Origin of the sequence: Streptomyces sp. NPDC051172 (genome assembly GCF_040682555.1) — a bacterium.
Taxonomy (GTDB): domain Bacteria; phylum Actinomycetota; class Actinomycetes; order Streptomycetales; family Streptomycetaceae; genus Streptomyces.
Genome location: NZ_JBFBBE010000039.1, coordinates 1 through 55805, shown reverse-complemented (window position 1 = coordinate 55805; position 55805 = coordinate 1). Strand labels below are relative to the sequence as shown.

Below are 55805 nucleotides of genomic sequence, written 5' to 3'. Positions count from 1 at the left end.
CGTGGCGACGATCGCCGACGACCTGAACACGCTGATCGCCGACCAGCACGGCGACCTGAAGAAGCTCGACGGCAACCTGGCCACTCTCCAGACGCAGGCCCAGGCGCTCGCCGACCGGGCGCCGCACCTGTCCGAGGACCTCTCCGACGCCGTCGCCAAGATCAACAAGTTGAACGAGGGCGCCGGGAAGGTCGCCGCCGGCGCACAGCAGCTGCACCAGGGCCTCGGCACGGCGAAAAGCGGCGCAGGAGACCTGGACCAGGGTGTCGGGCAGCTGAAGAGCGGCGCCGAGGACCTCAACGGCGGCATGTTCAAGCTGGTCGACGGCTCCGGGAAGCTCGCGGGCGGACTGCACGACGGCGCCGGGAAGATCCCCGACTACGACAAGAAGGATCGCAACCAGCGCACCGAGGTGATGTCCGACCCCGTCAAGCTCGTCTCCAAGGACCTGCACAAGGCGCCCAACTACGGCACCGGGTTCGCCCCGTACTTCATCCCGCTGTCCCTGTGGGTGGGCGCGATGGTGGCGTACATGCTGATCCCGCCGATGAACCGGCGCGCGCTCGCCACGGGCGCCCCCGCGTGGCGGATCGCGCTGGCCGGCTGGCTCCCGGTGGTGGCGATCGGCGTCCTGCAGACGGTGTCCCTGATGGCGGTCCTGCACTGGGCGATCGGCCTGCAGATGGCCCGGGCGGCCGGAACCATCGGCTTCCTGTTCCTGGTGACGGCGTGCTTCGGGGCGATCGTGCAGTGGCTGAACGCACGCTTCGGAGCGGCGGGCCGGATCCTCGTCCTCGCCCTGCTGATGCTGCAGTTGACCTCGGCGGGCGGCACATATCCGGTGCAGACCAGCCCCGGCTTCTTCAACGCGATCCACCCCTTCCTGCCGATGAGCTACATCGTGGAGGCCCTCAGGAGGCTCATCACGGGCGGCGGCCTGGGGCCGGTGTGGCACGCGTGCGTGGTGCTCGTCGCGTTCACCGCGGGCGCCCTCGCACTGACCGCCGTGTCGGCCCGCCGCCGGCAGGTGTGGACCCTGGACCGGCTGCACCCGGAGCTGAGCCTGTGAGCGCGGAGGTGACACCTCGGGGCACGGCTCCTGTGACAATCAGGCCCATGGAAAGCAGCAGCGCCACGTCGGGCGGCAGCACCCGCCGCGAGGCCACCCGGCAGAAGCTCTACGAGGCCGCCGTCACGCTCATCGCCGAACAGGGTTTCTCCGCCACCACGGTGGACGAGATCGCCGAGCGGGCCGGGGTCGCGAAGGGCACGGTCTACTACAACTTCGCAAGCAAGTCGGTCCTCTTCGAGGAGCTGCTGCGGCACGGGGTCGGCCTGCTCACCGCCTCTCTCCGGGAGGCGGCCGAGCGCACGGCCAGGGACGGCGGCACCAAAGTGGACGCCCTGGACGCGATGATCCGCGCCGGGCTCGTCTTCATCGAACGCTATCCGGCCTTCACGCAGCTGTACGTGGCCGAGCTGTGGCGCACCAACCGGACCTGGCAGTCGACCCTGATGGTGGTCAGGCAGCAGGCGGTCGCGGTCGTCGAGGACGTCCTGCGCGCGGGCGTGGCGGGCGGTGAGTTCAGCGACGAGATCGATGTGCCGCTGACCGCGTCGGCGCTGGTCGGCATGGTCCTGGTGGCCGCCCTCGACTGGCAGTCCTTCCAGCCGGAGCGCTCCCTGGACGACGTCCATGCGGCGCTGTCCCGGCTGCTGCAGGGGCGCGTCAGCGGTCGCGGCGGTAGCTGATCGCACACGAAAGCGCCGGTCCGGTGTGGCCGCGTCCCCCGCGGGCCACATCGAACCGGCGCTTTCTCGTGCTCCCCCGTTGTGCTCCCCCCGGTTTTCCCCGGTTGGGCCCCCGTTTCGGTCGTTCCCCCGGGTTCCCCCGTGCCTCGCTCCCGCCGACCTCGGCCGACGGAAGGAGCGGATCCGGGGCGGCCCCGTTCCGGCGCCCCGTGTCGCCGGTGCCGGAGCCGTGCCCCTTTCCGTGTCTCCACTCTCTCGTTCGCGCAGGTCGGACCCCATCCGCGCGCGTACTCATCTCACTCACTAGGTACGGATACTCAGACCTGCGCACTCATGCGCAGAACGCTCCGTTGCCGACTGGTCAGGTGCGCCTCCGCTCCCGTACTCCCCTCGGGCCGGGGGCTGGGGCTTTGCCCGGGCGGGCCACCAGTGCCGTGACCTCCAGTGGGAGCTGCAGGTCGGGCGGCAGGTGCCCGGCCGGGTGTCAGACCCAGGCTTTAAAGTCGCAGGCATGGGACGGATCGTGGTGATCGGCGCCGGGATGGGCGCGATGGCGGCCGCCGCCCGGCTGGCCGTCGCGGGTCAGCGGGTGGTGGTGTACGAGCGTACGCAGACGTACGGCGGCGGGGTGCGGCGCTTCGAGCGGGACGGGTTCGGCTTCGACACCGGTCCCGGGCTGCTGACCCTGCCCGCGGTCTGGCGCGATCTGTTCATCAAGACCGGCCGGGAGCCGCTGGAGGAGTGCGTCGAACTGGTCCAGGTCGACCCGTCCTGTCGGCACGTCTTCGCGGACGGCACCTCGGTCACGCTGCCGAACGCCTCGCGCGCGGGGGTCGTAGCCGCCCTGGACGAGGCGCTCGGGGCGGGCGCGGGTGGCCGCTGGGGCGACTTCCTGGTGCGGGCCCGGGAGGCCTGGGACCGCACCCGCCGGCCGCTGCTGGAGGAGCCCCTGTGGCCCAACTGGCCGGTGCTGGCCGAGCGTGAGCCGTACCCGGCGGTCCCGCACAAGCGGCTGCTGCGCACCCGCCGCGCCACCACCCTCGCCGAGGTCGGCGCCTGGGAGCTGCGCGATCCGCGTCTCGCGGCGCTGCTGGAGAGCTACGCCCTCGCTTACGGCCTCGACCCGCGCGTCACCCCGGCGAGCGCGACCGTGCTGCCGTACATGGAGCATGCCTTCGGGAGCTGGTACGTCCGCGGCGGCGTGCGGGAGTTGGCGCGCGCGGTGTATGAGCGGTGCGTGGCCCGCAGGGTCGAGTTCCACTTCGGCGCCGAGGTGACGGGGGTGCTGGAGAAGGACGGCCGGGCGGCCGGGGTGGAGCTGGCGGACGGGACGGTGGCGGAGGCGGACCATGTGGTCGCCGGAGTGCATCCCGTACGGCTGCAGGAGCTGACGGAACGCCGGCTCGACGACGAGGGTGATGTGCGACCCGGCACGGCACCCCGCCCCGGACGGTTCACCGTGCTGCTGGCGCTGCGCGGCGCGCGGGAGTCCGGCGCGGTTCATCACACGGTCGTGCACGCGCCCGACCGCGCGGCCGAGTTGGAGTCTCTGCACTCCGGAACGGCCGAGCCCGTGCGGCCCACGGTGACCGTGCTGCGGCCGGACGACCCGGCGCTGCGACGGGACGAGGAGCACGAGTCGGCTGTCCTGTCCGCGGTGGTCCCGGCGGAGACCGACCTGCGCCGGTCGGAGCGGGGCGAACGTCTCGCGGACCTGCTGGTCGCGGCGGCCGAGGCCGCGATACCCGGCCTGCGCGAGCGGCTGCTGTGGCGCGAGGTCCGGTCGCCGGGACGCGGAGTGGACGAGACGGACGCCGGCTTCGGGGGCGTGTCCGCTCCGTCACTGGCGGCCGGGGAAGGGCGCTTCCTGCATCCGGCCAACACCACCCGCTTCCCGGGCCTGTACCGGGTCGGAGGCTGGTCGCACCCCGGCGGGGGCCTGCCGCACGCCGGTATGTCGGGGGCGCTGGTGGCGGGTCTGATCGTGGAGGGACCGGAGTTCCGGGGCTCTCAGTGAGCGCCCCGGCCTGCAGGGTCCTCAGAGGCGGTACCGGGCCGCCAGAAACGGTACTGCGCGTTCAGAAGCGGTACTGCTCGTCGTATCCGTTCCCCTGAGCATGGCCTTGCCCCTGCCCCTGCCCGTTGTCCTGGTAGGGGTGGTGCTGCTCCTGCGGGAGCTCGCCGCCGTAGGCCTCGTCGGTGCGCTGCTGCGGGACCCACACCCCGCCGGACGGGGTCTGGCCGTCGTAGTAGGTTCCGGTGGCGTACTGGTCCTGGCCGTAGCCCTGCTGGGCGTACTGACCGTAGGCGTCGTAGCCGCCGCCGTAGGTCTGGGTGCCGATGTACGGGTCGGAGTATGCGGCGTACTGCTGCTGGCCGATGGTGTCGTAGCCGTACTGCTGCTGGTTGTAGCCGGAGTAGTCGTACCCGTAGGACTGGTCGGCGCCCTGGGCGGCCGTCGCGTACTGGTCCTGGGACTGCCCCGCGTTCGCGTAGGACGCGTCGGCGGCGGCGTACGCGGAGCCGCTGTATATGCCGTAGGAACCGGTGTCCTCGGGCAGGGGCTGCGGCTCGTAGACCGCGGTGGTGTCGGCGGCGGGCTGGGAGGAGCGGGCGGGCGTGAAGACGTCGTCGCGGTCGTAGTCGTCCTCATTGCCGTAGGACACGTTGTCGCGGTGGTAGTCGCCCTGGTCGTCGTGGCCGTCGTCGCCCGGCTCGAGGTCGGAGACCTCCAGGGTCGGGTCCTGGTGGTCGGGTTCGCCGCGGTCGCGCTTGCCGACGCCCGCGATGCCCGTCCGGCTGACCGCCCAGCCCGACGCGAAGCCGCGGCGGAAGGACAGCGTGACGTAGGTCTGACCGACCGCGAACGCGGCAGCGCCGAGACCGATGACGATCACCGAGGGGATCAGCACCCCGAGCACGACGCCGAGGAACCCCGCGAAGGCGAGCAGCCGCCAGCGCAGCCGCGCCTTGTACTGCAGCAGCACCTCGCCCAGCAGCCACAGCGCGACGATGCCGAACGCGATGTAGAGGACCGTCCAGCCCATGTACGCCCCTCTCCGAGTCGCCGCTACGCAGTGTGTCGTATACCCGTGCGGCCGGTCTAGGCCTGCGGGGGGTGGTGCAGGCCCAGGTTTTCGTAGATTTCCAGCGTCGCCGTGGAGTTGTTGAGCGTGATGAAGTGCAATCCGGGCACTCCCTCGGCCAGCAGCCGCGCGCAGAACTCCGTGGCGAATTCGATGCCAATGGAGCGTACAGCGGTCGGATCGTCTTTTGCTGTGAGGATCCGCTCTTTCAGGGCGGCCGGGATGGCGGCGTTGCTGAGTTGCGGCAGCCGCTCCAACATCTTCACGCTGGTCACCGGCATGACCTCGGGGATGACGGGGGTCTCGCAGCCGGCCGCGGCGACCCGGTCACGCAGCCGCAGATAGGACTCCGGCCGGAAGAACATCTGTGTGATGGCGTAGTCGGCGCCGGCCCGGCACTTGTCGACGAAGTGGGCCACGTCCGTGTCCCAGTCCTCGGAGCGCGGGTGCATCTCCGGGAAGGCCGCGACGCCGACGCAGAAGTCGCCCGACTCCTTGATGAGCTGGACGAGCTCGGCGGCATAGGTCAGTCCCGTCGGGTGCGGCACCCAGTCACCCATGGGGTCGCCGGGCGGGTCGCCGCGCACGGCGAGCATGTTGCGGATCCCGGCGTCGGCGTACTGGCCGATGATGTTGCGCAGCTCGGCGATGGAGTGGTTGACCGCGGTGAGGTGGGCGACCGGGGTGAGCGTGGTGTCGGCGGCGATCTGCTCGGTCGCCTTCACCGTGCCCGCACGGGTGGAGCCGCCCGCCCCGTACGTCACGGAGACGAAGCTGGGAGCCACGGCCTCGACCCTGCGCAGCGCGTTCCAGAGGTTGCGTTCGCCCTTCTCCGTCTTCGGAGCCCAGAACTCGAACGAGAACGTCGTCTTGCCGGTCGCGAGCATGTCACGCACCGTGCGCGCGTGGTCAGTCCTGGTGGATGCGGTTCCGAGGGCCATACCCGCAGGTTAGTCAGGGGGCGGCGACTCCCCCAACCGGATGCGGGATATTTGCCTGATTTGTCTATTTGTTGTCCACCTATCGGACAACCCGGCGGACATTCTTCGGACAAGCCGTCAGGCATTCCGTCCGACAAGCTGCCGCACGTTCTGTCGGACAACCTGCCTGATTTCCATCGGACAATCCTTCTGACGCCCATCGGACAATCCGCTGGATGTCGAACTCCGACCGGGCCTGCGTCACACGCTTCGCAGCCGCTTGGCGAACTCCTGCGCCGCCACGCCCGGATCGTCGGCCTCCGTGATCGCGCGGACGACCACGACACGGTGTGCGCCGGCCTCGAGTACCTCGTCGAGGTTGCCCAGGTCGATGCCGCCGATGGCGAACCAGGGGCGCTCGGTGCCGAGGGAGGCGGTGTGGCGGACCAGGTCGAGACCGGGGGCGTGGCGGCCGGGCTTGGTGGGGGTCGGCCAGCAGGGGCCGGTGCAGAAGTAGTCGACGCCCTCCTGGACGGCGGCCGCCGCGGCTTCGGACTCGGCATGGGTGGAGCGGCCGATGAGGACGTCCTCGCCGAGGATCGCGCGGGCCGCGGGGACCGGGAGGTCGCCCTGGCCGAGGTGGAGCACGTCGGCACCGGCGGCGTGCGCCACGTCCGCGCGGTCGTTGACGGCGAGGAGCTTGCCGTGACGGGCGCAGGCGTCGGCGAAGACCTTCAGGTGCTCCAGCTCCTCGGCGGCCTCCATGCCCTTGTCGCGCAACTGCACGATGTCGACCCCGCCCGCCAGGACGGCGTCCAGGAACTCCGGCAGGTCACCCTGGCGCCTGCGGGCGTCCGTGCACAGGTAGACGCGGGCGTCGGCGAGCTCGGCGCGTGCGGCAGCGGCGGTGTCGGGCATACGAGGGTCCCCCGTGGGTGTCGTTCCTGGTCGGCGGCGTACGGGCTGCGGCCGGCCGTGGCCGTCGGTTTCTGCGGGCCGCAGTGAACCACGGCCGCGGCCCTGCCTGCGCGGACCTCGGCCCGTACGCCGGACGGTGTTCGGTTCAGCCTGTTCGGATCAGACGGCGAGCGCCTGGGCCCGGCGCTTCACCTCCGTACCGCGATTCTCGCTCAGTGCCTGCGCGGGGGTGCCGGGCAGGCTGTCGTCGGGGGTGAAGAGCCACTCGATCATCTCTTCGTCGGTGAAGCCGTCGTCCCTCAGGAGCGTCAGGGTGCCGGTCAGGCCCTTGACGACCTTCTGCTCGGCCTCGTCGATGAATGCGGCGGGCACGTGCAGCGCTCGGTTCTCACCTCGGCGTACGGCGATGAGCTGGCCCTCCTTGACCAGCTGCCGCACACGCGTCACCTCGACATCGAGCATCTCTGCGATGTCGGGGAGGGTGAGCCAGGCGGGGACGAGAGCATCGATCTTTGCGTCAATCTCGGTCACGGACTCAAGCCTGCCATCCCGCACTGACAGTCGGAAGCCAGAACCGTCCGACCTGGGGGTTTCGCCGTCCCGTCGGGGCCGCCGTCCGGGTACTACGCCGTGGCCGTCTTCATGGGCCGCGCCGGGTCCACCAGCAGCTCCGGGTCCATCGCGGCGCCCGCCTCGATCAGCCGTCTGCCCTGCGCCAGGTCCCTCGGCCTGCCGACCGCCAGCAGGGCGACCAGGCGGCTCTCGCGCAGCCAGCAGACGGACCAGGCGGGGCCCGAGGGGTCGCCGCGCCACAGGGTCGTGTCGGCGGCGGTGTGATGGCCGGCGTACTGGACGAAGCGGCCGAACTGCTCGGACCAGAAGTACGGGACCGGGTCGTAGACCGCGGGGGGCTCTCCGGTGGCCTCGCCGATGATGTTCGCGGCCACCGTGCGCGGGCCCTGCAGGGCGTTGTCCCAGTGGTGGACCAGCAGACGCTCGTCGTACCGTCCCGAAGAGAAGGAGGCGCAGTCGCCGACCGCGAAGATGTCCGGTGCCGAGGTGCGCAGGTGGGCGTCGGCGACGACTTCGCGGTGCGCGCCGAGCTCGATGCCCGCGCCGGTCAGCCAGGCCGTGGCGGGGCGCGCGCCGATGCCGACCACCACGGCGCCCGCGGGCAGCCGGGAGCCGTCGTCGAGGACGACCGCGCCGGGCTCGATGTACGCCACGCGCGCGTGCGTGCGCAGTTCGGCGCCCGCGTCGGCGTACCAGGCGGCCATCGGTGCGGCCACCTCGGCGGGCAGCGCCCCGGCGAGCGGCCGGTCGGCGGCCTCGACGACGGTGACCGCGCAGCCCGCCTCGCGCGCGGCGGTGGCGAACTCCGCGCCGATCCAGCCCGCGCCGACGACCACGATGTCGTGTTGCCTGGCGAGCACGGGCCGCAGCCGCTCGGCGTCGTCCAGGGTGCGCAGCAGATGCACCCCGGGCACGCCCTCGGTGCCCGGCAGCGTGACCGGTTCCGCGCCGGTCGCAAGGACCAGGACGTCGTACCGCACCGGCCCGGCCTCGGTGTCCAGCTCGTGCTCGCCGGGGCGCACGCCGAGCACCTCGCACCCCAGCCGCAGTTCGATGCCGAGCGCCTCGAAGTCGACGTCGAAGGCGGAGCCCTCGGACTTGCCGAGCAGGACGGCCTTGGACAGCGGCGGCCGGTCGTAGGGCTGATGGGGTTCGGCGCCGATCACCGTCACGGTGCCGGTGAAGCCCTGTTCGCGCAGGGCGACCGCGGTCTGGACACCGGCCATGCCCGCGCCGACGACGGCCACGCGCCGCCCCGGTGACGTGCTCTCTTCCCGCGTCTGCTCGCTCACCTGATCACCATAGACAACTGACTATTTGTCAGTCAGGAGTCGTGCTCAGTGACCTGCTCCACAACACTGGTCCCGCTGCCCGACTGCGACTCCCAGTCCCAGGTCTCCTCCAGTCGCATACGCCCGTCCGGCAGCTCCACGACAGCCGAGACGCAGTGCCCCGAGGACGTCGTCCCGTCGTGCTTGAGCTGTACGTACCGGAAGTCCAGACGGTCACCTGACCGAGTACCCACGAGATGCCCGCGCACGACGTCGCCGCCCGCGTACTCGGCCCAGATCTCGCCGCCCTGCTCGTGGTACGTGAACCGGGTCCGGGTACCCACCTGACCTGGGGCCTGGTCGGCGACGGGGGCGAGGACGAGGCCGTCCAGCGAGCGGGGCATGACGGAAGGCTCCCTTACAGAGGCACGGCGGGTCGGGCTAGGGTGGCCAACGTACAAGCACTCGCGGGAGCCCGGACGCACCGGGCTGAGAGGGAGGCTGGCGGCCTCCGACCGTACGAACCTGATCCGGGTCATGCCGGCGAAGGGAGGGGCTGGACGCCCATGTCGTCACGTACGTCAGACGTCCTCGTCATCGGGGGCGGGATCATCGGCCTGGTCACGGCCTGGCGGGCCGCGCAGCGCGGCTTCGCCACGGCCGTCGTGGACCCCGAACCGGGCGGCGGGGCCGCTCAGGTGGCCGCCGGGATGCTGGCCGCGGTCACGGAACTGCACTACGGCGAGCAGACCCTGCTCGGCCTCAACCTGGAGTCCGCCCGCCGCTACCCGGGCTTCGCGGCCGAGCTCACCGACCTCACCGGCCAGGACCTCGGCTACCGCCGGTGCGGCACGCTCGCCGTCGCCCTGGACGCCGACGACCGCGCCCATCTGCGCGAACTGCACGCCCTGCAGCGGGAGTCGGGCCTTGAGTCGGAGTGGCTGTCGGGGCGCGAATGCCGGCGCCTGGAGCCGATGCTCGCACCGGGCGTGCGCGGCGGCCTGCGGGTGGACGGCGACCACCAGATCGACCCGCGGCGGCTGGCACGCGCGCTGGTGGCCGCGTGCGAGCGGGCCGGAGTCGTGTTCCACCGGGCGTGGGCCGAGCGGTTCCACGTCGTACGGGACCGGGCCTGCGGCGTCACCACGACCGACGGCGCCGAGTTGGGCGCGGGCCAGGTGGTGCTGGCCGCCGGCAGCCTCAGCGGACGGCTGCCGGGCGTCCCGGACGACGTGCTGCCGCCCGTACGCCCCGTGAAGGGGCAGGTGCTGCGGCTGACCGTGCCGAAGCGGTACGCGCCGTTCCTGAGCCGCACGGTACGCGCCGTCGTCCGCGGCAGCCATGTCTACCTGGTGCCGCGCGAGAACGGCGAGCTGGTCGTCGGAGCGACCAGCGAGGAGCTGGGCTGGGACACGACGGTCACCGCGGGCGGCGTGTACGAGCTGCTGCGCGACGCGCACGAGCTGGTCCCCGGGATCACCGAGCTGCCGCTGACGGAGACGCGGGCCGGACTGCGCCCCGGCTCCCCGGACAACGCGCCTCTGCTCGGCCCGACCGAACTGCCCGGTCTGCTGCTGGCCACCGGCCACTACCGCAACGGCGTGCTGCTCACCCCGGTCACCGGCGACGCCATGGCGCACGCCCTGACCACGGGTGAACTCCCGGACGAGGCACGCCCGTTCACTCCCAAGCGTTTCGCGCTCCTGGAGCAGCCCGCATGAACATCTCCGTCAACGGAGAGCCCAGGGAATTCGCCTCCGGCACGGCTCTCGACACCGTCGTACGCGCGCTGACCCCGGCTCCCTCCGGAGTGGCCGCCGCCCTGAACGAAACCGTCGTCCCGCGCGCGCAGTGGCCGTCGACGTCCCTCTGCGAGGGGGACCGCGTCGAGGTCCTCACCGCCGTCCAAGGAGGCTGACCATGGCCGACGACCCCTTTGTCATCGGCGGTACGTCCTTCACGTCCCGTCTGATCATGGGCACCGGCGGTGCCCCCAGCCTCGACGTCCTCGAGCGGGCGCTGGTGGCGTCCGGCACGGAGCTGACGACGGTCGCGATGCGGCGCGTGGACCCCTCGGTGCACGGCTCGGTGCTGTCCGTCCTGGAGAAGCTCGGCATCCGGGTGCTGCCGAACACGGCGGGCTGCTTCACCGCCGGGGAGGCCGTGCTGACCGCCCGCCTCGCGCGTGAGGCGCTCGGCACCGAACTGATCAAGCTTGAGGTGATCGCCGACGAGCGCACCCTGCTGCCGGACCCGATCGAGCTGCTGGACGCGGCGGAGACCCTGGTCGACGACGGATTCACGGTGCTGCCGTACACCAACGACGACCCGGTTCTCGCGCGCAGGCTGGAGGACGTCGGCTGCGCGGCGATCATGCCGCTCGGCTCGCCCATCGGTTCCGGGCTCGGCATCCGCAACCCGCACAACTTCCAGCTGATCACCGAGCACGCGCGCGTGCCTGTGATTCTGGACGCGGGCGCCGGTACGGCCTCGGACGCGGCGCTCGCGATGGAGCTGGGGTGTGCGGGTGTGATGCTTGCCTCAGCGGTGACGCGGGCGCAGGAGCCGCAGCTGATGGCCGAGGCCATGAAGCACGCCGTGGAGGCGGGCAGGCTCGCGTACCGGGCGGGCCGCATCCCGCGCCGCCATTTCGCGGAGGCGTCCTCGCCGCACGAGGGGCGCGCGCACCTGGATCCCGAACGCCCCGCGTTCTGAACTCGCGTTCGACAAGATCCGGAAGTCGGTGCGACGTCCGTCACAGCTCGGCTGCAGTCCCGCCCCGATCTCACCCGAACCGGGAGCCCTGTCAGTCACGGCTCGTACACTCACCTGCGTGGATACGACCCTTCAGGACCCTCTGGTCGGGCAGGTGCTCGACGGGCGCTATCGCGTGGACGCGCGGATCGCGGTCGGCGGGATGGCCACGGTCTACCGGGCCCTGGACACCCGCCTCGACCGCGTGCTCGCGCTCAAGGTGATGCACCCGACGCTCGCAGCCGACGGCACCTTCGTCGACCGGTTCATCCGCGAGGCGAAGTCGGTCGCAAGGCTCGCGCACCCGAACGTGGTGCAGGTCTTCGACCAGGGCACCGACGGGTCGTACGTCTACCTCGCCATGGAGTACGTCGCCGGGTGCACCCTGCGTGACGTGCTGCGCGAGCGCGGGGCGCTGCAGCCGCGCGCCGCCCTGGACATCCTGGAGCCGGTGCTCGCCGCGCTCGGCGCCGCGCACCGCGCCGGGTTCGTGCACCGAGACATGAAGCCGGAGAACGTGCTGATAGGGGACGACGGCCGGGTCAAGGTCGCCGACTTCGGGCTGGTGCGGTCCGTGGACACGGTCACCAACACCACCGGCACCGTCCTCGGCACCGTCTCCTACCTGGCTCCCGAGCAGATAGAGCAGGGCACGGCCGACCCCCGGGTGGACGTGTACGCGTGCGGTGTTGTCCTGTACGAGATGCTGACCGGCGGCCGGCCGCACGACGGGGACTCCCCGGCCACCGTCCTGTACAAGCACATCCACGAGGACGTCCCGCCGCCGTCGGCCGCCGTGCCGGGGCTGGCGTACCGGCTGGACGAGCTGGTCGCGTCGGCGACCGCCCGCACCCCCGACCTGCGCCCGCAGGACGCGGTGGCGCTGCTCGCGCAGGCCCGCGAGGTGCGCGCCGCGCTCAGCACGGACCAGCTGGACGCGCGGCCGCCGCAGGCCTTCGCCGCGGATCACCGGAGCATCTCCGAGGACCGTACGAGCGTGATCCCGCGCGCGCTGACTGTGCCGCGCCTGCTGCCGGTCAACGAGGACGCGGACCGGCTGCACCGCACCAGCCGCCTGGAGACGCCTCCGCCGCTGCCGCCGCAGCGCCGTGGCACCGCGCGCTCACGGCGCGGCCCGCTCGCGGTCGTCGTCGCCGTACTGCTGATCCTCGGGGTCGGCACGGGCGTGTGGTACATCAACTCCGGCCAGTTCACCAAGGTCCCGCCGCTGCTGGCGAAGACCCAGACGCAGGCCACCCGGCAACTGCAGAAGGCGGGCCTCGACCTCGGCGCGGTCAGGCACGCGTACAGCGACACGGTGCAGCGGGGCACGGTCATCAGCTCGGACCCCGCGCCCGGCACCCGCATCCGTGACAACAGGTCGGTGGCCCTCACCATCTCCGACGGCCCGGAGACCGTGCAGGTACCCGACGTGTCGGCGCGGACGCTGGCCGAGGCGACGGCGCAGCTGAAGAAGAGCGGGCTGGAGCCGGGCATGGTCACCCGGCAGTTCAGCCAAGACGTCCCCAAGGGCTCGGTGATCTCCACGACCCCCGAGGCGGGCACCAAGCGGCACGCGGGTGCGGCGATCGCCCTGGTCGTCAGCAGGGGCAGCCCGGTGGACGTCCCGGACGTCACAGGCGAGGACCTGGCTTCCGCCAAGTCCGGCCTGGAGGGCGCCGGCCTGACGGTGAAGGTCGCCTCCGCACAGATCAACTCCGAGTACGACAAGGGCCAGGTCGCGGCGCAGACGCCCGCGGGCGACAGCCAGGCCGCCGACGGTGACACGGTGACGCTGACGCTGTCCAAGGGCCCGGAGATGGTCGAGGTCCCGGACGTCACCGGCGACAGTGTGGACGACGCGCACAAGGCCCTGGAGGGCGCCGGCTTCAAGGTCGAGGAGGACCGCGGTCTGCTCGGCCTGTTCGGCGACACCGTCAAGAACCAGTCCGTCAAGGGCGGGGACACGGCACCCAAGGGGTCGACGATCACCATCAAGATCCGGTGACGGAGCAGGTCGCAGCGCATGACACCCTGAACGGGTGAAGAGTCAGCAGTCCCGCAACCCCGTCGGCGGCCATGTCCCCGTCGCCGGTGGTCTCCACTCCGTCGGTCTGTCCTACGCCCACGACCTGAAGGCCGAGACGGTGCAGGTATTCGTCGCCAACCCGCGCGGCTGGGCCACGCCCGCCGGCAATCCGCGGCAGGACGAGGAGTTCCGCGAGGTGTGCGCGGCCGAGTCGATCCCGGCGTACGTCCACGCCCCGTACCTGATCAACTTCGGCTCGCACACCGAGGCGACCGTGGAGAAGTCGGTGGAGTCGCTGCGGCACTCGCTGCGGCGCGGGCGGGAGATCGGGGCGCTCGGCGTGGTCGTGCACACGGGCAGCGCGACGGGCGGCCGGGACCGGTCCGTGGCCCTGAAGCAGGTAAGGGAGCATCTGCTGCCGCTGCTGGACGAGCTCACCCAGGACGACGACCCGTTCCTGCTGCTGGAGTCGACGGCCGGGCAGGGCTCCTCGCTCTGCTCGCGGACCTGGGACTTCGGGCCGTACTTCGAGGCGCTGGACGCCCATCCGAAGCTGGGCGTCTGCCTGGACACCTGCCACATCTTCGCGGCCGGGCACGATCTGACCGGCCCGAGCGGCATGCATCAGACCCTCGATCTGCTGGTGGACACGGTCGGTGAGGGCCGGCTGAAGCTGATCCACGCCAACGACTCCAAGGACGTGGTCGGCGCGCACAAGGACCGGCACGAGAACATCGGCGCAGGTCATATCGGCGAGGACCCCTTCCGGGCGCTGATGACCCACCCCGCCACCGAGGGCGTACCGCTGATCATCGAGACGCCCGGCGGCAAGGAGGGGCATGCGGCCGATGTGGAGCGGCTGAAAAAACTGCGCGATTCCTGACCCGTTCCGAAATACCCCTGGGGGGTATACGGTTCCTGCTCGGTGCAGGAACCGTTACCTGACATTGGGGGCAGTCATGCAGCACGAGGAACACGCGCACGCGCACCATCACCCGGCGGCCGCCACCTGGAGCACGGCCGCGCAGGCCACCCTCCACTGCCTCACCGGCTGCGCCGTCGGCGAGGTGCTGGGCATGGTGATCGGCACGGCCTTCGGCTGGGGCAACGTGGCGACGACGGTGCTGGCGATCGTCCTCGCGTTCTTCTTCGGCTACTCACTCACGCTGCGCGGGGTGCTGCGGGCCGGCGTCGACTTCCGTACGGCCTTCCGGGTGGCACTGGCCGCGGACACCCTGTCCATCGCGGTGATGGAGCTGATCGACAACGGTGTGATCGTGCTGTGGCCGGACGCGATGAACGCGCAACTGGCGGACCTGCTGTTCTGGGGTTCGCTCGCGATCTCGCTCGCGCTCGCCTTCTTCGCGACGACGCCCGTCAACAAGTGGATGATCGGCCGCGGCAAGGGCCATGCGGTGGTGCACGGGTACCACCACTGACCTGCGAAGACCGGAATCAGAGCTCGGGGCCCTCCCCGGGCTCCTCCTGGTAGGAGTAGCGCTGTTCCTTCCACGGGTCGCCGACGTTGTGGTAGCCGCGCTCCTCCCAGAAGCCACGGCGGTCGGCGGTCATGTACTCCACGCCTCGCACCCACTTGGGGCCCTTCCAGGCATACAGATGGGGCACGACGAGGCGCAGCGGAAAGCCGTGTTCCGCAGTCAGCAGTTCGCCGTCCTTGTGGGTGGCGAAGATGGTCCGCTCGGAGGCGAAATCCGCCAGGCGGAGGTTCGAACTGAATCCGTATTCGGCCCACACCATCACATGGGTGACCGCGGGTGCGGGCGGCGCGATCTCAAGAATCGTACGAGCCGGAATGCCGCCCCACTCGGCGCCGAGCATGCTGAACTTCGTGACGCAGTGCAGGTCGGCCACGACGGTGGTGTACGGCAGAGCCGTGAACTCCTCATGAGTCCAGCAGTGCTTCTCGCCCTCCGCGGTGGCACCGAAGACCCTGAACTCCCAGCGCTCCGGGCGGAACTTGGGAACGGGCCCGTAGTGCGTGACCGGCCAGCCGCGCTGCAGACGCTGCCCCGGGGGAAGCTCGGACTGTGCTGCTCCTCCTGAATCGCGTTCTCCCGATTCACGCTCCACCGGCTGACCCATGACTCCATCCTGACAGACCTCGGACGGTGCACTTGACCGCACCCGCCAAACCGAGGCGATTAGCACCGAGCATGCACTTACCTACTAAGCGCAGACTTACTGGACGATCTTCATTGCCGGTGCAATCATGCGGCGCAACCTGCCAGTTCCCCCCACTTGGAAGGAGCCTCTGCGATGCAGGGCGACCCCGAGGTCATCGAATTCCTCAATGAGCAGCTCACCGGCGAGCTGACCGCGATCAACCAGTACTTTCTGCACGCGAAGATGCAGGAGAACTTCGGCTGGACGAAGCTCGCCAAGTACACGCGGCACGAGTCGTTCGACGAGATGAAGCACGCGGAGGTGCTCACCGACCGGATCCTCTTCCTGGAGGGACTGCCGAACTACCAGCGGCTCTTCCACGTGCGCGTGGGACAGACGGTCAAGGAGATGTTCGAGGCGGACCGGCAGATCGAGGTCGAGGCGATCGACCGCCTCAAGCGGGGCATCGAGGTGATGCGGAACAAGGGCGACATCACATCCGCGAACATCTTCGAGTCGATCCTCGAGGACGAGGAGCACCACATCGACTATCTCGACACCCAGCTGGAACTGGTGGACAAGCTCGGCGAGGCGCTCTACATCGCGCAGCTGATCGAGCAGCCGGAGAGCTAGGCCGCCTCGTCCAGCGCGGCCAGGACCGGCTTGCCCTGATCTGCGAGCTCACGGCGGGGGCACTCGCCCCTGCCGAGCAGCGCCTGGATACGGCGTACGCACGAACCGCAGTCCGTGCCCGCCTTGCAGGCCGACGCTATCTGGCGCGGGGTGCAGGCACCGTCCTCCGCGTGCTTCTTGACCTGCTGTTCCGTGACGCCGAAGCAACTGCAGACGAACACGCGGTTCACCTCCCGCCGGGATCGAAGTGTGCCGTCCCGACTGATCGGTGAGGCTAACCTAACCTTACCCGTCGCCTTGTTCCCGCAAAAGTGCAGAGGGGCGCGGATCGTATGTGATCCGCGCCCCATCGCTGTGATCAGCGGTTACTGGTCCCGGTACATCTCCGCGACGAGGAACGCCAGGTCGAGGGACTGGCTGCGGTTCAGGCGCGGATCGCAGGCCGTCTCGTAGCGCTGGTGCAGATCGTCGACGAAGATCTCGTCGCCGCCGCCCACGCACTCGGTGACGTCGTCACCGGTGAGCTCGACGTGGATGCCGCCCGGGTGCGTGCCGAGGCCCTTGTGGACCTCGAAGAAGCCCTTGACCTCGTCCAGCACATCGTCGAAACGGCGGGTCTTGTGACCGGAGGCCGCCTCGAAGGTGTTGCCGTGCATCGGGTCGGTCACCCAGGCCACGGTCGCGCCGGAGGCGGTGACCTTCTCGACCAGCTCGGGAAGCTTGTCGCGGATCTTGTCCGCGCCCATGCGGACGATGAAGGTCAGCCGGCCCGGCTCGCGGTCCGGGTCCAGGCGGTCGATGTACTGCAGCGCCTCCTCGGCCGTGGTCGTCGGGCCGAGCTTGATGCCGATCGGGTTGCGGATCTTCGAGGCGAACTCGATGTGCGCGCCGTCCAGCTGCCGGGTGCGCTCACCGATCCACACCATGTGCCCGGAGACGTCGTACAGCTGCCCCGTACGGGAGTCCACCCTGGTCAGCGCCGACTCGTAGTCAAGGAGCAGCGCCTCGTGCGAGGAGTAGAACTCGACGGTCTTGAACTCCTCAGGGTCGGTGCCGCAGGCCCGCATGAAGTTCAGCGCGTTGTCGATCTCCCGCGCGAGCTGCTCGTAGCGCTGCCCGGACGGGGACGACTTCACGAAGTCCTGGTTCCAGGCGTGCACCTGACGCAGGTCGGCGTACCCGCCGGTGGTGAAGGCCCGCACCAGGTTCAGCGTGGACGCGGACGCGTGGTACATCCGCTTCAGCCGCTCCGGGTCGGGGATCCGGGCGGCCTCGGTGAAGTCGAAGCCGTTGACGGAGTCACCGCGGTAGGTCGGCAGGGTCACGCCGTCGCGGGTCTCGGTCGGCTTCGAACGCGGCTTGGAGTACTGGCCGGCGATACGGCCGACCTTCACGACCGGCACCGAGGCGGCGTACGTCAGCACCGCGCCCATCTGCAGCAGCGTCTTGAGCTTGTTGCGGATGTGGTCGGCGGACACCGCGTCGAAGGCCTCGGCGCAGTCGCCGCCCTGGAGGAGGAACGCCTCTCCCTTGGCGACGGCCGCCATCCGGGCGCGCAGCTGGTCGCACTCGCCCGCGAAGACGAGCGGCGGATACGACTCGAGGTCCGCAACAACTGCGCGCAGAGCCTCGGTGTCGGGGTACTCGGGCTGCTGCGCCGCGGGCAGATCTCGCCAGGTGTTGCCAGCGCTCGCGCTGGTCTTAGCGTTCACGGTCACCCCGTAAACATTACGGGGTCGTGTCGACTGCTTTTCCTTCCGCTCGACTGGTGAGACGGAGGGATCACGCTCCGGACGGCGCGGTGGTGCGGTAGGGTGCACCGCATGTTCGCGCTTTCGACCCAGAACTGGTGGTGGACCGCTCATCCGGCGGCCCACTGACTGCGCGTACGCAAGACTTCGCGAAGGCCGCCCGAGGGGCGGCCTTCGGCGTTTCCCGGGGTCCGTTCCTCTCCAGTAGAGAAGGAAAACGGACTCATGCACCTGGCCGACCTGCTCGACGATCCCCGACCGTTCGCCCTGCTGCGCCGCCGCGCGCCGGGCCGCGACGAGAACACCGTAGAGGTGCTGCTCGGGCCGGTCACCGCGTACGACCGCCTGGCCGACCTCCCCGACGAGGGCCTCGCGCTCGTCCCCTTCCGCCAGATCCGCGAACGCGGCTTCGACGTCCGCGACGACGGGACACCGCTGGCCTTCCTCACCCCCGAGGAGTCGTACGAGATCCCGCTCGCCGACGCCCTCGCGCAGCTCCCGGCGCACGACGTACGGGTGGCGGGTGGCGGCTTCGACGTCGAGGACGGGGACTACGGCGAGATCGTCGGCCGGGTGCTGCACGAGGAGATCGGGCGGGGCGAGGGCGCCAACTTCGTGATCCGGCGGACGTACGAGGGCGAGATCCCGGGGTTCTCCCGCACGGACGCGCTGGCGCTGTTCCGGCGGCTGCTGGAGGGCGAGCGCGGCGCGTACTGGACGTTCGTCGTGCACACCGGAGATCAAAATGGGCCCGCAGGGCCTTCCTTGGAAGGGCGGGGGCGGGAGACGGGTGGGCGGACGCTGGTCGGAGCCAGTCCCGAGGTGCACGTGCGGATGTCCGGCGGCACGGTCGTCATGAACCCGATCAGCGGGACGTACCGATATCCCGCCGAGGGCCCGACGCCCGAGCACCTGCTGGGCTTCCTCGCCGACGGCAAGGAGATCGAGGAGCTGTCGATGGTCGTCGACGAGGAGCTCAAGATGATGTGCACCGTCGGCGACATGGGCGGGGTCGTCGTCGGCCCGCGGCTGAAGGAGATGGCCCATCTCGCGCACACCGAGTACGAGTTGCGCGGGAAGTCCTCGCTGGACGTGCGCGAGGTCCTGAAGGAGACCATGTTCGCGGCCACCGTCACCGGCTCGCCGGTGCAGAACGCCTGCCGGGTCATCGAGCGGCACGAGGTCGGCGGGCGCGGCTACTACGCGGGTGCGCTCGCGCTGCTCGGCCGGGACTCCGGCGGCGCGCAGACCCTCGACTCCCCCATCCTGATCCGTACGGCGGACATCTCCCCCGAAGGACATCTGCGCGTCCCGGTCGGCGCCACCCTGGTCCGCGGCTCGGACCCGGCGAGCGAGGTCGCCGAGACGCATGCGAAGGCGGCGGGCGTACTGGCGGCGCTTGGCGTACGTCCGTCACGGCCGCGCGAGGAGCACGCGCGCGTGCGTCTGGCCGACGACCCACGCGTGCGTGCCGCGCTCGACGGGCGCCGGGCCTCGCTGGCGCCGTTCTGGCTGCGGATGCAGGAGCGGTCGTACGAGCTCGACGGGCATGCCTTCGTGGTCGACGGCGAGGACACCTTCACCTCGATGCTCGCGCATGTGCTGCGCTCGGCCGGGCTGGAGGTCACCGTCCGGCGCTACGACGAGCCGGGCCTCGGTGAAGCCGTCCTCGCCCACGAGGGGCCCCTCGTGCTGGGCCCTGGTCCCGGTGACCCGTCCGACCTGGACGACCCCAAGATGCGGTTCCTGCGCGAGCTCACGGCGCGGGTCATCCGTGAGCACCGGCACGGCGTGCTCGGCGTCTGCCTCGGGCACGAGCTGATCGCGGCCGAGCTGGGGCTGGAGATCGTGCGGAAGGAAGTGCCGTACCAGGGGGCGCAGGCGACGATCGAGCTGTTCGGACGGACGGAGACCGTCGGCTTCTACAACAGCTTCGTGGCGCGCTGCGAGGACGAGGCGGCGCAGGAGCTGGCCGCGCACGGGGTCGAGGTGAGCCGGGCGGACAACGGGGAAGTGCACGCCGTACGGGGCCCTGGGTTCGCCGGCGTGCAGTTCCACCCGGAGTCGATCCTCACGCTGAACGGTGCGGCTGTCGTACGGGAGTTGGCGGGCCGGCTGCGCAACACGACCGTGTGACCGTCTGGGGGCGCGGAGCCCCCAGACTTCCGTTTCTCGTCGCCCGAGGATCAGCCGAAGAAGACCCCGACCTCCTCGTAGAGCTTCGGGTCCACCGTCTTCAGCTTCGCCGTCGCCTCCGCGATCGGGACGCGGACGATGTCGGTGCCGCGCAGGGCGACCATCTTGCCGAAGTCGCCCTCGTGGACGGCGTCGATGGCGTGCAGGCCGAAGCGGGTGGCGAGCCAGCGGTCGAAGGCGCTCGGGGTGCCGCCGCGCTGGATGTGACCGAGGACGGTCGTGCGGGCCTCCTTGCCGGTGCGCTTCTCGATCTCCTTGGCGAGCCATTCGCCGACCCCGGACAGTCGGACGTGCCCGAAGGAGTCCAGCGACTCGTCCTTGAGGACCACGTCGCCGTCCTTGGGCATGGCGCCCTCGGCGACGACCACGATGGGGGCGTACGAGGCCTTGAAGCGGGAGGTGATCCAGGCGCAGACCTGTTCCAGGTCGAAGCGCTGCTCGGGGATGAGGATGACGTTGGCGCCGCCCGCGAGGCCGGAGTGCAGGGCGATCCAGCCGGCGTGCCGGCCCATCACCTCGCAGACCAGGACGCGCATGTGGGACTCGGCGGTGGTGTGCAGACGGTCGATGGCCTCGGTGGCGATGCCGACCGCGGTGTCGAAGCCGAACGTGTAGTCGGTGGCGGACAGGTCGTTGTCGATCGTCTTCGGTACGCCGACGACGGGCACCCCGTACTCGTCGGTGAGGCGCGCCGCCACGCCGAGGGTGTCCTCGCCGCCGATCGCGATGAGTGCCTCGACCTCGTGCTTGGCGAGGTTCTCCTTGATCCGGCGGATGCCGTTCTCCTGCTTGAGCGGATTGGTGCGCGAGGAGCCGAGGATGGTGCCGCCGCGGGGCAGGATGCCGCGCACCGCGGGGATGTCGAGGCGGACGCTGTCGCCTTCGAGCGGTCCGCGCCAGCCGTCCCGGTAGCCGACGAAGTCGTAGCCGTACTCCTGCACGCCCTTGCGGACGATGCCCCGGATGACGGCGTTGAGTCCGGGGCAGTCGCCGCCTCCGGTCAGTACTCCGACCCGCATGGAAATGTCCCTTCGCCGCAGTTGCCTGGTGACAGCCACGCTAATGGTGATCCAGGTCACAGAGGGATGGGCAGGAAGGGCAATTCCGGTGAATCAGCGGGCGGTTGGTTTACCCGCCGTCAAGCTCCCGTGGCGCTTTCACTCGTCGTCGAGTCCGCGCTCTATGGCGTACCTGACGAGCTCCACCCTGTTGTGCAGCTGGAGCTTGCCGAGGGTGTTCTGGACGTGGTTCTGGACCGTTCGGTGGGAGATGACCAGGCGTTCGGCGATCTGCTTGTAGCTCAGGCCCTTGGCGACCAGGCGCAGCACCTCGGTCTCGCGGTCGGTGAGCTGCGGGGCGCCCGGCTGGCCGGTGTCCGCGGCGGGCGCGGGCTCGGAGGCTAGACGGCGGTACTCGCCGAGGACCAGTCCGGCCAGGCCCGGCGTGAACACCGGGTCGCCGACGGCCGTGCGGCGCACCGCGTCCAGCAGCTCGTCCGTGGACGCCGACTTCAGCAGATAGCCGGTCGCGCCGGACTTCACGGCCTCCAGGACGTCGGCGTGCTCACCGCTGGCCGACAGCACGAGGACGCGCAGCGCGGGGTTGTGGCCGACGAGTTCCTTGCAGACCTGGACGCCGGGCTTGGCCGGCAGGTTCAGATCGAGGACGAGCACGTCGGGGCCGGAGGCCTTGGCGCGGCGCACGGCCTGGTCGCCGTCGCCCGCGGTGGCGACCACGTCGAAGCCGGACTCGGCCAGGTCGCGGGCGACGGCATCGCGCCACATGGGGTGGTCGTCGACCACCATGACCTTGATCGCGCCCTGCCGCTCGTCGGTCGAGTCCGTCATCGCCGCTCTGCCTTCCCCCGTGGGTCCTTCGCGTCCTTCGGTACTTTCAGTTCGACCTCCGTGCCCTGCCCGGGAACCGAGATCAGTTCGGCGCTGCCGCCGAGGTCGCTCAGCCGGCCGCGGATCGACAGGGCGACACCGAGCCGCCCCTCCCCCTCGGCCTGGGCGAGCCGACCCTCGGGGATGCCGGGCCCGTCGTCCCGTACGGTCACCACGACCTCATCGGGCTCGTCCTCGACGAGGATCCACGCGCGCGCGTCCTCGCCGGCGTGCCTGCGCACGTTGTCCAGGGCGGCACCGACGGCCGCGGCCAGCTCCTTCGCGGCGGCTCTGGGCAGCAGCACGGCGGCGCCGGGTTCGGCGAAGCTGACCTTCGCGGCGGCGTACGGGGCGAGCAGCGCCCGCAGATCGACGGGACCGTCCTCGTCGTACGACGGCTCCTCCACGGCACGTACGACCGCGCCCTCGGCGGCGTCCTCCGACACCCGGGAGACGGGGACCAGCCCGCCGGAGACCAGGGTGCGCAGCGCGACCTCCTGCTCTCCGGCCATCCGGCCCAGCTCGGCCGCCTCGCCGCCGAGGACCGCGCCCCGGCGCTGCACCATGGCCAGCACCTGCAGCACTCCGTCGTGGATGTCCCGGGCGAGCCGCTCCCGCTCCCGGGTCGCGGCCTCGATCTCCAGGGCCCGGGCGAGGGTGCGCTCGGAGGCGCGGGCGACCTCGACGACGTAGCCGATGGCGATGGAGGCGACCCAGACCAGGATCACGTTGTGGACGGTGTCACGGGCCGGGGCGCCGCGCTCGATCAGGTTGGCGGCGGCGACCGGCGTCGACGCGAACGCGGCCCAGCGCCAGCCGCCCTTGATGGCGTACGCGAGGACCGAGCCGGCGGTCCATATCGACGGCAGGGTGGGCCCGCCGCTCTGGATGTGCTGCTCGTTGACCGCGAGCGGGGTGAGCAGGATGCCGGTGAGCGCGATGGCGAGGTCGACCGCGAGGAAGCGCTTGGTGCAGGCGGCCGCGCTCTGGACGCGGGGCAGGGTGGCGAGCGTCCACACGAACAGGACGGCGTAGTAGGCGATGGCGACGCCCGCGTGGTCGTACTCGTCGTAGGCGGTGGCGAACAGGCCGACCGCGTACAGCATCGTGAGCACCCGGTACGCGGTGAGCGCACGCCACAGCGGCTGCTCGACCGACATGCGCATGACGCGCTCGCGCTTGGGCATGTCCCCCACCCCCCTCGACCGAGAGCCTAGGCCTCGGACTTCTCCTTCTTGGCCTGTTCCTTCTCGGCCTTCGCCGCGTCCGCGATCTGCCGCTTCGCCGCGGTCGCGTACATGTCGACGTACTCCTGGCCGGAGAGCTTCATGATCTCGTACATGACCTCGTCGGTGACCGCGCGCAGCACGAAGCGATCGTGCTCCATGCCCTGGTAGCGGCTGAAGTCGAGCGGCTTGCCGATGCGGATGCCCGGGCGCATCAGCTTGGGCATGACCTTGCCCGGCGGCTGGATCTTCTCCGTGTCGATCATGGCGACCGGGATGACCGGCGCGCCGGAGGCGAGCGCCACGCGCGCGAGACCACCGGGCTTGCCCCGGTAGAGGCGTCCGTCGGGCGAACGCGTGCCCTCGGGGTAGATGCCGAACAGCTCGCCGCGCTCCAGGACCTCCAGGCCGCTCTTGATGGCCGCCTCGCCCGCGCCGCGCGCGCCGGAGCGGTCCACCGGGAGCTGGCCGACGCCCTTGAAGAAGGCAGCCGTCAGCCGGCCCTTCACGCCGGGCGTGGTGAAGTACTCGGCCTTGGCGATGAACGTGACCTTGCGGTCGAGGACCGCGGGCAGGAAGAACGAGTCGGAGAAGGAGAGATGATTGCTCGCCAGGATGGCGGCGCCCTCCGCCGGAATGTTCTCCAGGCCTTCCACCCATGGCCTGAAGGCGACCTTCAGCGGTCCCCCGATGGCAACCTTCATCGTGCCGTACAACACCCGTGTGCCTCCTGTTTCCGTCGGTCAGACCTTAACCCGGAGCACTGTCAAAGGATCCGACGACCCTGGTCGGTGTCAGTGCGGTCGCGTACGGTGAAGCACCTGGACTTCACGTCACTCTCATGAACAGGAGACCGAAGGTGCCGGTCCTTCCTGGAGCCGAGCCGTACCGCCACGAGGGCGGGGAGGTCGGCGTCCTGCTCTGCCACGGCTTCACCGGTTCCCCCCAGTCGCTGCGCCCCTGGGCCGAGTATCTCGCCGAGCACGGCCTGACGGTCTCGCTGCCGCTGCTGCCCGGGCACGGCACCCGCTGGGAGGACATGCAGCTCACCGGCTGGCAGGACTGGTACGCCGAGGTGGACCGCGAACTGCGGTCCCTGCGCGAGCGCTGCCGCGAGGTGTTCGTGGCCGGCCTTTCCATGGGCGGCACCCTGGCGCTGCGCCTGGCGGCGAAGCACGGGGAGGCGGTCGGCGGCGTGGTGGTCGTCAACCCGGCGAACCGCATGCACGGCTTTTCCCCGTACGCCCTTCCCGTGGCCCGCCATCTCGTGCGCACGTCGAAGGTGATCGCCAGCGACATCGCGAAGGCGGGCAGCGCCGAGCTGGGCTACGACCGGGTTCCGCTGCACGCGGCGCACTCCCTGCGGAACTTCTTCCGGCTGGTCGACGGCGAGCTGCCGCAGGTCACGCAGCCGCTGCTGGTGCTGCGCAGCCCGCAGGACCATGTCGTGCCGCCTGCCGACTCGGCGCGGATCCTCGGCCGGGTCTCATCGAGGGACGTGACGGAGATACTGCTGGAACAGAGCTACCACGTGGCGACGTTGGACCACGATGCGGACCGGATTTTCGAAGAGAGCCTCGCGTTCATCGGCCGGCTCGCACCCAGTGTCGGCAAGGAAGGGACGGCCGCAGGTGGCTGAGCACGACTCGGACCGCGAGGACCGCGAGCCGGAGGAGCAGGGCGTCCCCTTCGACGAGGATGCCGCGTGGGCCGCGATCGTCGCCGGCTACGGCGACGAGCCGAAGGACCCACCGGGCGCCAAGCCGTTCAAGTCGATCGAGGACCTGGCGCTGCTGGAGCCGGAGACCAACAACGACTCCGCGGGCGAGGCACCCGAGCAGGAGAAGCCGAAGAAGCCCCTGGGCGGCTCCGTCTCCTTCGCACCCGGCGTCGGCCCGCGCGACTACACGGCCGCCGAGCCGTCCGAGAACGACTTCGACGAGGACGACGAGGGCCACTTCGTACCGCCTGAGCCGCCGCCGCTGCCCACCGCCGACGCGACCGCGAAGTTCGCCTGGCTGGGTGTGATCGGCGGCCCGGTCCTGCTCCTGCTGGCGGTCCTGCTGGGCTGGGACATGACCTGGTGGCTGGCCACGCTCGGCATCGGCGGCTTCCTGGGCGGTTTCGCCACGCTGGTGATGCGGATGAAGACGGACGACGAGGACGACGAGGATCCGGGGCGCGGAGCCGTCGTCTAGCCCGCCGGGATCTTGAGGGCGGCCAGGACCGGAAGGTGGTCCGTGGCCGCCCTCAGGTCTGTCTCCGTCACTCCGGGGTGGCCGACGGGGACACCGCAGCCGAGCACCTCGATGCCCTTGGTGGCGAAGATCGCGTCGATGCGCTGGAACGGGGTCGCGGGCGTCGAGGTGTACTCGCTGCCCCACGGGCTGGTGGCCCAGCAGTCCTGCAGGCCGTCGGCGAGGCGGCGGAAGGTGCGGCCGGTGGGACGGTCGTTGAGGTCGCCGCCCGCGATCGCGTGCTCCACACCGAGGCCGGCCAACCGGTCGAGCAGCATGCCGCCCTGCTCGTACCGCTCGTCCGCCTGCAGGGAGAGGTGGTAGCTGACCACACCGAGGCGGGCGCCGCCGAAGCGGACCACTGCGGTGGCGAAGCCGCGGCGGTGCAGGCCGGGGGTGAGCGGGAGGAGGACGTCCTCCGTGCGCTCGACGGTTGCCCGGAGCGTGCAGAGGATCGCCGGGCCGGAGGCGGTGGCACCTCCGGTGAGGACGACTTGGCCTGCGGCCGATGCGAGACGGGCCAGTTTCTTGCGCCAGCGGAAGAAGCGGGGGGCTTCCTGGATGAGGACGAGGTCGGGGGCGCAGGCGGTGATCACCCTGGCCAGGGCGTCCGTGTCATCGCGCATGGAGCGGATGTTGTAGCTGAGGACTCGGATGACGGCCGAACCGTCGGGTTCCGTGTGGGAGTTGGGCAGCAGCTCCATGTGGATCAATGTACGCCCATTGGCTCGGGGCGCGAGGTTTGTGAGCGACTACCGGTTGTATGTGGCTGGTCGCGCAGTTCCCCGCGCCCCTCACGGAAGCGCAGTGGCCGTCTCGCGGGAGGTCGGCGTCACATGATGGGGTCGGGTTCCCGGGCCAGGTCCGCTGCTCCGACCAGGCCCGCCTTGTTGCCCAGTTGGGCGGCGATGACCTCGGCCACCGGGCGCCAGTTGCCGCCTACCAGCCAGCGCTTGTAGGACTTGCGGATCGGGTCGAGGACCAGTTCGCCCTCGTCCGAGAGGCCGCCGCCGACGATGAAGGCGGAGGGGTCGAAGAGGGAGGCCAGGTCGGCGAGGCCCGCGCCGGCCCAGCGGGCGAGCTCGCGGTAGGAGTCGACGGCGACCGGGTCGCCCTGGCGGGCGGCCATGGAGATGTGCTTGCCCTCGATGCCGTCCGGGGTGCCGTCACCGAGGCCGAGCAGGATCTCGGCGTTCTCGGGGGTGGCGTTGGCGCGCTGCTTGGCGTATCTGACGAGGGCGCGCCCGGAGGCGTACTGCTCCCAGCAGCCCTGCGAGCCGCAGCCGCACAGCAGGCCGTCCGGCACCATGCGGATGTGGCCGAACTCGGCGGCCACGCCGTAGTGCCCGCGGCGCAGCTTGTTGCCGATGATGATGCCGCCGCCGAGGCCGGTGCCGAGGGTGATGCAGATGACGTTGCGGTGGCCCTTGCCCGCGCCGAACTTGTACTCGCCCCATGCGGCCGCGTTGGCGTCGTTCTCCACGACGACCGGCAGGCCCACGCGGGCCTCGACCTTGGCCTTCAGCGGCTCGTTGCGCCAGTCGATGTTGGGCGCGAAGTAGACCTCCGAGCGCTGGCGGTTGACGTAACCGGCCGCGCCGATGCCCACGCCCACGATCGCGTGCCCGGCGCGTGCGCCCTCCACGGCGGAGGCGATGGCGTCCACGATCGCCTCGGGCGTGCCCGGGGTCGGCACCTTGTGCGTCGAGAGGATGTTGCCTTCCTCATCGACCACGCCGGCCGCGATCTTGGTGCCGCCGATGTCGACGCCGATGGTGAGTCCCATGAATCCCTCAGTTTCGGTCGAGCCCCGCTACGGCCAACCGTACCCGAGGCCCTGCTCGCCAAGGCTTCGACGTCCAATCGCCGGGCAGCCGGGAACCGGGCGGCGAGGCCTGCGGGAGGCGTCTGAGGGAGGGGTCAGTCCAGGTCGATGCGTTGCCCGGGACCGGTGCCGCCCTCGTCGCCGTCCCGGCGCTCGTCCAGATCCTTGTGCAGGTCCGCCGTACGGCTCGTCCAGCGCTGTTCCTGGGCCTGGACCGCGGAGCGGTAGGCGGCGAGCAGTTCGTTGCCCGCGGCGGCGAGGTGGTCGAAGACGTCCGGATTGCGTTCGATGACGGGTTCGACCGCGGCCTTCGCCTGCTGGACGACCTGCTTGACCACCTGCTGGGCGGCCGGTCCGGCGACGGAGCCGAGCAGCGGCGACTGGATCGACGACAGCTTCTCCGAGACGGCGTCGACGAGCTTGCGCAGTTCCTCACCGGCCGAGATCGGCGGCTGGCCGTACTCGGCGCGGCGGCGGGCCTTCTCCGCCGCGAGGTCCTCGGCGCACGCCTTCGCCCAGGCGTCGGCGTCGGTCGCCCGCACCTCGTCGACCACCTCGTTCTTGCCGACGTCGGACGGGGGGCGCTCTTCGCTCATGACGACCTCCTGACTACGGTTCGTCTCTACGACGTTACCCGAATGGGCGTAGGTGGTTCACGGCCTCTCCGGCCACAGATCCGGGTCGGGCACGAACCGGATGCGCAGTTCGCCCTCACGCAGCGCGGCCCCGTCGACGGTGCAGCGGCGCAGCACGGACGGCAGCGGGACGATACGGCGGAACTGGCCTGCAGCGACGACGAGTTCGTCGCCGCGCCGGATGAGGTCCAGGTCGTCGCGTATGGCGCCGGGCAGCGGGAGGTGCCAGACGAGCACGCCGTCGTCAGCGAGCCGGTCGGTGACGGGCCACTCCACGGTGGAGGTCGTGCCGTTGACGTCCAGGGTGCCGGGGACGGCGAGCGCGGCGAGGTCGTCCGTGCCGCGCGGGTCGCGGCCGAGGTGGGCGACCGTCCGTACCTCGTACGGCTCCTGCCACTCCTCCAGGACCTTGCGCTGCTGGGCGACCAGCCCGGCGAGCCAGCCGTTCGTCTCGGGCAGCACCCGGTTGGCGACCAGGACGTCGGTGCTCAGTCCGCGCAGGGCGAGGGCGAGGGCGGCGGAGTGCACGGCGTCGGCACCGGCCGGCCCGGGTTCGGCGACCAGCCGTACGACGGTGTTCCGGTCGGCGAGGACCGCCTCGACGGCGCCGAGTTCCGTGTCCCAGCGGGCGGCCGTCTCGTACAGCCACTCCGAGGGCATGGGAACCCCGGCCAGCCGCCCGAGAACGGGCCGCAGGGCCCGGGCCGCCTGCCGCTCCGGCGGCAGCAGCCGACGCAGATAGCGGCGCAGCTCTTCGGGCAGGGCGAGCAGGGCGAGTGCCTGCGGGGTCGGCGGCAGATCGACGACCAGCAGGTCATGAGCCTCCGCGAGAGCCGCGTCCCGCAGGGCCCGCAGCAGATTCAGCTCCTCGGCACCGGGAAGCGGGGTGACTTCCTCGGCATCCAGCCGGGAGGCCCCGAGCAGATCGAGAACGTTGGCCGCGCGTTCCTGAAAGGCGCTGAGATCATCCCGGAACCCGGCGGCGGCGTCGGGTCGCCAGGCGGTGAGGTTCGGTGCGACGCGGGCGGGCGCCGGGCCTGTAGTCGTGCCCAGCACCGCGCCGAGTGTGTCTGTGCGGTCCGCACTGAGGACCAGGGTGCGAGTGCCGTTTCCGGCTGCCCGCAGGGCGGTCGCGGCGGCAACGGTCGTACGCCCTGAACCGCCAGGGCCAGTGATCAGGATGGTGCGCATGAGGCTGAACGGTAACCGAACCCCCCATAGGGGCGCGGGGCTCTGTCAATGTGCGGCTCCGCCGCGTGGGCGCGATCAACCCACACGCACCCGCACCCGCACCCGCACCCGGCGAAACACCCGCACCCCTACGGCGAGATCTACTTCTCCCCCGACTCCACCCGCTTCTTGAGCCCAGCCAAGGCCCGGTCGATAATGACCTTCTCAGCCTTCCGCTTGATCATCCCGAGCATCGGAATCTTGACGTCCACCGTCAGCTGGTAGGTGACCTCGGTCGCTCCCGCGCCCACCGCCTTCAAGAGGTAGGACCCGTCGAGCGCCCGCAGCATCTGCGACTTGACCAGGGTCCAGGAGACCGAGTTCTCACCGGTCCAGCTGTACGCCAGCACCTGGTCGTCCTTGATCGCGCCGGCGTCCATGACGAGGCGGACCTGCTCGGCGCGGCCCTGGGCGTCGGTCTCGAGGATCTCCGCCTCCTTCACCTCACCGGTCCAGTCCGGGTAGCGGGCGAAGTCTGCGATCACCGCCATGACATCGGCCGGTGCCGCCTCGATCGTGATGCTCGAGCTGGTGTGTTCCGCCATCGCCGTGGCTCCTCCAGATGCGGGCCGGTAAAGAGGTCGTCCTGCGCACGGTGCGCGCAGCGTGAAGGCTACCGCGCACGTGAGCGCCCGCCTTCACCCCCACCTGCGTTAGGGCCTGCCTATCGGGCCAGCTCGGCGTCGCGGGGCTCGAGGCGGCCGAGAAGCACCGTCTCCCGAGGCCGACCTGGCCCGAAAGGCAGGCCCTAATTCACCATTCAAGCGCCCAGGGCTTGCCCGTCCCCGCGAAGTGCCCCACGTTCACGCACTCCGTGGTCCCGATCCGCATGCGCCGCACCAGGGGCTGGTGGACGTGGCCGAACAGTGCGTACCGGGGGCGGGTGCGGCGGATCGCGTCCAGGAGGGCCCGGCTGCCCCGCTCGAAGCGGCGCGCCACCGTGTCGTAGACGAGTTCGGGGACCTCCGGCGGGATGTGGGTGCACAGCACGTCCACCTCGCCGACGGCCTCGATCTTCGCCGCGTACTCCTCGTCGCTGATCTCGTACGGGGTGCGCATCGGGGACTTGAGGCCGCCGCCGACGAAGCCGAAGGTGCGGCCGCCGATCTCCACGCGCTCGCCGTCGAGCACGGTCGTGCCCGGGCCGGCGTACTCCGGCCAAAGGGGTGGCATGTCGACATTGCCGTAGGTGGCGTACGTCGGTGTCGGGAAGGCCGCGAACATCTCGGCGTACTGCTTGCGCACCGCCTGCTCGATCGCGGCGGCCCGGTCCGTGCCGATGCCGCCCCACAGCCGGGCCCCGAACTCCCGTGCCTCCTGGAAGCGGCGGGCGGTGCGCAGCTCGACGATGCGGTCGGTGTTCTCCTCGCCGAACAGATCGGGGAAGATCCCGCGCGAGTGGTCGGCGTAGTCGAGGAAGAGGACCAGGTCGCCCAGACAGATCAGGGCATCGGCACCCTCGCCGGCTCGGGCCAGGTCACGGGCGTTCCCGTGCACGTCGCTGACCACATGGACGCGTGTCCTGCGGTTGCCGGGTGGTGTGGATGCCATGGCGATCAAGGGTAAGCGTGTGGGGTGAACGTGAACAGTGGCGGCCGGTCCTGCCGTTACTGGCCAGTCAGTTAGCGGGTGGACTACCGTACGTAAAGCAACACCAACCCGTGTGACGCAGCGAACATCTCGCCGGGACCCCCTGTCGAAGAAGCCATACCGGCGGGTAACGTCCGGGCAGTCCAGTCGTGCTCAGGCTTTCAACCACCGAATCCCCGAGCACCTGCCCGAGCCTTGGACCCACCGTCGCATCACACAACGTCGTGGCGCCGGCGCCCTATTAGGAGCAGCAGTCTTGCGCGAGTTCAGCCTTCCGGCTTTGTACGAGGTCCCTGCGGACGGCAATCTGACCGACATCGTCCGCAGAAACGCCGCGCAGCATCCGGACGTCGCCGTGATCGCCCGCAAGGTGAGCGGAGCGAAATGGGGGTCCCCCCGGACGGAGTCTGGGGGAGGCGCCTGGCAGGACGTGACGGCGACCACCTTTCTGGCCGAGGTGCACGCAGCCGCCAAGGGGCTGATCGCCTCCGGCGTCCAGCCCGGCGACCGGGTCGGCCTGATGTCCCGCACCCGCTACGAGTGGACGCTGCTGGACTTCGCGATCTGGAGCGCGGGCGCGGTCACCGTGCCGGTGTACGAGACCAGCTCGCCGGAGCAGGTGCAGTGGATCCTGTCCGACTCGGGCGCGACCGCCATGGTCGTCGAGCTGGACGGCCACGCGGCCGCCGTCGAGTCGGTGCGCGAGTCGCTGCCCGCCCTCAAGCACGTCTGGCAGATCGAGGCCGGCGCGATCGAGGAGCTCGGCAACGCCGGCAAGGACGTCACCGACGCGATGGTCGAGGACCGCAGCTCGCTGGCGAAGGCCGACGACCCGGCGACGATCGTCTACACCTCCGGCACCACCGGCCGCCCCAAGGGCTGTGTGCTCACCCACCGCAGCTTCTTCGCCGAGTGCGGCAACATCGTGGAGCGGCTGCGCCCGCTGTTCCGCACGGGTGACTGCTCCGTGCTGCTGTTCCTGCCGCTCGCGCACGTCTTCGGCCGGCTGGTGCAGATCGCGCCGATGATGGCGCCGATCAAGCTGGGCCTGGTCCCGGACATCAAGAACCTCACCGACGAACTGGCCTCGTTCCGGCCGACGTTGATCCTCGGTGTGCCGCGCGTCTTCGAGAAGGTCTACAACTCGGCGCGCGCCAAGGCGCAGGCGGACGGCAAGGGCAAGATCTTCGACAAGGCGGCGGACACCGCGATCGCGTACAGCCGCGCGCTGGACACGCCGTCCGGCCCGTCGCTCGGCCTGAAGATCAAGTACAAGACGTTCGACAAGCTCGTCTACAGCAAGCTGCGCGCGGTGCTCGGCGGCCGCGGCGAGTACGCGATCTCCGGCGGCGCCCCGCTCGGCGAGCGCCTGGGTCACTTCTTCCGCGGCATCGGCTTCTCGGTCCTGGAGGGCTACGGCCTGACCGAGTCCTGTGCCGCCACCGCCTTCAACCCCTGGGACCGCCAGAAGATCGGCACGGTCGGCCAGCCGCTGCCCGGCTCGGTGATCCGTATCGCGGACGACGGCGAGGTGCTGCTGCACGGCGAGCACCTGTTCAAGGGGTACTGGAACAACGAGGCGGCGACCGCGGAGGCGCTGGCCGACGGCTGGTTCCACACCGGTGACATCGGCACCCTGGACGAGGACGGCTACCTCAGGATCACCGGCCGCAAGAAGGAGATCATCGTCACCGCGGGCGGCAAGAACGTCGCCCCGGCCGTGATCGAGGACCGCATCCGGGCGCACGCCCTGGTCGCGGAGTGCATGGTGGTGGGCGACGGGCGGCCGTTCGTGGGCGCCCTGGTCACCATCGACGACGAGTTCCTGGGCCGCTGGGCCGCCGAGCACGGCAAGCCGGCGGGTTCCACCGCGGCGTCGCTGCGCGAGGACGCGGACCTGCAGGCCGCGATCCAGTCGGCAATCGACGACGGCAACGCCGCGGTGTCGAAGGCGGAATCGGTGCGGAAGTTCCGCATTCTGTCCTCCCAGTTCACCGAGGAGTCCGGCCACCTGACGCCCTCGCTGAAGCTCAAGCGCAATGTGGTGGCGAAGGACTACGCGGACGAGATCGAGGCGATCTACGCGAAGTAGTACGCCCCAGCCCTACGACGGCTCATGGCGCGGTGTCCTCCACGAGGACCCGCGCCATCGTCCGTTCGGCGAGCGCGGTGATCGTGACGAACGGGTTCACGCCGATCGAGCCCGGTACGAGCGAGCCGTCGGTGACGTACAGCTTCGAATACCCCTTCACCCGGCCGTAGTTGTCGGTCGCCCTGCCGAGCACGCAGCCGCCCAGCGGGTGGTAGCAGAAGTCGTCGGCGAAGACCTTGTTCGATGATCCGAACAGGTCGTAGCGGTAGATCGTGGCGTTGGCCGCGTTGATCCGGTCGAACAGCTTCTTGGCCATGGCGACCGAGACGGCGCTCTGCGCGGCGCTCCAGCCGAGCTTGACCCCGCCGGTCGAGGAGTCGTACGTGAAGCTCGCCCGCTCCGGGTTCTTGGTGATCGCCAGATAGAGGCTGACCCAGGTCTCGAACCCGATGGGCAGCGGGGCGATCTCCGCGAAGACCGGGTTGTCGGTGTTGGCCCAGTCGTCGATGCCCATGACCGGCATGGTCGACTGGTTGGCGCCGGTGGTGTCCCAGATGTGGTTGGCGCGGCCCAGCATGGTGTTGCCGTTGGTGCCCCAGCCGGCGCCGACGCTGGAGTCGAGGGCGGGCAGGGCGCCCGTGTCCCGGGCCCGGACGAGGAGCTCGGTGGTGCCGAGACTGCCGCCCCCCAGGAAGAGGTACGTGCAGCTGTACTGCTTGGTCCCGACGACCGCGCCGGTATTGTCGATCCGGTCCGCGGTCAGGGTCCAGCTCCCGTCGCTCGCCCGGCCGATGGCCTTCACCTTCTCCAGGGTGTTGATGGTGACGTTCCCGGTGCCGAGCGCCGAGGCCAGATACGTCTTGTCGAGGCTCCGCTTGCCGTAGTTGTTGCCGTAGATGACCTCCTGCCCGAGCGCGGACTTGGTCGCCGTACCGGCTGCCTCGCGCTGCATGTAGTCGAAGTCGTAGACGTTCGGCACGAAGGTGGTCTTCAGACCGGTGTTCGCCGCGGCCTTACGGGAGGTCCGGGTGAACTGGTACCACTCGGTCGACTCGAACCACGTGGGGTCGACGGTGTTGACGCCGAGCATGGACCGGGCCCGCGGGAAGTACGTGCCGTACATCTCGCTCGCGTCCACGGTCGGGAACTGCTCGGTGAAGTACGACTGGAGCGGGGTCACCGCCATGCCGCCGTTGACCAGGGAGCCGCCGCCGACGCCGCGTCCGACGTACACGGACATGTTGTCGTAGTGCACGCGGTCCAGGGCGCCGGGATACGGGCTGATGTCCTTGTTGACGACGTCCAGCCACAGGAAGGTGGCCAGCGGGGCCTCAGTGCGGGTGCGGAACCACATGGAGCGCTGGTCCGGGTTGGCGGTGTTGCAGAAGATCTTGCCGTCGGGGCCGGGGGTGTTCCACAGGCGGCCCATCTCGAGGACGAGGGTGCGGATGCCGGCCTGGCCGAGGCGGAGGGCGGCCACCGCGCCGCCGTAGCCGGAGCCGATCACGATGGCCGGGGAGTTGTCGACGGCGGTCGCTTCCTCGGCGGCCTGGGCCGACTGGAGACCGATACGGGTGAGCCCGGCGGCGGCGGCCGTCTGCAGGGCTACCATGCCCAGGATTTGACGTCTCGTCAGCTGACGTTGTATCAGTTTTGCTGTCATGTGCGCAGCATGGGCGGATTTTCGCGTTCCGCCTAGTGGGGTGCCACATATTCGTTGTTGGCGGGTGCGGGTTGTTTGTGGCTTGTCGCTCCCCCACTCTCGGCTTCGCTCGAGCGGGGGGACCCCCATCGCGGCTGAGCCGCACATCGACACAGCCCCGCGCCCCTGAAAGGGGCGCTGCCTTACAGCAAGGCCTTGAGCCGCTCCGCCAGGAGGTCCCAGCGCCACTTCTCCTCGACCCACTGCCTGCCCCGCTCCCCCATCCGGCGGCGCAGCTCCGCATCGCCGAGAAGCACCGTGATGCGGTCGGCGGTCTCCTCCACGGAGCCGCCTCGCACCACCCAGCCCGTTTCGCCGTCGAGTACCGCGTCGGGGGCGCCTCCCGAGTCGCCCGCCACGACCGGCAGGCCGGTGGCCGAGGCCTCCAGGTAGACGATTCCCAGGCCCTCCACGTCCAGCCCGCCCCGGCGCGTCCGGCACGGCATGGCGAAGACGTCGCCGACGCCGAAGTGGGCCGGGAGGTCGGGCCAGGGAACCGGGCCCGTGAAGCGGACCGAGTCGGCCACGCCGGTCTCATGGGCCAGCCGCTGCAGGTCCTTCCCGTACGGGCCGCCGCCGACGATCAGCAGTACTGCCTCCGGCTCGGCGGCCAGGATGCGGGGCATGGCGAGGATCAGGGTGTCCTGGCCCTTGCGCGGGACCAGCCGGGACACGCACACGACCACCGGCCGGTCGGTGAGGCCGAGCCTGGCCCGGATCGCGGCGCCGCCCGACTCCGGGTGGAAGGTCTTCTCGTCGACGCCCGGCGGCAGCTGCACCATCCGCCCGGCTGCCTCAGGGGTCAGGGCGGTGGCGATCCGCGAGCGCGTGTACTCGCCGAGGTAGGTGATCGTGTCCGTGGACTCGCCGATACGGCGCAGCAGCTGCCGTGCGGCCGGCAGCTGCGCCCATCCCGCCTCGTGACCGTGGGTGGTGGCGACCAGTCGCTCGGCGCCCGCCTTGCGCAGGGCCGGCGCCATCAGGCCGAGCGGCGCCGCCGCCCCGAACCACACCGACGTACAGCCGTGCTCCCGCAGCAGCCCGACCGCCCGCCGGGTCGCGCCCGGCGTGGGCAGTAGCATCGTCGTGGCGTCGCGTACGACGGTGAAGGGCTGCTCGGCGTCGAAGGCGGCCGTGGCATCGATCCCCTCCCGGCTGCGCTTCCAGGTGGATGCGTAGACGATGAAACGGTCGGGGTCGAGCCGTAGCGCCATGTTGTGCAGAAACGCCTGGATACCGCCCGGGCGGGGCGGGAAGTCGTTCGTCACGATCAGGGTCTTGTGCATCGCCGCCGACCCTATCCAACGGGTCGCACACAGCTCGGCACGGCCACGTTTATGGCACGCACACAGCTGCACAGGACATCATGTTCCCCTCAAGACCGAACGGGAAGCGGATGGAAACGGGGCTCCGGTGGACATTGCGGGTGGAAAGCGGCCCCTTGCGGGACTGCTGGTGACCTGGGGCCTGACCAGGCTGGTGCTGCTGCTGTTCGTCCTCAAGGTGTTCGCCTTCCCCGGGCCGGACGTCACGAGCGACGTGTCGGTGATCTACCAGGGCTGGTACGAGACCCTGCGCCACGGCACCTTCCCGCTGGACGACGTCACCTGGCAGTACCCGCCCGCCGCCGCCCTCCCGATCCTCTCCCCCGCGCTGCTGGGCTTCCTCGACTACTCGACGGCCTTCTTCGTCCTCGCCTTCCTGGCGGACCTGGTCGTCCTGTCACTGCTGCTGTACGCGGGGCTGCGCCCCGGCAAGGCCCTGCGCGGCGCCTGGGTGTGGGTGCTGGGCGTACCGCTGCTCGGGCCGACCGTGTACGCGCGCTACGACGTGATGGTGACCGCGGTGGCCGTGGCCGGGCTGCTCGCGGGAGCCCGGCATCCACGCGTGATGGGCGTCCTGGTGGGTTTCGGGGCGATGCTGAAGGTGTGGCCGGCGCTGCTGCTGCTCGGCGCCCGCAAGCGCGCTGCCTGGGCCTGGGCGGTGGCGACCGTGGCCGCGCTGGCGGCGCTGTTCTCGGTGACGATGCCCGGCGCGTTCGCCTTTCTGACCTTCCAGCGCAGCCGCGGCACCGAGATCGAGTCGCTGGGCTCCCTCGTCTTCCACATCGCCCGGCAGTTCGGCTGGAAAGGGCAGGTGCAGCTCAACTACGGCTCGCTCGAATTCCTCGGCCCGTATGTCAGCCTGGTCAGCACGGCCGCCCTGTTCCTGACCGGTATCGTCTTCGGCTGGCTGCTGCTGTGGCGGCTGAAGGCGACGCGGTTCCTGCCGAACACGCTCGCCGACGCGGCTTTCGTGGGTGTGCTGATGTTCACCATCACCAGCCGGGTTATCAGCCCGCAGTACATGGTGTGGCTGCTCGGCCTGGCGGCCGTCTGCCTCTGCTTCCGGAGCAGCCGGATGGGGGTGCCCGCGGCTCTGGTCCTGGTGGCCTCCTTCGCGACGGTGCTGGAGTTCCCGCTCTGGTTCGGGCACGTCGTCGTGAGCGACACCCGCGGCGTCGCCCTTCTCGTCGTCCGCAACGGTCTGCTGGTCATCGCCACCGTGCTCGGGGCCGTGGAACTGTGGCAGTCGACGGTCTCCCGCGAGCCGGTACCGCCCCTGCCCACTCAGGCGACGCGCACCAGGGAGAACTCGACGTCCCCCTGACGCCGGGCGGCCCGCCGGAACAACACGCCCACCACCGCGCACTGCACCCCCATCGCGAGCGCCAGCGCCAGGCAGATGCCCGGCAGGCCGAGCCCCGACAGGCCGTACGCCAGCGCGAGTTGGACCGCGGTGCCGAGTGCCGTCACCCGCAGCAGCACCGGCGCTCCCCCGCTCCCCTCGAACACCCCGCCGAGCGCGATGAAGCAGGCCATCAGCAGCAGGTAGGGCCCGATGCAGCGCAGGAACAGAACGCCGGCGCGGGCGACGTCCGGCCCCGCGCCGAAGGCGGCCATGGTCCAGGGGGCGGTGACGAACAGGGCCGCGGCCGCCCCGAGCCCGACCGTCCCGGACACGAGCACCGCCTGCCGCCCGATGGCCCGACTCGCGTCCCTCCCGGCGCCCCGGGTGTGCGCGGTGTGGATGGAGGCGGCCTGCCGCACGGAGTAGAAGGCCATGGTCGCCACATACATGACCTTGTAGGCGATCGAGTACGCGGCCACGGCCGTCACCCCGAGCCGCGCCACGACGGCGACCAGGACCAGCGCGCCGCCCTGCCGCACGGTGAAGTCGGCGGACATGGGCAGGCCGGTGGCGAGGGTGCGGCGGAGCGCGGCCCGGACCCGCTCGGCGGCCCGAACCCCGACCGCCTCACGCAGCAGGGCGTTCCGCCGCACCGCGAACAACCCCGCCCCAAGGGCCAGGCACCGGCACAGCACCGTCGAGGCAGCGGCGCCCTGCACCCCGTACCAGTGGATCAGGAACGGGTCGCAGACCAGGATCAGCCCGTTGGCCAGCAGCGCGAGCCGCATCGGAGTCCTCGTGTCGCCCGCGCCCTTGAGGATTCCGTCAACGAGGTTCTGCGCGAAGAAGACGGCGATACCCGGCAGCGAGATCGCGAAGTAGCCGACGGCGAGCGACAGCGCGGCACCCTCGCCCCCGCCCAGCACCAGCCGTGCCAGCGGCTCCCGCAGCAGCAGCCCGCCCGCGACCACGACGGGCGTGACCAGCGCACACAGTGCCCAGCCCCCGTGCACCGCCGCCCGCATAGCCCCCGGATCCCGCGCTCCCCTGGCGTGCGCGACCAGCACGGTCGTACCGGAGGCGAAGACCAGCGAGACTCCGAGCAGCACGTTCTCGGTGTTGGTCGCCACGGCCACGGCGGCCACCGCCGCACCGCCGAGCCGGGAGACCCAGACGGTGTTGATGATCCCGGCGGCGACGGAGGCGAGGAGTGAGAAGTAGACGGGGTGGGCGAGCGATATGAGCTGTCTGCCGTGCGCGTTCACGACTGTCACCACTGTTCCCCCTCGAAGCGAGCTACCTCGAATAGAGGTAGCTCGATAAGAGGTAGCATGGCTGCACTGCGCCCGCAAGGAGGAAACGTTGCTCGAGCTGTCGATCCTCGGCTTCCTGGCCGAACAGCCGCTGCACGGCTACGAGTTGAAGGAGCGCATCAAGGCGCTGAGCGGCCATGTCCGCCCGGTCAGCGACGGCGCGCTCTACCCCGCCCTCACCCGTCTCGTCGCCGCGGGCAAGCTCGACCAGCACACCGAACCCGGAGCGAGCGCGGCCCCCCGCCGCATGCTCTCCCTCACCGACAAGGGCCGCGAGGACCTGCTGGAGCGGCTGCGCCACCCGAAGCAGGCGGAGATCACCGACCAGGTCCGCTTCAACACGGTCCTGTCCTTCCTGCGGCACCTGCCGGACCCCCGCGAACAGGCCGCGGTGCTGCGCCGCCGCCTGGACTTCCTGGAGACACCCTCGAGCTTCTTCTACGACGACGGCAGACCCGTGCGCGCGGAGGAGACGGACGACCTGTTCCGGGAAGGCATGCTGAGGGTCGCACGAGCCACCGGCGAGGCCGAGCGCGCCTGGCTCAGGGAGGCCGTCGCCCGGCTCGATCAGCCGAGTTGAGTCCGGAGATAGTCCCGCCACTGCCCGGTGAACGTCTCCGGTGTCGTCCCCAGCACCTTCCGCAGCGCACCCTCCACCGAACCCGCCCGCTGCCGGTGCTCGCCGACCGCGCGGTAGAACAGCCCGAGCCGCTCAAGACCCCACTGCTGCGCGATCAGCCGGCAGGCCATCCAGCCGCCCTCGTAGGCCTGCGCCAGCTTCGTCGCGTCGCCGCTGAAGCCGAAGTCCTTGTCGGTGGGCAGCTGTTCCGGCACCCGCCCCTCGCTCACCGCGCGCGCCAGCTCGGGCGCGGCCTCGGGCGGGGTGCGGCCGGTGCCGAGGTAGCCGATCCAGTCGGCGTACCCCTCGGACAGCCACAGCGGGGTGGCGGCGTTGGTGTGGGCACGGGTCGCGACATGGGTGGTCTCGTGGGTGAGCACGACCTGCTTGCCCAGCGGACCGAGGAGGGCGTACGCGTCCGGGTTGACGATGATGCGGTCCGCGGGCGCGGTCGGCGGACCGCCCACCTCGCCGGTGGTGACCGCCGCGATCCCACGGTACTGGGAGGCGGGCGAGCCGAGCAGCCCCGCCATGCCCTCCACCGACCCCGGCACGAGCACCACCACATGCCCCGCCCAGTCGCCGCCCCAGGCCGCGGACACGGCGGGCACCGCACGGTCCGCGAGATCCGCGTAGGAGTGCAGCGCCTCGCTGGACTGCCCGGTGCCGAGAACGATGCTGCGGCTGCCGCGTACGACGGTCACCGGGCCCTGGTCCCACAGCTGCTGGGAGGACTTCCCGGCGGGCCTGTCCGCGGCCACGTACCAGTGCCCGTCGCTCTTCCGGGAGAGGGCCAGGGTGCGGCCGACGGTGACGGGCGCGTGATCGTATCCCTCGATGCGATAGCGCAGTTCGGCGTCGGCCGTCGCCTCGTCGCCGGTGCGGTGCAGGGCGGTCACACGGTACGACCAGGACGCCAGCGGCACCCCGCGCAGGTTCTCGAACCAGCCCGGCGCGCCAGTCTTCAGGAAGGCCGCCCGGTCGCGGTCGAGGACGGCGGTGGACCGCCGGTCGAGGACCCGCTGCAGATCGGCCCCCGCACTGCCGCCGGCGGGCTGCCCGCCGCATGCCACCAAAGAGACGAGCAGCAGCACGAGCGCCACCACTGAGAACCTCGACGCCCGCCCACGACCAGCCACTTTCCGATCGTAAGGCCGACAGGGGCGGTTGGTCAGACCCTGGTGACCGAGGACACCGGCAGCATGTCCACCGGGTCGTAGCGCACGGGCGCGCCGGGGTAGGGCGCGTGGATCACCTGGCCGTTGCCCATGTACATCCCGACATGGCTGGCGTCGGAACGGTAGATGACCAGATCGCCGGGGCGCGCCTCGGAGAGCGGGATCTGCCGGCCGGCGTACGCCTGCTCCTGCGAGGTGCGCGGCAGCTGGACCCCGGCCTGCGCGTAGGACCACTGCATCAACCCCGAACAGTCGAAGCCGTAGGGGCCGGTGGCACCCCAGACATACGGCATGCCGAGCGCGGAGCGGGCGGCGGCCATCGCGGCGGCCGCACGGGCCGAGGCCGGCATGGCGCTGCCGAAGTCCGGGAAGAGCTCGCCGCGGTCTCCCCGGGAGGCCCGGCCGTAGGCCGCACGCTCCCCGTACGGCAGGGAGTTGAGCAGCCGCCGGGCCTCGGCGAGTTTCTTCTCCACGATCCTCTTGTGGGCGGCGACGGCCTTGCGGCTCTTCTCCAGCTCGGCGAGCTTGCCGACCGCTTCGGCACGCTCCTGGGCGACGTCGCGCATGGAGGACTGGAGGTCTCTGAGCTCGCCCGCCTGATGGGCGTTGATCCGGTCCAGGACGGAGGCCTTGTCGAGGTAGTCGGACGGGTTGTCGGAGAAGAGCAGGGCGAGGGTCGGGTCGATGCCGCCGGAGCGGTACTGGGCGACGGCCAGCGAACCGAGCGACTCCCGCACGGAGTTGATGCGCTCCTGCTGCCGGGCGATCAGGTCCTGCGCGTCGTGCACCTGCTTCTGCAGCCTGCCCGCGGTTTCGTCGGCCTTGTCGTAGGCCTCGGTCGCCTTCTCGGCCTCCGCGTAGAGGCGGTCCACCTCGGCCCGGGTGTGGTCGTGCGGAGCGGCGTCGGCCGGGGCGGCGCCGAGGGCGGAGGCCGCGGCGGACAGCACACACAAGGCGGTGCCGGCGCCCCGGTTGAACCCGGACGTCGGTGCAAGGCGACGATGAGACCCCACGGGAAGCCGCGCTCCTTCCGCTGGCGACAAGGACTGCCTCCCTGCCGCAGCAGGGAAACGCGGCAGACAGTAACCCCGCGGCGGGGCGGCGGCCAAAGACCTCCGTGGCCACACAACGTGACGCCCCGCCTCTGACGCAGGTCATGGGCGGGGCGGGGGGTCAGTGCGGGTTCACGTAATTCGCCCGTTCGGGCGGATTGGTGTCCTGATCTTGAAACGGTTCCTCAGGGGCGCGGGTCAGATCCGGACGCCGAACTGGAACGGCATGTCGCCGATCGACTCGTAGCGCACGGTGGCGCCGGTGTGCGGGGCGTGCAGCACCATGCCGTTGCCCGCGTAGAGGCCGACGTGGTGCAGGTCGCCGTAGAAGAGCACGAGGTCGCCGACCTGGAGCTGGCTCTCGGAGTAGATCCGCGTACCGGCGTCGGCCTGCGCCTGCGAGGTGCGCGGTATCGAGACACCGGCCTGGCCGTAGGCCCAGGAGGTCAGGCCCGAGCAGTCGTAGGAGGCGGTCCCGGTGGCGCCGTAGACGTACGGCTTGCCGATCTGGGTCTTGGCGGCGTCGAAGGCCGCCTGGGCCCGGGCGGAGGCGGCGGTCGTGTTGCCGAGGTCCACCCGCGCGCTGGCCGAGCGGCTGGCGCGGGCGTCGGCGGCGGCGAGCGAGGCCCGCTCCGCGGCCGTCAGCGAGTTGAGCAGCTTCTGCGCCTCGGCGAGCTTGCCCTGGATGTCCTTCTTCTTGTTGCCCAGCTCCGTGCGGGTGGAGGCGAGGTCCTTGAGCTTGTCGGAGGCCTCGGCGCGCTCCTGGGCGAGTTCGCGCTGCTTCTCCTGGATCTTCTTCAGCGCCTCGACCTGCTGGGCGCTGAGCTGGTCGGCGGTGGACGCCTTGTCCAGGTAGTCGTTCGGGTTCGACGACAGGAAGAGCTGCAGGGACGAGTCGATGGTGCCGGTGCGGTACTGCGCGGCCGCCGCCAGGCCGATGGAGTCACGCAGCTGGTTGAGCTCCTCCTGGCCCCGGGCGACGTTGTCCTGGATCGTGGAGATTTCCTTCTGCAGCTTCTGCTGCTTCTCCTTGGCACCGTTGAACTTCTCGGTGGCCTGCTCGGCCTGGTTGTACAGCTCGTCGACCTTGGCCTTGACCGCATCCTTGGAGGGCTTCTCGCTCGGCGCGGCATTCGCGGCCTGGGCGCTGAGTGCAACAGCGGCAGCAGCTGCGGTGGTGAGCACAGTCACACGAGCCCGGCTCGGCTGCTTCGGTCGACGATGGGACGCCACGGAAGAAGGCTCCTTCTTGTGAGTGATCACCCGCTCGGAGGTTCGAGGCCAGACCTTAGTGACCTTCCTGTGATCACTTCAAATCCTGGCGTGAAAAATCTTAGTGACGCAATGCATTCTTTGCACATAACCCACATGCGGTGACGCGAGGTTGACGCTACGTTGCGTGACGATTGCGCCAATTCGGGCATTAAACCTAGAAGTTCGACCTTCGGGACAGCGACCCGGGAAACGGCTCAGGGCAGGGTCAGGACAGCCGCTTCAGGAGCATCGCCGAGGCGATGGGCCGCGCCCCCGCACGGGCCACGCCGTCGGCCACCTCGCGGTCCGTGGAGGCAACGATGACGGGCCGTCCGGGCGGCTCCGCGCGCACCAGCTGGCGGATCAACTCGTCCGCGGTGACGCCCGGCTTGGAGAACAGCACCCGCACTCCGCGCGGCGGCGCGAGCAGCACCGGAGCGGCCAGCTCGGCCCCGTCGAAGACACAGGTGACCTCGGCGCCGGACTGTGCAGCGAGTTGCGAAAGCTGCCCGAGGAGCCTCAACCGCTGCTTGTCCAGAGGCATTTGCGGATAACCCGTTTTGGTGACGTTGTAACCGTCGACGACCAGATGCGCCTGCGGCAGCTCGAGCAGCTGATCCAGGATCGCGGGGTCATTTTCGGACAAAGCGCGCGCTGCGATGTCTTTCGGGGTCATTCGTCCCGGCTCGACCGCATCGACCGTCTCCGCCGGCCGTACGGACACCGGCGGCAGCGCCAGCTCCCGGCGCAGCCCCTGGGCCGCGTCCAGGACGGTGTCCAGAAGCAGGCGCACGCGCATGTCCTCGACACTGCGCCCCTCGCGCGCTGCTTTGCGCGTGGCCTCCAGGGCCGCCTCCGCCTCCCCGAGCCGCGACTTCAGCCGCCGGGACTCGCTCTCGGCGGCGGACACCTGCGCCTGCCCCTCGGCGCGCACGGTCTCGATCTCGCCCTGGATCTTGCGCAGGGCGGCCTCGCCCCGCTTGACGTCACTGAGGGCCGCTCGCAGCTTGCGGTGCAGCGAGTCGGCCTCCTTCTTGGCGGCGTCCAGCTCGGTACGGAGCCGCTCGGTGTCGGCCCTGGTCTGCTCCCGGGCCCGGTCGAGCTCCGCACGCAGCCGCTCCAGCTCGGCCCGGCTCTCCTCGTCGGCGCGCTCGGCATCGGCCCGCTGGGCCTCCTCGCCGGCCGCGGTCACGAGCTTCACCCAGCCGGTGGGCCGCAGCACATAGGCCGCGGCCGCCACGTCGAGCGGATCCGCGGCCGGGGGCGGCGAGCCGGAGTCGAGAGCGCCGGTGAGTTCCGGCTGGGCCTCTCTCAGCTTCTCCCCGATGCGCTGCCGGAACAGCGGATCGGTCTCCAGCGCGGCCGCCATCGCGTTGCCGGCGAACTTGGCCCGCCGGTTCGGTGCGAAACGGGCGTACTGCCTGAGCTGTGCGGGCAGTTCGCCGACGGTCAGCCCGCCGAAGCCGTCCGAGACGATCTGGACGACCTTGCGGCGCACTCCGTCGGGCAGCGGACGGTCAAGCACCTCGGCGGTGCCGTCGCCCGGCCCCCCGCCTGTGGTCTCCACCATCCGTCACACCCCATTACCTGTGGGGCCGCTCCGCTCAGGAGTCGGCGCCCGGCCTGTCCACGAGTTCCACCTGATCCACCGCGTTGCACCAGCGACAGCGCACCGACTCGATGGTCTCACTGACCACCTCGCGCTCCTCGACCTTGGGCTCACCGGCCAGATCGAGGTGGACGTACTCGACCACCTTCGACGAGCGGGTCACGTCGAAACGCGTGAGGTTGCCGCAGAGGGTGCAGCGCCACCGCGTCGTGGCGGTCGGGAGGGGAACCGTCATCGTGCCTGTGCTCTTTCCTTCTAGGCCTTCTATTGTCAGTGACGCCCGAGCTTCCCCGGGCGTGTGGCTCGTAACCCTACGGCCTGGCGCTCACTCGCCGCCCGTCCGTCCACGGCGGCGAGGCGGTCTGTGCGACTGCGTCCCGTTACGTCATGCTCTGTGTTCATGATCGGCAAGTGGAGCGCGACCGTCGGCAGAGCGATCCGGCGCCCCTCGGCGCCCATGACGTACACGCTGATCGCCCTGTGCTGTCTGCTCTTCGTGACCGGCCCGGCAGCCGGCCTGAATCCGGTCCACGGTTCCGGCGATGCGCTGCTCGCCGCCCAGCGCGCCTATTTCCACCGCTGGGGCGTTGTCCCGGCCGAGCTGTTCCAAGGCTCCCCCAGGGCCGCCCTGACCCCCGCCACGGCCCTGTTCGTCCACGGCAGCTGGGTGCACCTGCTCGGCAACATGCTCTTCCTCTACGTCTTCGGGGTGATGACCGAGGAACGGATGGGCCGCGTCCAGTTCACGCTCTTCTACGTCGGCTGCGGCTACCTCGCCCTGCTGGGGTACGCGGCGGCCAATGCCACGTCCCAGCAGTCCCTGGTCGGCGCGTCCGGGGCGATCTCGGCGGTCCTGGGTGCGTTTCTGTACCTGTTCCCCGGGGCGCGGGTGACCAGTCTTCTGCCGTTCCTCTTCTTCCTCCCCCTGCGTTTCCCCGCCTGGATCGTGCTGCCCTTCTGGGCGGCCCTGCAGTGGCTGGCGGCCGGGCATGCGGCGACGGGACCGGGGGTGGCCTATCTGGCCCACCTGGTGGGCTTCGGCCTGGGCTTCGTCTACGCCTGGGTCCGATTCGGCCGTACGACTAGAGTGAGGGCCGCCCCAGCAACGGCCCCCGAGGGAGAGAACCAGCCGTGATCACCGCGATCGTCCTCATCAAGACCAGCGTGGACCGGATCCCCGAGATCGCGGAGCGGATCGCTTCGCTGGAGAGCGTGAGTGAGGTCTTTTCCGTGACCGGGACGTATGACCTGATCGCGATGGTGCGGGTCAAGCAGCATGAGGATCTTGCTGACGTGATTCCCGGCAGCATCAGCAAGATCCCCGGGGTCGAGGCCACGGATACGCACGTCGCGTTTCGTACGTACTCGCAGCATGACCTTGAGGCCGCGTTCGCCATCGGGTTGGACTCGTGATCGTTTCCTAAGCGTCTGCGGGGCGCGGACAGCTGCTCACACCGCGGGTACGCAGCGGCCGGCCTCTGTCCTGTACGTCCACTGCGCGCCGTCCGCCACCAGTTCCTTGACGGCGGTGACGAAGCGCTCGACGTGTTCGTCGGGGGTTCCGGCGCCGAAACTGACGCGGATGGCGTTGAGGGACTTTTCCCCGGGAGCGGCCTCCGGGGCGCCGCACTCACCCTGGGTCTGCGGGTCGCTGCCCAGGAGGGTGCGGACCAGCGGGTGGGCGCAGAAGAGGCCGTCGCGGACGCCGATGCCGTACTCGGCGGAGAGCGCGGCGGCGAAGTGCGAGCTGTTCCAGCCCTCGACGACGAAGGAGATCACGCCGACGCGGGGGGCGTCGTCGCCGAAGAGTGAGAGGACCCGCACCTCGGGCACCTCCGCGAGGCCCGCCCGGACCGTGTCGATCAGGTGCTGCTCGCGGGCGACCAGGGTGTCGAAGCCGGCCTCGGTGAGCGCCTTGCAGGCCGACGCGATGGAGTAGGCGCCGATCACGTTCGGGGAGCCGGCCTCGTGGCGGGCCGCGCTGTCGTGCCACTCCACGTCCACGCCGCCGTCCTCGCGCCGGGTGACCTTGCGGCTGGCGCCGCCGCCGGCGAGATAGGGGTCGGCGGCCTGCAGCCAGTCGGCGCGGCCGGCCAGTACGCCGGAGCCGAAGGGCGCGTACAGCTTGTGGCCGGAGAAGGCGACCCAGTCGACGTCGAGGTCCTGCACGGAGACCGGGTGGTGCGGGGCGAGCTGGGCGGCGTCCAGGACGATACGGGCGCCGTGCGCATGGGCGGCAGCGGCGAGCTCGCGCACCGGCCACAGCTCGCCGGTGACGTTCGAGGCGCCGGTGACGCAGACCAGGGCCGGACCTCGGGGGTCCCGGTCGGCGAGGGCCTTCTCCAGGGTCTCGACGGCCTGCTGCGGGGTGCGCGGAGCGTTGAGGTAGGTGACCCGGGCGTCCTTCCAGGGCAGCAGGCTGGCGTGGTGCTCGGTCTCGAAGACGAAGACCTGGCAGTCGGCCGGGAGAGCCTGCGCCAGCAGGTTGAGGGAGTCCGTGGTCGACCGGGTGAAGATCAGCTGGTCGTCGGCGCGGCAGTCCAGGAACTCGGCAACGGTCCTGCGGGCGTTCTCGAAGAGGTCGGTCGACAGCTGGGAGAGGTAGCCGGCGCCGCGGTGGACGCTGCCGTAGTAGGGCGCGTACGCCGCGACGTCGTCCCACACGCGCTGCAGGGCCGGCGCGCTGGCCGCGTAGTCGAGCGCCGCATAGGTGACTTCGCCGCCCGTGACGAGCGGGACGGTGACGTCCCGGCCCAGAACGGGCAGCGGGGCACAAACCGAGGTGGCGGCGGCAGCGGTGGAGACAGACATGGCGGAACTCCCGTGTAAGCAGGTGGAATTCGCCCCGCGAGCGGTATCGCTCAAGCAGGGGCGTGAAGGAGAAAAGGGGATGCGGAGGCGGGGCTCTGCGGCCCTATCGCATTCGCTTGCTCACGGAAGGCTCCTCGACGACCAGGACCCCTGGTTGCTCGAGGGGTCCGCGCTTGCCGTAGACCTCGCTGCCTACGGCCTGGTCTTCACCCGGGGCACCCCGCCACGGACGGAGGGTTGCCGGACAGTCGGCCGGGGCCTCATGACTGTCACTCATGACCTGGACAGGAACGTACGTGAAGTGATCGCGGTCCCGCAACTCGTGTCCGCATTGCGGGACCGCACTGCCCTGCTATGCGTTGCTGGCCGCCACCCAGCGCTCCAGCGCCCGCTTGGCCGCGCCGGAGTCGATCGACTGGGCCGCCCTGTCCATGCCGGCCCGGATCTGGTCGGCCAGCGTCCCGGGCCCCGGATCGAGGGCCACAAGTGCGGCCGCCGAGTTCAGCAGTACGGCGTCGCGTACGGGGCCCTTCTCGCCGTCGAGGAGCCTGCGGGCGACCTCCGCGTTGTACGACGGGTCGCCGCCGCGCAGGGCCTCCACCGGGACCAGCTCGATGCCGACGTCACGGGGGTCGAAGGTCTCCTCGGTGACCTTGCCGTCGCGGACGACCCAGACGCGTGAGGTGGCCGTCGTCGTCAGCTCGTCGAAGCCGTCATCGCCGCGGAACACCAGGGAGGAGTTGCCGCGTTCGGCGAAGACACCGGCGATGATCGGCGCCATGCGCGGATCGGCGACGCCGACGGCCTGCGCCTTCACCCGCGCCGGGTTGGTCAGCGGGCCGAGCGCGTTGAACACCGTACGGATGCCCAACTGGCCGCGCGCGGCGCCCGCGTGACGCAGCGCCGGGTGGAACTTGACGGCGAAGCAGAAGGTGATCCCGGCTTCCTCGGCGACCTCCGCGACCCGCTTCGGCGTCAGCTCCAGATTGACGCCGAGCTTCTCCAGGACGTCCGAGGCACCGGACGCGGAGGAGGCGGCCCGGTTGCCGTGCTTGACGACCTTCGCGCCCGTGCCGGCGATGACGATCGCGGACATGGTGGAGATGTTCACGGTCTTCGCGCCGTCACCGCCGGTGCCGACGATGTCGACGGTCCGGCCGGGCACCTCGATCACGTTGGCGTGCTCGTACATCGCCCGGACCAGCCCGTTGATCTCCTCGACGGTCTCGCCCTTCGCCCTGAGCGCCACCACGAACCCGGCGATCTGCGCGTCGGTCGCCTCGCCCCGCATGATCTGGTCCATCGCCCAGAAGGTCGCCTCGGCGCTCTGGTCGCGGCCGTACAGCAGGGCGTTCAGTACCTCGGGCCAGGAACGGCCCGCCGTGGTGTCGCCTCCAGCGGGGGTCACAGCGCTCATAAGGCCGCTCCTGGTCGTCGTAGAAGAAGAGAACGAGTGTGAGGCCACCCTATCCAGCTCAGGGCATGGAAAAGGGCCCCCGTCCGAAGACCGGACGGGGGCCCTTCTGCCGTGGCGTGGCGAGCCGCAGCGATCAGTGGTGGCCGTGGCCGCTCGTGATCTCCCTGTACTCCTCGACGGTCGGCTTCGGAATCTGGGACTCCTCGCCGTAGTACGCCTCGCTGAGCTTGGCGCGCAGCTTCTCGGAGCCCTTGACCTTGCGCTCGACGCCGTTCTCGTCGACCGTCGGGCCGATCTCGGCCGGCTTGTACTGCTCGTGCGCGGTGAGGGTGTGCAGGGCGTCCTGGCTGAGCGGCTCGTGCACCTCGATGAACTCACCGTGCGGCAGGCGCTTGATGATGCCCGACTCGCGGCCGTGCAGCACCTTGTCCTTGTCGCGGCGCTGGAGGCCGAGGCAGATCCGCTTGGTGGCGATGAACACGAGCACCGGCACGACGAAGAACGCGACCCGGACGAACCAGGTGATCGAGTTGATCGACAGGTGGAAGTGGGTCGCCCAGAGGTCGTTGCCACCACCGACGAGCAGCACGAAGTACCAGGAGATCCACGCCGCACCGAAGGCGGTACGCGTCGGGGCGTTGCGCGGCCGGTCCAGGATGTGGTGCTCGCGCTTGTCGCCGGTGACCCACGACTCGATGAACGGGTAGACCGCGATCGAGACCAGGACCAGCGGGAAGATCACCAGCGGGATGAACACGCCCAGGACGAGCGTGTGGCCCCACAGGTTGATCTCCCAGCCCGGCATCACCCGGATCAGGCCCTCGGAGAAGCCCATGTACCAGTCGGGCTGGGCGCCGGTGGACACCTGGTCCGGACGGTAGGGGCCCATGGCCCAGATCGGGTTGATCGAGGCGATCGCCGCGATGGCCGTGATGACGCCGAAGACCAGGAAGAAGAAGCCGCCGGCCTTCGCCATGTACACCGGCAGCAGCGGCATGCCGACGACGTTGTTGTTCGTCTTTCCGGGGCCCGCGAACTGCGTGTGCTTGTGGTAGAAGACCAGGATCAGGTGGCCCACCATCAGGCCGAGCATGATGCCCGGCAGCAGCAGGATGTGGACCGAGTAGAACCGGGCCACGAAGTCTCCGCCCGGGAACTCGCCGCCGAAGAGGAACATCGACAGGTACGTGCCGACGACCGGCACGGACAGGATCGCGCCCTCCATGAAGCGGACACCGGTGCCGGAGAGCAGGTCGTCCGGCAGCGAGTAACCGGTGAAGCCGGTGAACATGCCCAGGACGAACAGCAGGAAGCCGAAGATCCAGTTGACCTCACGCGGCTTGCGGAACGCGCCGGTGAAGAACACACGCATCATGTGCACGAACATGCCCGCGAGGAAGATCAGCGCGGACCAGTGGTGGATCTGCCGGATGAGCAGACCACCGCGCACATCGAAGGAGATGTGCAGGGTCGAGTTGAACGCCTCGGACATCATCTGGCCCTGCAGCGGGATGTAGCTGCCGTGGTACTCCACCTCGTTCATCGACGGGTGGAAGAACAACGTCAGATACACACCCGTGAGGATGAGGATGATGAAGCTGTACATGCACACTTCGCCCAACATGAACGACCAGTGGTCGGGGAAGATCTTGCGCATGTTGGTCTTGGCCAGGGAGTAGATCCCCAGCCGGCCGTCGGCCCAGTCGGCGACGCGCTCGCCGGCCGGCGCTTTGCCGCGCCGCTCGCCCGCCGCGGCAGCGGCTGATGTGTGCGTCTCGTTGGTGCTCATCCGCGCTCCCAGAATGCAGGACCGACGGGCTCTTCGAAGTCGCCGAGCGCCTCGAGGTAGCCCTGGTCGTTCACGCCGATGCGCAGCTGCGGCAGGGCGTGACCGGCGGGGCCGAAGATCACCCGGGCACCGTCGGACAGGTCGAAGGTGGACTGGTGGCAGGGGCACAGCACGTGGTGCGTCTGCTGCTCGTACAGCGAGATCGGGCAACCGACGTGGGTGCAGATCTTCGAGTACGCGACGATGCCCTCGTGCGACCACTCGAGCTCGCGCTTGTCCTTGATGTTGTCCGGCTGGATCCGGACGATCATCAGGGCCGCCTTGGCGATCTCGGTCTGGAAGTTCTCGTCGTGCTCCTCCAGGCCCTCGGGCTTGGCGAAGGTGAGCGAGCCGACCACGACGTCGGAGGCACGCAGCGGCTCGTTGGTGTTCATGTTGACGAGCAGCTTGCCCTTGGACCACAGCGTGTGGCGCAGCTTGGTCCCCGGCAGCGGTCCGAGGTCACGCAGCAGCATGACGCCGGAGAGCGGGAACAGGGCCAGCGCACCGAACATCGTGTTGCGGATGAGCTTGCGGCGGCCGAGCGCGGACTCCTTGGCGCCCTGCTTGAAGTCGGCCATGACCTTGGCCTTGACCTCGGGGGACGCCTCGATCGGGTGCCGCTCGTCGGCGATCTCCACGTCGGACATCAGGGTGCGGGCCCAGTGGACCGCGCCCGCGCCGATGGCGAACAGCGCAAGGCCCAGGGTCAGGCCGAGCGCGAAGTTCAGCGCGTTGATGTGGCCGATCGGGAACACGAAGATCGACTTGTCGTGCGGGATCGCCACGTACGAGGCGATGAAGCCGACCGTGGCCAGCATCGAGACCGTGAACAGCATGGCCACCACACGCTCGGACCGCTTGGCGGCCCGCTCGTCGATGTCCTGCACCCGGTGCTCGTGGGGCGGCAGACCGGGGTCCGCGAACGGGTTCTGCTCGTCCGCGAGGCTTACGGTGCCGTGCGCGTCCTGCTCAGCGGGCAGGTTCTCTTCTGGAATGTCTTGGCTACTCATGACTTCTTGGCCTTTGCGGTCCGAGCGGCGACCCAGACGGCGACCGCGATCAGCGCGCCGAGTCCGAAGATCCAGGCGAACAGGCCCTCGGAGACCGGGCCGAGTCCGCCCAGCTCAAGGCCGCCGGGGCTCTCGGTGTCGTCTCCGTTGACCGCGTGGAGGTACGCGATGATGTCCTTCTTGTTCTGCTCCGACATCGTGGTGTCGGGGAACGACGGCATGTTCTGCGGGCCGGTCTGCATGGCCTCGTAGATGTGCTTCGGGTCGACGCCCTCAAGGCTCGGCGCGAACTTGCCGTGCGTCAGCGCACCGCCCTTGCCGGTGAAGTTGTGGCACTGCGCGCAGTTGGTGCGGAACAGCTCGCCGCCCTTGGCGATGTCGGCACCGTCCGGGCCGTACTGCGCCGCCGTCGGGATGGACGGGCCGGCGCCGAGGGAGGCGATGTACGCGGCGAGCTGGTCGATCTCGGCCTGCGAGTAGATGACCTTCTTCTTCGGGACCTGAGCGCCCGGCTGCTGGGCCGGCATACGGCCGGTGCCGACCTGGAAGTCGACGGCCGCGGCGCCCACGCCCACGAGGCTCGGACCGTCGGAGGTGCCCTGACCGCCGGTGCCGTGGCAGCTGGCGCAGCCCACGGAGTAGAGCTTCTTGCCCTCGTCGATGGCAAGGGACTGGGCGGTGTCATCGGCCTGCGCCTTGCTCGCGGGTGCGAACGCGGCGTACAGCCCCCCGGTGCATGCCAGCGCGAGGAGTAGGACGACGAGAGCCGCCATGGGATGGCGTCGTCGTGCGGAGAGCTTTTTCACGGATTACCCCGGTGTCAGGATCTTCTGCGTCGATGCTTGTGGGTTGTGCGCCGAGCGGGCGCACGCGGGAACGGGCCCGGCTACTTGATCAGGTAGATCGTGGCGAAGAGGCCGATCCACACGACATCGACGAAGTGCCAGTAGTAGGACACGACGATGGCCGCGGTCGCCTGCTCGTGGGTGAACCTCTTGGCCGCGTAGGTGCGGCCGAGAACGAACAGGAAGGCGATGAGGCCGCCCGTCACGTGCATGCCGTGGAACCCGGTGGTCAGGTAGAACACCGAGCCGTACGGGTCGGAGGACAGCGAGATGCCGTCCTTCTTCACCAGCTCCGTGTACTCGAAGATCTGACCGCCGATGAAGATCGCACCCATCACGAACGTGATGATGAACCAGCCCCGGAGCTTCTTCACGTCCCCGCGCTCGGCGGCGAACACGCCGAGCTGGCAGGTCAGGGAGGAGAGCACCAGGATCGTGGTGTTGGTCGCGGAGAACGGAATGTTGAGATGACTCGCCATCTCCTTCCAGTGATCCGGACCGGTCACCGATCGCAGGGTGAAGTACATCGCGAAGAGGGCCGCGAAGAACATCAGCTCGGAACTCAGCCAGATGATGGTTCCGACGCTGGTGAGGTTCGGCCGGTTGACCGACGGGTGCGCGTGCCCGGTTTCTACTGTCGTTGCTGTCGCCACGACCGACATTATGTCGGTCGCTTATCCCGCCCTCACTCCGGGGGGTGCCGTTCGGAGTGTTGCTGCCGTCCGTACCGGTGTTGACGTGGTGTTGAACGGAGTAACATCCGCCCCATCGGGCCTTTCCGTACGACGCTGACGTCTCGGAGGAACTATGCAGCCGACCGCCACGGTGCTGGTCTACAGCGACGACTCCAACACCCGCGAACAGGTGCGGCTCGCGACCGGGCGCAGGCCCGCTCCCGACGTTCCCGTCGTCGAGTTCCTGGAGTGTGCGACGCCGGCCGCCGTCATCAAGGAACTGGACCGGGGCGGGATCGACGTGTGCGTCCTGGACGGCGAGGCCGTGCCCATGGGCGGCATGGGGGTGTGCCGGCAGATCAAGGACGAGGTGTTCAACTGCCCGCCGGTGCTTCTGCTCATCGGGCGGCCGCAGGATGCGTGGCTGGCCACGTGGAGTCGGGCGGATGCGGCTGTGACGTTGCCTGTGGAGCCTGTGGAGTTCGCCTCCGCGCTGGCTTCTCTGCTGCGGCGGAAGGCGCTTCAGCAGAGCGCCTGAGAGCTCGGGACGGCGACACGGCCCCGCGCCCTTCGGGGCGCTCACACGGCCGTCGGACGTAGCCGTGCCACGTCGTCCGGGCTGGGGCCGTCCGGGGTGCCTCCCACCAGGGCGCTGCCCGTGCGCCAGTTCTTCCAGGTGAGGTTCCAGTCGCCGAAGCCGTTGCCGAAGGGCTCCATGGTGTTGCCGTTGGAGTTGATGACCTTCACCACGTCGCCCTCGTGGACGATGCTGAAGAACCATTCGGCGTTGGCGGTGCTCATGCCGGTGCAGCCGTGGCTGACGTTGGCGTAGCCCTGGGAGCCCACGGACCAGGGGGCGGCGTGCACGTACTCGCCGCTCCAGGTGAGGCGGGTGGCCCAGTAGACGGGCAGGTCGTAGGAGTCGGCGCTGCCTTCGGCGATGCCGACGGTGGCGCTGCGCATGCGTACGAAGGACTGCTTGCCCAGTACGACCTTGACGCCGTTGCGGGTCTCGAAGCCGGGCTTGCCGGTGGTGACGGGGAGTTCCCTGATGTCCTCGCCGTTCTTGTACACCGTCATGGAGTGCGCCGAGGCGTCGGTGACGGCGATGAGGCTGTCGCCGATGGTGAGCTTCAGTGGCTTGCTCCTGGCGCCCCACAGGCGGTCGCCGACCTTGATGCCGTCCAGGTTGCTGTGCACCTGGACGGTGGCGTGCGCGGGCCAGTAGTCCTTGGGGCGGTAGTGGAGCTCCTTGTCGTCCACCCAGTGCCAGGCGCCCTGCACGGCGGGCACGGAGTCCACGCGTAGCGCCCGTTCGACGATGGCGCGCTGTGCCCTGTCCCTGACGGGCTGGTCGAGTTGGGCGGTGACGGGCTGGCCGACGCCGTACTCGCCGGAGTCGGGGCCGAACTTCACATTCAGGCGCTTCTTGGTGGTGGGGGTGCTGGTGTCGAAGGTGAGGACCTTGCGGCCCGGCGCCCCGTCCTCGTCCTCCGTGCTCACCCGGACCGTGTAGTGGGCGTTGGCGGCGAGCGGGGAGGTGCTGTGCCAGTGGGTGCCGTCGGCGGAGAGTTCGCCCGCCACGAAGCGGCCTGCGGCGTCCGTGGCGGTGACGTCCGTGAGGCGGCCGCCGTCCTCGGCGGTGACCTCTATGGCCTTGTCCGGGTCGGCCTTCTTCCCGTCATCCTTGAGGCCGCTGAAGGAGACCTGGTCCGTCGCGTCGTACGGCTTGTCGGCCAGCGGGTTGCCCCCGCTGCTGCAAGCGGTGCCGCCCGCGCCGAGGGCGACCACCAGCAGAGTGCAGCTGACGACGGTGCGGGTGCGCGGAGAGTGGTTCATGTCCCTCACGCTATGGACGTTCGTCAAGGACGGCGCGCGGGGTAATCCGTACGGGGGAACGACATTGGGGCAAAAGTGGGAGCCCGGACGCTCCTTACGGAGTGTCCGGGCTCCTGATGCGATCTGCGCGTGCTACTGGGTGCGGTTCTCACCGCGGTAGTACTCGAAGACCCAGCCGTACAGGCCGATCATGATGATCGGCGCCGAGAAGTACAGCAGCCACCAGCCGATCGCGATCGACAGGAAGGCGAGCGCACCACCGACCCCGAGGGCCAGCGGCTGCCAGCTGTGCGGGCTGAAGAACCCGACCTCGCCGGCGTCGTCCGCGACGTCCGCCTCCTTGTTGTCCATCGCACCCGCGTCGACCCGCTTGGCCGTGAAGCCGAGGTAGAAGCCGACCATGATGCACAGACCGAAGGCCAGGAAGAGCGCCGTGGTACCGGCCGGCTCCTTCGACCACACGCCATAGACCACCGCCATGGCGAGGACGAAGACGCTCAGCCACATGAACATCTTGCCCTGAACCTTCACTTGCCGGCCTCCTTGCCACCAGCCAGAGCCTTCTCACCGTGAGGCGCGTTCTCGAGCTGGTCGAGAGCGGCGATCTCAGGGTGGTGCAGGTCGAACGCCGGGGATTCACTGCGGATCCGCGGCAGGGTGAGGAAGTTGTGCCGCGGCGGCGGGCAGGACGTCGCCCACTCGAGCGAGCGGCCGTAGCCCCACGGGTCGTCGACGCCGACCGGCTTGCCGTACTTGGCCGTCTTCCACACGTTGTAGAGGAACGGCAGGATCGACATGCCGAGCAGGAACGAGCTGATCGTCGAGATCGTGTTCAGGGCGGTGAAGCCGTCGGCCGCGAGGTAGTCCGCGTAACGACGGGGCATGCCCTCGGCACCCAGCCAGTGCTGGACCAGGAAGGTGCCGTGGAAGCCGATGAACAGCGTCCAGAAGGTGATCTTGCCGAGGCGCTCGTCGAGCATCTTGCCGGTCATCTTCGGCCACCAGAAGTGGAAGCCGGAGAACATCGCGAAGACGACGGTGCCGAAGACGACGTAGTGGAAGTGGGCCACCACGAAGTACGAGTCCGAGACGTGGAAGTCCATCGGCGGCGAGGCCAGGATGACACCCGTCAGACCACCGAAGGTGAAGGTGACCAGGAAGCCGGTCGCCCAGAGCATCGGGGTCTCGAAGGACAGGGACCCCTTCCACATCGTTCCGATCCAGTTGAAGAACTTCACACCGGTCGGTACGGC

56 protein-coding genes and 2 riboswitches (1 of these 58 running past the window's edge) are annotated in these 55805 nt (G+C 70.0%); of the genes, 20 read left to right on the top strand and 36 right to left on the bottom strand.

Going from position 1 to position 55805, the window contains the following annotated elements; genetic code table 11:
- The 3 genes from AB0N07_RS23760 to AB0N07_RS23750 all read left to right on the top strand — a co-directional run.
- Positions 1-1069, top strand: partial view of a YhgE/Pip domain-containing protein gene (locus AB0N07_RS23760; RefSeq protein ID WP_365838143.1) — the 3' portion only. 1016 nt of this gene lie to the left of the window's left edge; only the last 1069 of its 2085 coding nucleotides appear in the window; the start codon falls outside the window, past its left edge; it ends in the stop codon at positions 1067-1069.
- Positions 1070-1116: 47 nt separating this feature from the next.
- Entirely contained in the window at positions 1117-1752 is a 636-nt protein-coding gene (locus AB0N07_RS23755) for a TetR/AcrR family transcriptional regulator (protein WP_365838141.1), read from the top strand.
- Positions 1753-2263: 511 nt separating this feature from the next.
- Complete coding sequence (locus AB0N07_RS23750; RefSeq protein WP_365838139.1) at positions 2264-3769, top strand: NAD(P)/FAD-dependent oxidoreductase; 1506 nt, start codon at positions 2264-2266, stop codon at positions 3767-3769.
- A gap of 61 nt (positions 3770-3830) precedes the next feature.
- Here AB0N07_RS23750 and AB0N07_RS23745 read toward each other — a convergent pair whose 3' ends face one another.
- The 6 genes from AB0N07_RS23745 to AB0N07_RS23720 all read right to left on the bottom strand — a co-directional run bounded on the left by AB0N07_RS23745 (position 3831) and on the right by AB0N07_RS23720 (position 8924).
- Positions 3831-4799 carry a hypothetical protein gene (locus AB0N07_RS23745; RefSeq protein WP_365838137.1) on the bottom strand — a complete coding sequence of 323 codons (969 nt, stop codon included), beginning with the start codon at positions 4797-4799 and terminating at the stop codon, positions 3831-3833.
- 56 nt (positions 4800-4855) lie between these two features.
- A complete protein-coding gene (gene metF / locus AB0N07_RS23740) occupies positions 4856-5779 on the bottom strand; it encodes a methylenetetrahydrofolate reductase [NAD(P)H] (RefSeq protein WP_365838135.1) in 924 nt (307 codons plus the stop codon).
- A 240-nt stretch (positions 5780-6019) separates the two neighbouring features.
- The gene (thiE, locus tag AB0N07_RS23735) at positions 6020-6676 is read right to left on the bottom strand and encodes a thiamine phosphate synthase (RefSeq protein WP_365838133.1); all 657 of its coding nucleotides are present in this window, start codon (positions 6674-6676) and stop codon (positions 6020-6022) included.
- A 159-nt stretch (positions 6677-6835) separates the two neighbouring features.
- Positions 6836-7207 carry an Rv2175c family DNA-binding protein gene (locus tag AB0N07_RS23730; protein ID WP_351469871.1) on the bottom strand — a complete coding sequence of 124 codons (372 nt, stop codon included), beginning with the start codon at positions 7205-7207 and terminating at the stop codon, positions 6836-6838.
- Positions 7208-7299: 92 nt separating this feature from the next.
- Positions 7300-8541: an FAD-dependent oxidoreductase gene (locus tag AB0N07_RS23725; RefSeq protein WP_365838131.1), complete on the bottom strand. Its 1242-nt coding sequence runs from the start codon at positions 8539-8541 to the stop codon at positions 7300-7302.
- Between the two features lie 32 nt (positions 8542-8573).
- Positions 8574-8924 carry a hypothetical protein gene (locus AB0N07_RS23720; protein ID WP_365838129.1) on the bottom strand — a complete coding sequence of 117 codons (351 nt, stop codon included), beginning with the start codon at positions 8922-8924 and terminating at the stop codon, positions 8574-8576.
- Between the two features lie 53 nt (positions 8925-8977).
- A riboswitch (TPP riboswitch) is annotated at positions 8978-9089 on the top strand.
- On the opposite strand from AB0N07_RS23720, the gene thiO reads away from it, so the two are divergent.
- From thiO to AB0N07_RS23690, 6 genes are all read left to right on the top strand, one after another.
- Positions 9087-10241 carry a glycine oxidase ThiO gene (gene thiO / locus AB0N07_RS23715; RefSeq protein ID WP_365838127.1) on the top strand — a complete coding sequence of 385 codons (1155 nt, stop codon included), beginning with the start codon at positions 9087-9089 and terminating at the stop codon, positions 10239-10241. Its footprint overlaps the riboswitch before it by 3 nt.
- Entirely contained in the window at positions 10238-10438 is a 201-nt protein-coding gene (thiS, locus tag AB0N07_RS23710; RefSeq protein WP_365838125.1) for a sulfur carrier protein ThiS, read from the top strand. The genes thiO and thiS overlap by 4 nt, the downstream gene beginning before the upstream one ends.
- A gap of 2 nt (positions 10439-10440) precedes the next feature.
- The gene (locus tag AB0N07_RS23705) at positions 10441-11235 is read left to right on the top strand and encodes a thiazole synthase (RefSeq protein ID WP_365838123.1); all 795 of its coding nucleotides are present in this window, start codon (positions 10441-10443) and stop codon (positions 11233-11235) included.
- A gap of 118 nt (positions 11236-11353) precedes the next feature.
- Positions 11354-13282, top strand: coding sequence for a Stk1 family PASTA domain-containing Ser/Thr kinase (pknB, locus tag AB0N07_RS23700; RefSeq protein WP_365838121.1), 1929 nt, complete (start codon positions 11354-11356; stop codon positions 13280-13282).
- A 34-nt stretch (positions 13283-13316) separates the two neighbouring features.
- Positions 13317-14186, top strand: coding sequence for a deoxyribonuclease IV (locus AB0N07_RS23695; RefSeq protein ID WP_365838119.1), 870 nt, complete (start codon positions 13317-13319; stop codon positions 14184-14186).
- Positions 14187-14262: 76 nt separating this feature from the next.
- The gene (locus AB0N07_RS23690) at positions 14263-14742 is read left to right on the top strand and encodes a DUF4396 domain-containing protein (protein ID WP_365838117.1); all 480 of its coding nucleotides are present in this window, start codon (positions 14263-14265) and stop codon (positions 14740-14742) included.
- Positions 14743-14758: 16 nt separating this feature from the next.
- On the opposite strand, the gene AB0N07_RS23685 is transcribed toward AB0N07_RS23690, so the two are convergent.
- On the bottom strand, positions 14759-15406 hold the full coding sequence (locus tag AB0N07_RS23685; RefSeq protein WP_365838115.1) for a sulfite oxidase-like oxidoreductase: 648 nt from the start codon (positions 15404-15406) through the stop codon (positions 14759-14761).
- 174 nt (positions 15407-15580) lie between these two features.
- Between AB0N07_RS23685 and bfr the strand changes: the two genes are divergently transcribed.
- Positions 15581-16060 (top strand): bacterioferritin, encoded by a 480-nt coding sequence (bfr, locus tag AB0N07_RS23680; RefSeq protein WP_365838113.1) that lies wholly within the window; start codon positions 15581-15583, stop codon positions 16058-16060.
- Here bfr and AB0N07_RS23675 read toward each other — a convergent pair.
- Positions 16057-16290 (bottom strand): (2Fe-2S)-binding protein, encoded by a 234-nt coding sequence (locus AB0N07_RS23675; protein ID WP_365838111.1) that lies wholly within the window; start codon positions 16288-16290, stop codon positions 16057-16059. The two genes, bfr and AB0N07_RS23675, sit on opposite strands and share 4 nt — an antisense overlap.
- A 135-nt stretch (positions 16291-16425) precedes the next feature.
- Positions 16426-17778, bottom strand: coding sequence for a class II 3-deoxy-7-phosphoheptulonate synthase (locus AB0N07_RS23670; RefSeq protein ID WP_099928210.1), 1353 nt, complete (start codon positions 17776-17778; stop codon positions 16426-16428).
- A gap of 105 nt (positions 17779-17883) precedes the next feature.
- On the opposite strand from AB0N07_RS23670, the gene AB0N07_RS23665 reads away from it, so the two are divergent.
- Positions 17884-17940: a trp operon leader peptide gene (locus AB0N07_RS23665; protein ID WP_078912442.1), complete on the top strand. Its 57-nt coding sequence runs from the start codon at positions 17884-17886 to the stop codon at positions 17938-17940.
- A gap of 96 nt (positions 17941-18036) precedes the next feature.
- The gene (locus AB0N07_RS23660; protein ID WP_365838109.1) at positions 18037-19947 is read left to right on the top strand and encodes an anthranilate synthase family protein; all 1911 of its coding nucleotides are present in this window, start codon (positions 18037-18039) and stop codon (positions 19945-19947) included.
- A gap of 50 nt (positions 19948-19997) precedes the next feature.
- On the opposite strand, the gene AB0N07_RS23655 is transcribed toward AB0N07_RS23660, so the two are convergent.
- The 4 genes from AB0N07_RS23655 to AB0N07_RS23640 all read right to left on the bottom strand — a co-directional run bounded on the left by AB0N07_RS23655 (position 19998) and on the right by AB0N07_RS23640 (position 23838).
- The gene (locus AB0N07_RS23655) at positions 19998-21026 is read right to left on the bottom strand and encodes a 6-phosphofructokinase (RefSeq protein ID WP_365838107.1); all 1029 of its coding nucleotides are present in this window, start codon (positions 21024-21026) and stop codon (positions 19998-20000) included.
- Between the two features lie 138 nt (positions 21027-21164).
- The gene (locus AB0N07_RS23650; protein ID WP_365838105.1) at positions 21165-21854 is read right to left on the bottom strand and encodes a response regulator transcription factor; all 690 of its coding nucleotides are present in this window, start codon (positions 21852-21854) and stop codon (positions 21165-21167) included.
- Positions 21851-23080 carry a DUF5931 domain-containing protein gene (locus AB0N07_RS23645; protein ID WP_365838103.1) on the bottom strand — a complete coding sequence of 410 codons (1230 nt, stop codon included), beginning with the start codon at positions 23078-23080 and terminating at the stop codon, positions 21851-21853. Before AB0N07_RS23645 ends, AB0N07_RS23650 begins: the two co-directional genes overlap by 4 nt.
- A gap of 26 nt (positions 23081-23106) precedes the next feature.
- Positions 23107-23838: a lysophospholipid acyltransferase family protein gene (locus AB0N07_RS23640; protein WP_365838101.1), complete on the bottom strand. Its 732-nt coding sequence runs from the start codon at positions 23836-23838 to the stop codon at positions 23107-23109.
- Between the two features lie 140 nt (positions 23839-23978).
- On the opposite strand from AB0N07_RS23640, the gene AB0N07_RS23635 reads away from it, so the two are divergent.
- Both AB0N07_RS23635 and AB0N07_RS23630 read left to right on the top strand, forming a co-directional pair.
- The gene (locus AB0N07_RS23635) at positions 23979-24758 is read left to right on the top strand and encodes an alpha/beta fold hydrolase (RefSeq protein ID WP_365838188.1); all 780 of its coding nucleotides are present in this window, start codon (positions 23979-23981) and stop codon (positions 24756-24758) included.
- Positions 24751-25317 carry a hypothetical protein gene (locus AB0N07_RS23630; RefSeq protein ID WP_365838099.1) on the top strand — a complete coding sequence of 189 codons (567 nt, stop codon included), beginning with the start codon at positions 24751-24753 and terminating at the stop codon, positions 25315-25317. Before AB0N07_RS23635 ends, AB0N07_RS23630 begins: the two co-directional genes overlap by 8 nt.
- Here the strand turns inward: AB0N07_RS23630 and AB0N07_RS23625 are convergent.
- From AB0N07_RS23625 to AB0N07_RS23600, 6 genes are all read right to left on the bottom strand, one after another.
- On the bottom strand, positions 25314-26060 hold the full coding sequence (locus tag AB0N07_RS23625) for an endonuclease/exonuclease/phosphatase family protein (RefSeq protein WP_365838097.1): 747 nt from the start codon (positions 26058-26060) through the stop codon (positions 25314-25316). The two genes, AB0N07_RS23630 and AB0N07_RS23625, sit on opposite strands and share 4 nt — an antisense overlap.
- Positions 26061-26188: 128 nt before the next feature.
- On the bottom strand, positions 26189-27142 hold the full coding sequence (locus AB0N07_RS23620) for an ROK family glucokinase (protein WP_365838095.1): 954 nt from the start codon (positions 27140-27142) through the stop codon (positions 26189-26191).
- 134 nt (positions 27143-27276) lie between these two features.
- Entirely contained in the window at positions 27277-27777 is a 501-nt protein-coding gene (locus AB0N07_RS23615) for a DUF5304 domain-containing protein (protein ID WP_365838094.1), read from the bottom strand.
- A gap of 57 nt (positions 27778-27834) precedes the next feature.
- Positions 27835-29007 (bottom strand): ArsA-related P-loop ATPase, encoded by a 1173-nt coding sequence (locus AB0N07_RS23610; protein ID WP_365838093.1) that lies wholly within the window; start codon positions 29005-29007, stop codon positions 27835-27837.
- 140 nt (positions 29008-29147) lie between these two features.
- Positions 29148-29591 carry an SRPBCC family protein gene (locus AB0N07_RS23605; protein WP_365838092.1) on the bottom strand — a complete coding sequence of 148 codons (444 nt, stop codon included), beginning with the start codon at positions 29589-29591 and terminating at the stop codon, positions 29148-29150.
- Between the two features lie 208 nt (positions 29592-29799).
- Positions 29800-30555 carry a metallophosphoesterase gene (locus AB0N07_RS23600; protein WP_365838186.1) on the bottom strand — a complete coding sequence of 252 codons (756 nt, stop codon included), beginning with the start codon at positions 30553-30555 and terminating at the stop codon, positions 29800-29802.
- Between the two features lie 337 nt (positions 30556-30892).
- On the opposite strand from AB0N07_RS23600, the gene AB0N07_RS23595 reads away from it, so the two are divergent.
- Entirely contained in the window at positions 30893-32728 is a 1836-nt protein-coding gene (locus AB0N07_RS23595) for an AMP-dependent synthetase/ligase (RefSeq protein ID WP_365838090.1), read from the top strand.
- Positions 32729-32750: 22 nt separating this feature from the next.
- On the opposite strand, the gene AB0N07_RS23590 is transcribed toward AB0N07_RS23595, so the two are convergent.
- The gene (locus AB0N07_RS23590) at positions 32751-34340 is read right to left on the bottom strand and encodes a GMC oxidoreductase (protein WP_365838088.1); all 1590 of its coding nucleotides are present in this window, start codon (positions 34338-34340) and stop codon (positions 32751-32753) included.
- Between the two features lie 233 nt (positions 34341-34573).
- Positions 34574-35716, bottom strand: a complete 1143-nt coding sequence (locus tag AB0N07_RS23585) for a glycosyltransferase family 4 protein (RefSeq protein ID WP_365838086.1) — start codon at positions 35714-35716, stop codon at positions 34574-34576.
- Between the two features lie 127 nt (positions 35717-35843).
- Here AB0N07_RS23585 and AB0N07_RS23580 point away from each other — a divergent pair, with 127 nt between their 5' ends.
- Positions 35844-37079: a glycosyltransferase family 87 protein gene (locus tag AB0N07_RS23580; protein ID WP_365838084.1), complete on the top strand. Its 1236-nt coding sequence runs from the start codon at positions 35844-35846 to the stop codon at positions 37077-37079.
- On the opposite strand, the gene AB0N07_RS23575 is transcribed toward AB0N07_RS23580, so the two are convergent.
- Complete coding sequence (locus AB0N07_RS23575; protein WP_365838184.1) at positions 37040-38365, bottom strand: MATE family efflux transporter; 1326 nt, start codon at positions 38363-38365, stop codon at positions 37040-37042. The two genes, AB0N07_RS23580 and AB0N07_RS23575, sit on opposite strands and share 40 nt — an antisense overlap.
- Before the next feature lie 97 nt (positions 38366-38462).
- Here AB0N07_RS23575 and AB0N07_RS23570 point away from each other — a divergent pair, with 97 nt between their 5' ends.
- The gene (locus AB0N07_RS23570; protein ID WP_365838082.1) at positions 38463-38993 is read left to right on the top strand and encodes a PadR family transcriptional regulator; all 531 of its coding nucleotides are present in this window, start codon (positions 38463-38465) and stop codon (positions 38991-38993) included.
- Here the strand turns inward: AB0N07_RS23570 and AB0N07_RS23565 are convergent.
- The 5 genes from AB0N07_RS23565 to AB0N07_RS23545 form a co-directional block, all read right to left on the bottom strand.
- Positions 38981-40138 carry a hypothetical protein gene (locus AB0N07_RS23565; RefSeq protein ID WP_365838182.1) on the bottom strand — a complete coding sequence of 386 codons (1158 nt, stop codon included), beginning with the start codon at positions 40136-40138 and terminating at the stop codon, positions 38981-38983. The genes AB0N07_RS23570 and AB0N07_RS23565 overlap by 13 nt on opposite strands.
- A gap of 65 nt (positions 40139-40203) precedes the next feature.
- Positions 40204-41223, bottom strand: coding sequence for an NlpC/P60 family protein (locus AB0N07_RS23560; RefSeq protein ID WP_365838080.1), 1020 nt, complete (start codon positions 41221-41223; stop codon positions 40204-40206).
- Positions 41224-41460: 237 nt separating this feature from the next.
- Positions 41461-42495, bottom strand: coding sequence for an NlpC/P60 family protein (locus AB0N07_RS23555; RefSeq protein WP_365838078.1), 1035 nt, complete (start codon positions 42493-42495; stop codon positions 41461-41463).
- Between the two features lie 247 nt (positions 42496-42742).
- Entirely contained in the window at positions 42743-44086 is a 1344-nt protein-coding gene (locus AB0N07_RS23550; protein WP_365838076.1) for an NYN domain-containing protein, read from the bottom strand.
- Positions 44087-44120: 34 nt separating this feature from the next.
- On the bottom strand, positions 44121-44360 hold the full coding sequence (locus AB0N07_RS23545) for a hypothetical protein (RefSeq protein WP_009309707.1): 240 nt from the start codon (positions 44358-44360) through the stop codon (positions 44121-44123).
- A 165-nt stretch (positions 44361-44525) separates the two neighbouring features.
- On the opposite strand from AB0N07_RS23545, the gene AB0N07_RS23540 reads away from it, so the two are divergent.
- Positions 44526-45260 carry a rhomboid family intramembrane serine protease gene (locus AB0N07_RS23540; RefSeq protein WP_365838074.1) on the top strand — a complete coding sequence of 245 codons (735 nt, stop codon included), beginning with the start codon at positions 44526-44528 and terminating at the stop codon, positions 45258-45260.
- Positions 45257-45538, top strand: coding sequence for an Lrp/AsnC ligand binding domain-containing protein (locus tag AB0N07_RS23535; RefSeq protein WP_099928230.1), 282 nt, complete (start codon positions 45257-45259; stop codon positions 45536-45538). The genes AB0N07_RS23540 and AB0N07_RS23535 overlap by 4 nt, the downstream gene beginning before the upstream one ends.
- Before the next feature lie 36 nt (positions 45539-45574).
- On the opposite strand, the gene AB0N07_RS23530 is transcribed toward AB0N07_RS23535, so the two are convergent.
- The 6 genes from AB0N07_RS23530 to AB0N07_RS23505 form a co-directional block, all read right to left on the bottom strand.
- A complete protein-coding gene (locus AB0N07_RS23530; protein ID WP_365838072.1) occupies positions 45575-46936 on the bottom strand; it encodes an aminotransferase class V-fold PLP-dependent enzyme in 1362 nt (453 codons plus the stop codon).
- Between the two features lie 164 nt (positions 46937-47100).
- Positions 47101-47217, bottom strand: a riboswitch (SAM riboswitch).
- A gap of 71 nt (positions 47218-47288) precedes the next feature.
- Positions 47289-48353, bottom strand: a complete 1065-nt coding sequence (gene trpD, locus AB0N07_RS23525; protein WP_365838070.1) for an anthranilate phosphoribosyltransferase — start codon at positions 48351-48353, stop codon at positions 47289-47291.
- Between the two features lie 133 nt (positions 48354-48486).
- On the bottom strand, positions 48487-50142 hold the full coding sequence (locus tag AB0N07_RS23520; RefSeq protein ID WP_365838068.1) for a cytochrome bc complex cytochrome b subunit: 1656 nt from the start codon (positions 50140-50142) through the stop codon (positions 48487-48489).
- Positions 50139-51194 carry a Rieske 2Fe-2S domain-containing protein gene (locus AB0N07_RS23515; protein ID WP_365838066.1) on the bottom strand — a complete coding sequence of 352 codons (1056 nt, stop codon included), beginning with the start codon at positions 51192-51194 and terminating at the stop codon, positions 50139-50141. Before AB0N07_RS23515 ends, AB0N07_RS23520 begins: the two co-directional genes overlap by 4 nt.
- On the bottom strand, positions 51191-52000 hold the full coding sequence (locus tag AB0N07_RS23510) for a c-type cytochrome (protein WP_365838064.1): 810 nt from the start codon (positions 51998-52000) through the stop codon (positions 51191-51193). The genes AB0N07_RS23515 and AB0N07_RS23510 overlap by 4 nt, the downstream gene beginning before the upstream one ends.
- Before the next feature lie 80 nt (positions 52001-52080).
- On the bottom strand, positions 52081-52701 hold the full coding sequence (locus AB0N07_RS23505) for a heme-copper oxidase subunit III (RefSeq protein WP_019062389.1): 621 nt from the start codon (positions 52699-52701) through the stop codon (positions 52081-52083).
- A gap of 145 nt (positions 52702-52846) precedes the next feature.
- Between AB0N07_RS23505 and AB0N07_RS23500 the strand changes: the two genes are divergently transcribed.
- On the top strand, positions 52847-53251 hold the full coding sequence (locus AB0N07_RS23500) for a hypothetical protein (RefSeq protein WP_365838062.1): 405 nt from the start codon (positions 52847-52849) through the stop codon (positions 53249-53251).
- 41 nt (positions 53252-53292) lie between these two features.
- Here the strand turns inward: AB0N07_RS23500 and AB0N07_RS23495 are convergent, their stop codons facing one another.
- The 3 genes from AB0N07_RS23495 to AB0N07_RS23485 all read right to left on the bottom strand — a co-directional run.
- Positions 53293-54552, bottom strand: coding sequence for an Ig-like domain-containing protein (locus tag AB0N07_RS23495; protein ID WP_365838060.1), 1260 nt, complete (start codon positions 54550-54552; stop codon positions 53293-53295).
- A 132-nt stretch (positions 54553-54684) separates the two neighbouring features.
- Positions 54685-55083: a cytochrome c oxidase subunit 4 gene (locus AB0N07_RS23490; RefSeq protein WP_115908610.1), complete on the bottom strand. Its 399-nt coding sequence runs from the start codon at positions 55081-55083 to the stop codon at positions 54685-54687.
- On the bottom strand, positions 55080-55805 hold a 726-nt coding region (locus AB0N07_RS23485; protein WP_365838058.1), incomplete at its 5' end, for a cbb3-type cytochrome c oxidase subunit I. The genes AB0N07_RS23485 and AB0N07_RS23490, both read right to left, overlap by 4 nt.

Excerpts from the sequence above, each read along its gene's own strand:
- AB0N07_RS23540 (WP_365838074.1), top strand. The coding sequence starts at position 44,526 with ATGATCGGCAAGTGGAGCGCGACCGTCGGCAGAGCGATCCGGCGCCCC.
- AB0N07_RS23745 (WP_365838137.1), bottom strand. The coding sequence starts at position 4,799 with ATGGGCTGGACGGTCCTCTACATCGCGTTCGGCATCGTCGCGCTGTGG.
- metF (WP_365838135.1), bottom strand. The coding sequence starts at position 5,779 with ATGGCCCTCGGAACCGCATCCACCAGGACTGACCACGCGCGCACGGTG.
- AB0N07_RS23755 (WP_365838141.1), top strand. The coding sequence starts at position 1,117 with ATGGAAAGCAGCAGCGCCACGTCGGGCGGCAGCACCCGCCGCGAGGCC.
- AB0N07_RS23585 (WP_365838086.1), bottom strand. The coding sequence starts at position 35,716 with ATGCACAAGACCCTGATCGTGACGAACGACTTCCCGCCCCGCCCGGGC.
- AB0N07_RS23605 (WP_365838092.1), bottom strand. The coding sequence starts at position 29,591 with ATGGCGGAACACACCAGCTCGAGCATCACGATCGAGGCGGCACCGGCC.
- AB0N07_RS23590 (WP_365838088.1), bottom strand. The coding sequence starts at position 34,340 with ATGGTAGCCCTGCAGACGGCCGCCGCCGCCGGGCTCACCCGTATCGGT.
- AB0N07_RS23610 (WP_365838093.1), bottom strand. The coding sequence starts at position 29,007 with ATGCGCACCATCCTGATCACTGGCCCTGGCGGTTCAGGGCGTACGACC.
- AB0N07_RS23655 (WP_365838107.1), bottom strand. The coding sequence starts at position 21,026 with ATGCGGGTCGGAGTACTGACCGGAGGCGGCGACTGCCCCGGACTCAAC.
- thiE (WP_365838133.1), bottom strand. The coding sequence starts at position 6,676 with ATGCCCGACACCGCCGCTGCCGCACGCGCCGAGCTCGCCGACGCCCGC.
- trpD (WP_365838070.1), bottom strand. The coding sequence starts at position 48,353 with ATGAGCGCTGTGACCCCCGCTGGAGGCGACACCACGGCGGGCCGTTCC.
- AB0N07_RS23530 (WP_365838072.1), bottom strand. The coding sequence starts at position 46,936 with ATGTCTGTCTCCACCGCTGCCGCCGCCACCTCGGTTTGTGCCCCGCTG.
- AB0N07_RS23520 (WP_365838068.1), bottom strand. The coding sequence starts at position 50,142 with ATGAGCACCAACGAGACGCACACATCAGCCGCTGCCGCGGCGGGCGAG.
- AB0N07_RS23500 (WP_365838062.1), top strand. The coding sequence starts at position 52,847 with ATGCAGCCGACCGCCACGGTGCTGGTCTACAGCGACGACTCCAACACC.
- AB0N07_RS23690 (WP_365838117.1), top strand. The coding sequence starts at position 14,263 with ATGCAGCACGAGGAACACGCGCACGCGCACCATCACCCGGCGGCCGCC.
- AB0N07_RS23550 (WP_365838076.1), bottom strand. The coding sequence starts at position 44,086 with ATGGTGGAGACCACAGGCGGGGGGCCGGGCGACGGCACCGCCGAGGTG.
- bfr (WP_365838113.1), top strand. The coding sequence starts at position 15,581 with ATGCAGGGCGACCCCGAGGTCATCGAATTCCTCAATGAGCAGCTCACC.
- AB0N07_RS23650 (WP_365838105.1), bottom strand. The coding sequence starts at position 21,854 with ATGACGGACTCGACCGACGAGCGGCAGGGCGCGATCAAGGTCATGGTG.
- AB0N07_RS23705 (WP_365838123.1), top strand. The coding sequence starts at position 10,441 with ATGGCCGACGACCCCTTTGTCATCGGCGGTACGTCCTTCACGTCCCGT.
- thiO (WP_365838127.1), top strand. The coding sequence starts at position 9,087 with ATGTCGTCACGTACGTCAGACGTCCTCGTCATCGGGGGCGGGATCATC.
- thiS (WP_365838125.1), top strand. The coding sequence starts at position 10,238 with ATGAACATCTCCGTCAACGGAGAGCCCAGGGAATTCGCCTCCGGCACG.
- AB0N07_RS23660 (WP_365838109.1), top strand. The coding sequence starts at position 18,037 with ATGCACCTGGCCGACCTGCTCGACGATCCCCGACCGTTCGCCCTGCTG.
- AB0N07_RS23545 (WP_009309707.1), bottom strand. The coding sequence starts at position 44,360 with ATGACGGTTCCCCTCCCGACCGCCACGACGCGGTGGCGCTGCACCCTC.
- AB0N07_RS23720 (WP_365838129.1), bottom strand. The coding sequence starts at position 8,924 with ATGCCCCGCTCGCTGGACGGCCTCGTCCTCGCCCCCGTCGCCGACCAG.
- AB0N07_RS23685 (WP_365838115.1), bottom strand. The coding sequence starts at position 15,406 with ATGGGTCAGCCGGTGGAGCGTGAATCGGGAGAACGCGATTCAGGAGGA.
- AB0N07_RS23495 (WP_365838060.1), bottom strand. The coding sequence starts at position 54,552 with ATGAACCACTCTCCGCGCACCCGCACCGTCGTCAGCTGCACTCTGCTG.
- AB0N07_RS23515 (WP_365838066.1), bottom strand. The coding sequence starts at position 51,194 with ATGAGTAGCCAAGACATTCCAGAAGAGAACCTGCCCGCTGAGCAGGAC.
- AB0N07_RS23625 (WP_365838097.1), bottom strand. The coding sequence starts at position 26,060 with ATGGAGCTGCTGCCCAACTCCCACACGGAACCCGACGGTTCGGCCGTC.
- AB0N07_RS23750 (WP_365838139.1), top strand. The coding sequence starts at position 2,264 with ATGGGACGGATCGTGGTGATCGGCGCCGGGATGGGCGCGATGGCGGCC.
- AB0N07_RS23645 (WP_365838103.1), bottom strand. The coding sequence starts at position 23,080 with ATGCCCAAGCGCGAGCGCGTCATGCGCATGTCGGTCGAGCAGCCGCTG.
- AB0N07_RS23615 (WP_365838094.1), bottom strand. The coding sequence starts at position 27,777 with ATGAGCGAAGAGCGCCCCCCGTCCGACGTCGGCAAGAACGAGGTGGTC.
- AB0N07_RS23505 (WP_019062389.1), bottom strand. The coding sequence starts at position 52,701 with ATGTCGGTCGTGGCGACAGCAACGACAGTAGAAACCGGGCACGCGCAC.
- AB0N07_RS23620 (WP_365838095.1), bottom strand. The coding sequence starts at position 27,142 with ATGGGACTCACCATCGGCGTCGACATCGGCGGCACCAAGATCGCGGCC.